The 56,542-nt window shown below is 59.4% G+C and carries 53 protein-coding genes, 1 tRNA gene and 1 pseudogene (2 of these 55 cut by a window edge); 29 read left to right on the plus strand and 26 right to left on the minus strand.

The features are described from left to right. The 6 genes from P2081_RS10540 to P2081_RS10565 form a co-directional block, all read right to left on the minus strand. A protein-coding gene (locus P2081_RS10540) for an acetate/propionate family kinase (protein ID WP_278922825.1) crosses the window boundary here: on the minus strand, positions 1–101 show its 5' portion. It extends 1,054 nt beyond the left edge of the window; only the first 101 of its 1,155 coding nucleotides appear in the window; its start codon is at positions 99–101; its stop codon lies off the left edge, out of view. Beyond that, entirely contained in the window at positions 98–844 is a 747-nt protein-coding gene (locus P2081_RS10545) for a TSUP family transporter (RefSeq protein ID WP_278922826.1), read from the minus strand. Before P2081_RS10545 ends, P2081_RS10540 begins: the two co-directional genes overlap by 4 nt. Before the next feature lie 5 nt (positions 845–849). Beyond that, positions 850–2,622: a sulfoacetaldehyde acetyltransferase gene (xsc, locus tag P2081_RS10550; protein WP_278922827.1), complete on the minus strand. Its 1,773-nt coding sequence runs from the start codon at positions 2,620–2,622 to the stop codon at positions 850–852. A 215-nt stretch (positions 2,623–2,837) separates the two neighbouring features. After that, on the minus strand, positions 2,838–4,298 hold the full coding sequence (gene pdxR / locus P2081_RS10555; protein ID WP_278922828.1) for a MocR-like pyridoxine biosynthesis transcription factor PdxR: 1,461 nt from the start codon (positions 4,296–4,298) through the stop codon (positions 2,838–2,840). Between the two features lie 508 nt (positions 4,299–4,806). Continuing rightward, positions 4,807–5,388, minus strand: a complete 582-nt coding sequence (locus P2081_RS10560; protein ID WP_278922829.1) for a GNAT family N-acetyltransferase — start codon at positions 5,386–5,388, stop codon at positions 4,807–4,809. Positions 5,389–5,538: 150 nt separating this feature from the next. Then, positions 5,539–6,936: an aminotransferase family protein gene (locus P2081_RS10565; protein WP_278922830.1), complete on the minus strand. Its 1,398-nt coding sequence runs from the start codon at positions 6,934–6,936 to the stop codon at positions 5,539–5,541. A 411-nt stretch (positions 6,937–7,347) separates the two neighbouring features. Here P2081_RS10565 and P2081_RS10570 point away from each other — a divergent pair, with 411 nt between their 5' ends. Continuing rightward, the gene (locus tag P2081_RS10570) at positions 7,348–8,130 is read left to right on the plus strand and encodes a beta-keto acid cleavage family enzyme (protein WP_278922831.1); all 783 of its coding nucleotides are present in this window, start codon (positions 7,348–7,350) and stop codon (positions 8,128–8,130) included. Beyond that, positions 8,127–9,455, plus strand: coding sequence for an aspartate aminotransferase family protein (locus P2081_RS10575; protein WP_278922832.1), 1,329 nt, complete (start codon positions 8,127–8,129; stop codon positions 9,453–9,455). The genes P2081_RS10570 and P2081_RS10575 overlap by 4 nt, the downstream gene beginning before the upstream one ends. A 31-nt stretch (positions 9,456–9,486) precedes the next feature. Here P2081_RS10575 and katG read toward each other — a convergent pair whose 3' ends face one another. From katG to P2081_RS10590, 3 genes are all read right to left on the minus strand, one after another. Beyond that, a complete protein-coding gene (katG, locus tag P2081_RS10580; RefSeq protein ID WP_278922833.1) occupies positions 9,487–11,703 on the minus strand; it encodes a catalase/peroxidase HPI in 2,217 nt (738 codons plus the stop codon). 311 nt (positions 11,704–12,014) lie between these two features. After that, positions 12,015–13,538, minus strand: a complete 1,524-nt coding sequence (adh, locus tag P2081_RS10585) for an aldehyde dehydrogenase (protein ID WP_278922834.1) — start codon at positions 13,536–13,538, stop codon at positions 12,015–12,017. A gap of 128 nt (positions 13,539–13,666) precedes the next feature. Further along, positions 13,667–14,665 (minus strand): helix-turn-helix domain-containing protein, encoded by a 999-nt coding sequence (locus P2081_RS10590; protein WP_278922835.1) that lies wholly within the window; start codon positions 14,663–14,665, stop codon positions 13,667–13,669. A 316-nt stretch (positions 14,666–14,981) separates the two neighbouring features. On the opposite strand from P2081_RS10590, the gene P2081_RS10595 reads away from it, so the two are divergent. Then, on the plus strand, positions 14,982–15,701 hold the full coding sequence (locus tag P2081_RS10595; RefSeq protein WP_278922836.1) for a ZIP family metal transporter: 720 nt from the start codon (positions 14,982–14,984) through the stop codon (positions 15,699–15,701). 51 nt (positions 15,702–15,752) lie between these two features. Here the strand turns inward: P2081_RS10595 and cls are convergent, their stop codons facing one another. From cls to P2081_RS10615, 4 genes are all read right to left on the minus strand, one after another. Further along, positions 15,753–17,186: a cardiolipin synthase gene (gene cls, locus P2081_RS10600; protein WP_278922837.1), complete on the minus strand. Its 1,434-nt coding sequence runs from the start codon at positions 17,184–17,186 to the stop codon at positions 15,753–15,755. Next, positions 17,180–17,866 (minus strand): endonuclease/exonuclease/phosphatase family protein, encoded by a 687-nt coding sequence (locus P2081_RS10605; protein ID WP_278922838.1) that lies wholly within the window; start codon positions 17,864–17,866, stop codon positions 17,180–17,182. Before P2081_RS10605 ends, cls begins: the two co-directional genes overlap by 7 nt. A 141-nt stretch (positions 17,867–18,007) precedes the next feature. Continuing rightward, the gene (locus tag P2081_RS10610) at positions 18,008–18,451 is read right to left on the minus strand and encodes a BLUF domain-containing protein (RefSeq protein WP_278922839.1); all 444 of its coding nucleotides are present in this window, start codon (positions 18,449–18,451) and stop codon (positions 18,008–18,010) included. A 77-nt stretch (positions 18,452–18,528) separates the two neighbouring features. Further along, positions 18,529–19,440: a LysR family transcriptional regulator gene (locus tag P2081_RS10615; RefSeq protein WP_278922840.1), complete on the minus strand. Its 912-nt coding sequence runs from the start codon at positions 19,438–19,440 to the stop codon at positions 18,529–18,531. 120 nt (positions 19,441–19,560) lie between these two features. Here P2081_RS10615 and P2081_RS10620 point away from each other — a divergent pair, with 120 nt between their 5' ends. The 4 genes from P2081_RS10620 to argE all read left to right on the plus strand — a co-directional run bounded on the left by P2081_RS10620 (position 19,561) and on the right by argE (position 23,838). Beyond that, complete coding sequence (locus tag P2081_RS10620; RefSeq protein WP_278922841.1) at positions 19,561–20,532, plus strand: Bug family tripartite tricarboxylate transporter substrate binding protein; 972 nt, start codon at positions 19,561–19,563, stop codon at positions 20,530–20,532. Between the two features lie 100 nt (positions 20,533–20,632). Beyond that, positions 20,633–21,127, plus strand: coding sequence for a tripartite tricarboxylate transporter TctB family protein (locus P2081_RS10625; RefSeq protein ID WP_278922842.1), 495 nt, complete (start codon positions 20,633–20,635; stop codon positions 21,125–21,127). Positions 21,128–21,139: 12 nt separating this feature from the next. Further along, entirely contained in the window at positions 21,140–22,630 is a 1,491-nt protein-coding gene (locus P2081_RS10630) for a tripartite tricarboxylate transporter permease (RefSeq protein ID WP_278922843.1), read from the plus strand. Beyond that, positions 22,627–23,838 carry an acetylornithine deacetylase gene (gene argE, locus P2081_RS10635; protein WP_278922844.1) on the plus strand — a complete coding sequence of 404 codons (1,212 nt, stop codon included), beginning with the start codon at positions 22,627–22,629 and terminating at the stop codon, positions 23,836–23,838. Before P2081_RS10630 ends, argE begins: the two co-directional genes overlap by 4 nt. A 490-nt stretch (positions 23,839–24,328) precedes the next feature. On the opposite strand, the gene P2081_RS10640 is transcribed toward argE, so the two are convergent. After that, on the minus strand, positions 24,329–25,219 hold the full coding sequence (locus P2081_RS10640; protein WP_278922845.1) for a helix-turn-helix domain-containing protein: 891 nt from the start codon (positions 25,217–25,219) through the stop codon (positions 24,329–24,331). A 422-nt stretch (positions 25,220–25,641) separates the two neighbouring features. Here P2081_RS10640 and P2081_RS10645 point away from each other — a divergent pair, with 422 nt between their 5' ends. Continuing rightward, positions 25,642–29,625 carry an Ig-like domain-containing protein gene (locus P2081_RS10645; protein ID WP_278922846.1) on the plus strand — a complete coding sequence of 1,328 codons (3,984 nt, stop codon included), beginning with the start codon at positions 25,642–25,644 and terminating at the stop codon, positions 29,623–29,625. Between the two features lie 136 nt (positions 29,626–29,761). On the opposite strand, the gene P2081_RS10650 is transcribed toward P2081_RS10645, so the two are convergent. The 3 genes from P2081_RS10650 to P2081_RS10660 all read right to left on the minus strand — a co-directional run bounded on the left by P2081_RS10650 (position 29,762) and on the right by P2081_RS10660 (position 30,645). Then, positions 29,762–29,878 carry an AAA family ATPase gene (locus P2081_RS10650; protein ID WP_278922847.1) on the minus strand — a complete coding sequence of 39 codons (117 nt, stop codon included), beginning with the start codon at positions 29,876–29,878 and terminating at the stop codon, positions 29,762–29,764. A 169-nt stretch (positions 29,879–30,047) separates the two neighbouring features. Continuing rightward, positions 30,048–30,123, minus strand: a tRNA-Ala gene (locus P2081_RS10655). A gap of 189 nt (positions 30,124–30,312) precedes the next feature. Beyond that, entirely contained in the window at positions 30,313–30,645 is a 333-nt protein-coding gene (locus P2081_RS10660; protein WP_278922848.1) for a TIGR02300 family protein, read from the minus strand. 100 nt (positions 30,646–30,745) lie between these two features. On the opposite strand from P2081_RS10660, the gene P2081_RS10665 reads away from it, so the two are divergent. The 3 genes from P2081_RS10665 (at position 30,746) to P2081_RS10675 (ending at position 32,694) form a co-directional block, all read left to right on the plus strand. Further along, the gene (locus tag P2081_RS10665) at positions 30,746–31,435 is read left to right on the plus strand and encodes a M48 family metallopeptidase (RefSeq protein ID WP_278922849.1); all 690 of its coding nucleotides are present in this window, start codon (positions 30,746–30,748) and stop codon (positions 31,433–31,435) included. Between the two features lie 100 nt (positions 31,436–31,535). Further along, positions 31,536–32,201, plus strand: a complete 666-nt coding sequence (locus P2081_RS10670) for a GntR family transcriptional regulator (RefSeq protein WP_278922850.1) — start codon at positions 31,536–31,538, stop codon at positions 32,199–32,201. A gap of 37 nt (positions 32,202–32,238) precedes the next feature. Next, entirely contained in the window at positions 32,239–32,694 is a 456-nt protein-coding gene (locus P2081_RS10675) for a GNAT family N-acetyltransferase (RefSeq protein ID WP_369011407.1), read from the plus strand. Between the two features lie 59 nt (positions 32,695–32,753). Here P2081_RS10675 and P2081_RS10680 read toward each other — a convergent pair whose 3' ends face one another. Next, the gene (locus P2081_RS10680; protein WP_278922851.1) at positions 32,754–33,716 is read right to left on the minus strand and encodes an acetyl-CoA carboxylase carboxyltransferase subunit alpha; all 963 of its coding nucleotides are present in this window, start codon (positions 33,714–33,716) and stop codon (positions 32,754–32,756) included. 161 nt (positions 33,717–33,877) lie between these two features. On the opposite strand from P2081_RS10680, the pseudogene P2081_RS10685 reads away from it, so the two are divergent. Next, positions 33,878–34,410 (plus strand): annotated as a pseudogene (locus tag P2081_RS10685) (AraC family transcriptional regulator). 17 nt (positions 34,411–34,427) lie between these two features. On the opposite strand, the gene P2081_RS10690 reads toward P2081_RS10685, so the two are convergent. Next, positions 34,428–35,024: a LysE family translocator gene (locus tag P2081_RS10690; RefSeq protein WP_278922852.1), complete on the minus strand. Its 597-nt coding sequence runs from the start codon at positions 35,022–35,024 to the stop codon at positions 34,428–34,430. 72 nt (positions 35,025–35,096) lie between these two features. On the opposite strand from P2081_RS10690, the gene P2081_RS10695 reads away from it, so the two are divergent. Further along, the gene (locus P2081_RS10695) at positions 35,097–35,549 is read left to right on the plus strand and encodes an Lrp/AsnC family transcriptional regulator (protein WP_232402919.1); all 453 of its coding nucleotides are present in this window, start codon (positions 35,097–35,099) and stop codon (positions 35,547–35,549) included. Here the strand turns inward: P2081_RS10695 and P2081_RS10700 are convergent. Beyond that, the gene (locus tag P2081_RS10700) at positions 35,546–36,160 is read right to left on the minus strand and encodes a hypothetical protein (protein ID WP_278922853.1); all 615 of its coding nucleotides are present in this window, start codon (positions 36,158–36,160) and stop codon (positions 35,546–35,548) included. The genes P2081_RS10695 and P2081_RS10700 overlap by 4 nt on opposite strands. A 93-nt stretch (positions 36,161–36,253) precedes the next feature. Then, positions 36,254–37,213, minus strand: a complete 960-nt coding sequence (locus tag P2081_RS10705) for an L-malyl-CoA/beta-methylmalyl-CoA lyase (RefSeq protein WP_278922854.1) — start codon at positions 37,211–37,213, stop codon at positions 36,254–36,256. A gap of 303 nt (positions 37,214–37,516) precedes the next feature. Between P2081_RS10705 and dgcN the strand changes: the two genes are divergently transcribed. The 3 genes from dgcN to P2081_RS10720 all read left to right on the plus strand — a co-directional run bounded on the left by dgcN (position 37,517) and on the right by P2081_RS10720 (position 40,503). Further along, the gene (gene dgcN, locus P2081_RS10710; protein ID WP_278922855.1) at positions 37,517–38,518 is read left to right on the plus strand and encodes an N-acetyltransferase DgcN; all 1,002 of its coding nucleotides are present in this window, start codon (positions 37,517–37,519) and stop codon (positions 38,516–38,518) included. Positions 38,519–38,599: 81 nt separating this feature from the next. Next, a complete protein-coding gene (gene dgcA, locus P2081_RS10715) occupies positions 38,600–39,565 on the plus strand; it encodes an N-acetyl-D-Glu racemase DgcA (protein ID WP_278922856.1) in 966 nt (321 codons plus the stop codon). A 74-nt stretch (positions 39,566–39,639) separates the two neighbouring features. Continuing rightward, positions 39,640–40,503, plus strand: a complete 864-nt coding sequence (locus tag P2081_RS10720) for a D-amino-acid transaminase (RefSeq protein ID WP_278922857.1) — start codon at positions 39,640–39,642, stop codon at positions 40,501–40,503. A gap of 395 nt (positions 40,504–40,898) precedes the next feature. Here the strand turns inward: P2081_RS10720 and P2081_RS10725 are convergent, their stop codons facing one another. Together P2081_RS10725 and P2081_RS10730 are read right to left on the minus strand one after the other, a co-directional pair. Then, positions 40,899–41,213 carry a DUF1244 domain-containing protein gene (locus tag P2081_RS10725; protein ID WP_278922858.1) on the minus strand — a complete coding sequence of 105 codons (315 nt, stop codon included), beginning with the start codon at positions 41,211–41,213 and terminating at the stop codon, positions 40,899–40,901. Between the two features lie 96 nt (positions 41,214–41,309). After that, a complete protein-coding gene (locus tag P2081_RS10730; RefSeq protein ID WP_278922859.1) occupies positions 41,310–41,561 on the minus strand; it encodes a DUF6868 family protein in 252 nt (83 codons plus the stop codon). A 241-nt stretch (positions 41,562–41,802) separates the two neighbouring features. Between P2081_RS10730 and pyk the strand changes: the two genes are divergently transcribed. The 7 genes from pyk to pheT all read left to right on the plus strand — a co-directional run bounded on the left by pyk (position 41,803) and on the right by pheT (position 48,936). Continuing rightward, positions 41,803–43,248 carry a pyruvate kinase gene (pyk, locus tag P2081_RS10735; protein ID WP_278922860.1) on the plus strand — a complete coding sequence of 482 codons (1,446 nt, stop codon included), beginning with the start codon at positions 41,803–41,805 and terminating at the stop codon, positions 43,246–43,248. A 39-nt stretch (positions 43,249–43,287) separates the two neighbouring features. Further along, entirely contained in the window at positions 43,288–43,512 is a 225-nt protein-coding gene (locus P2081_RS10740) for a hypothetical protein (protein WP_278922861.1), read from the plus strand. 112 nt (positions 43,513–43,624) lie between these two features. Further along, positions 43,625–43,825 (plus strand): 50S ribosomal protein L35, encoded by a 201-nt coding sequence (gene rpmI, locus P2081_RS10745; RefSeq protein ID WP_083098539.1) that lies wholly within the window; start codon positions 43,625–43,627, stop codon positions 43,823–43,825. Positions 43,826–43,839: 14 nt separating this feature from the next. Next, a complete protein-coding gene (rplT, locus tag P2081_RS10750) occupies positions 43,840–44,205 on the plus strand; it encodes a 50S ribosomal protein L20 (RefSeq protein WP_232402929.1) in 366 nt (121 codons plus the stop codon). Between the two features lie 219 nt (positions 44,206–44,424). Continuing rightward, the gene (gene pheS, locus P2081_RS10755; RefSeq protein WP_278922862.1) at positions 44,425–45,498 is read left to right on the plus strand and encodes a phenylalanine--tRNA ligase subunit alpha; all 1,074 of its coding nucleotides are present in this window, start codon (positions 44,425–44,427) and stop codon (positions 45,496–45,498) included. 130 nt (positions 45,499–45,628) lie between these two features. Continuing rightward, on the plus strand, positions 45,629–46,258 hold the full coding sequence (locus P2081_RS10760) for a hypothetical protein (protein WP_278922863.1): 630 nt from the start codon (positions 45,629–45,631) through the stop codon (positions 46,256–46,258). A gap of 281 nt (positions 46,259–46,539) precedes the next feature. Continuing rightward, complete coding sequence (pheT, locus tag P2081_RS10765; RefSeq protein WP_278922864.1) at positions 46,540–48,936, plus strand: phenylalanine--tRNA ligase subunit beta; 2,397 nt, start codon at positions 46,540–46,542, stop codon at positions 48,934–48,936. 159 nt (positions 48,937–49,095) lie between these two features. Here the strand turns inward: pheT and P2081_RS10770 are convergent, their stop codons facing one another. Beyond that, positions 49,096–49,974: a LysR family transcriptional regulator gene (locus P2081_RS10770; protein WP_278922865.1), complete on the minus strand. Its 879-nt coding sequence runs from the start codon at positions 49,972–49,974 to the stop codon at positions 49,096–49,098. An 87-nt stretch (positions 49,975–50,061) separates the two neighbouring features. Between P2081_RS10770 and P2081_RS10775 the strand changes: the two genes are divergently transcribed. The 4 genes from P2081_RS10775 (at position 50,062) to P2081_RS10790 (ending at position 52,397) form a co-directional block, all read left to right on the plus strand. Continuing rightward, positions 50,062–50,700, plus strand: a complete 639-nt coding sequence (locus tag P2081_RS10775) for a class I SAM-dependent methyltransferase (RefSeq protein WP_278922866.1) — start codon at positions 50,062–50,064, stop codon at positions 50,698–50,700. Positions 50,701–50,769: 69 nt separating this feature from the next. Then, positions 50,770–51,219: a YtoQ family protein gene (locus P2081_RS10780; protein ID WP_278922867.1), complete on the plus strand. Its 450-nt coding sequence runs from the start codon at positions 50,770–50,772 to the stop codon at positions 51,217–51,219. Positions 51,220–51,244: 25 nt separating this feature from the next. Further along, positions 51,245–51,784, plus strand: a complete 540-nt coding sequence (locus P2081_RS10785; protein WP_278922868.1) for a GNAT family N-acetyltransferase — start codon at positions 51,245–51,247, stop codon at positions 51,782–51,784. A 160-nt stretch (positions 51,785–51,944) separates the two neighbouring features. Continuing rightward, positions 51,945–52,397 carry a hypothetical protein gene (locus P2081_RS10790; protein ID WP_278922869.1) on the plus strand — a complete coding sequence of 151 codons (453 nt, stop codon included), beginning with the start codon at positions 51,945–51,947 and terminating at the stop codon, positions 52,395–52,397. Positions 52,398–52,517: 120 nt separating this feature from the next. On the opposite strand, the gene P2081_RS10795 is transcribed toward P2081_RS10790, so the two are convergent. After that, positions 52,518–53,324 (minus strand): mechanosensitive ion channel family protein, encoded by an 807-nt coding sequence (locus P2081_RS10795; protein ID WP_278922870.1) that lies wholly within the window; start codon positions 53,322–53,324, stop codon positions 52,518–52,520. Positions 53,325–53,485: 161 nt separating this feature from the next. After that, positions 53,486–54,604 (minus strand): alanine dehydrogenase, encoded by a 1,119-nt coding sequence (ald, locus tag P2081_RS10800; RefSeq protein ID WP_278922871.1) that lies wholly within the window; start codon positions 54,602–54,604, stop codon positions 53,486–53,488. Between the two features lie 135 nt (positions 54,605–54,739). Between ald and P2081_RS10805 the strand changes: the two genes are divergently transcribed. Both P2081_RS10805 and P2081_RS10810 read left to right on the plus strand, forming a co-directional pair. After that, positions 54,740–55,198: an Lrp/AsnC family transcriptional regulator gene (locus tag P2081_RS10805; protein WP_278922872.1), complete on the plus strand. Its 459-nt coding sequence runs from the start codon at positions 54,740–54,742 to the stop codon at positions 55,196–55,198. A gap of 107 nt (positions 55,199–55,305) precedes the next feature. Next, positions 55,306–56,542, plus strand: partial view of a GMC family oxidoreductase gene (locus P2081_RS10810; protein WP_278922873.1) — the 5' portion only. 362 nt of this gene lie beyond the right edge of the window; 1,237 of the gene's 1,599 nt are visible here — the first part of the coding sequence; its start codon is at positions 55,306–55,308; its stop codon lies beyond the right edge, outside the window.

Here is a 56,542-nt window from a genome sequence, read left to right on the forward strand (position 1 = left end):
GCTACCCCGCTGAGCCGTTCTTGCAGGGTCGCGTCGAACAGGGCGAACTTCACCGAAGAAGAGCCTGTGTTCAGGACCAGGATGTCGGCTGGGGTGCTCATAGCGCCACCTTCACGATGTTGAGGCCCGCAAGCGCGGCAAGCAGCAGAACGACCTTGCGGCGAAACCCGGCGGGATCAGCGCGGGCAAAGCCCTGACTGCCAAGCCAGACGCCAGCGCCAAGGATGGGAAAGGCCAGCAGGGCTGCAATAACCGTTTCGCCCGTGACCAGCCCATGCGCGGACATCGCGGGCAGCGCCATCAGGTCGATCCCGGTCAGAAATACAATCATTGTGGCGCGAAAGGTGGCGGGCGCGATCACCTGCGCCGATAGAAAGGCTGCGGTGGGCAGGCCCCCGACGCCAGCCGCATTGGCAGTGCCAGAGATCATGCCAATGCCGGTGTGGCCCAGTATGCCGATGGGGCGGGTGAACTGCCAGCCGCTCAGCAGGATCAGGCTTAGCACCAGGATCAACCCCGAGACCGCAAGCCGCGCCTGCAGGGGATCAAGCCGCGCCATCAGCGCCACCGCCGGGATCACCGTAAGCACTGCGCCTAGCAGCAGCCCGCTGGCCCGGCGCCAATCGACATGGGCCCGGATGCCGCGCGCCTGAAACAGCGTCATGGTGATTTCGCAGGTAAAGATCACCGGGATCAGCGGCAGCGGATTAGTGGTAAGGGCTGCCAGAATGATAAAGATCGCGGAAAATCCAAAGCCGGAATAACCACGAATCCCGGCCGCCGCAAACAAGGCGGCGGCCAGATATGCCCCTTGGCCAGATGTCAGATCAAAGGGCAGGTTCATGTGGGTCAGACCTGCTGTTCGCGCATGTCTGCCGGGTCAATCCCTGCCACGGATACGGGCTTTTTCATCGCGTCGCGGCGGAAAGGCTCGCCCAGTTCCTGGTTGATCATCGCCTCGATCAGGGTGGTGATACCATTCTTCTGGTCTGTAACCGCCTGGGCCAGGGCTGCGGTCAGCTCGTCCATGGTGCGGGCGACAACGCCTTTCAGGCCGCAGGCGCTGGCGATACCGGCGTAGGACACCTGCTGGTCCAGTTCGGTGCCAACGAAGTTGTCGTCAAACCACAGGGTCGAATTGCGCTTTTCCGCGCCCCACTGGTAATTGCGGAACACCACCTGGGTGACGGCGGGCCATTCTCCGCGGCCAATGGCTGTCAGCTCGTTCACCGCGATACCAAAGGCGCCATCGCCAGAAAAGCCGACAACCGGCACATCGGGGCAGCCGATCTTGGCGCCGACCACCGCAGGCAGGCCATAGCCACAGGGGCCAAACAGGCCCGGTGCCAGATATTTGCGGCTGTCATCGAACGAGGGGTAGGCATTGCCGATGGCGCAGTTGTTGCCGATGTCGGACGAGATGATCGCTTCTTTTGGCAGGGCCGCCTGAATTGCCCGCCAGGCCATGCGGGGGCTCATCCATTCGGGTTTGTCAGCGCGGGCGCGTTCGTTCCAGGTGGTGCCGGGATCGTCGTCTTCATGATCCATCGAGGACAGCTGCTGCGCCCAGGTGGATTTCGCTGTCGAGATCAGCGCAATCCGTTCATCACGGCCCGCATCGCCTGCGCTGTCCGACAGCCGCGCCAGGATCGAGGTGGCAACTTTTTTGGCGTCGCCGACAATGCCCACAGTGACCTTTTTGGTCAGGCCAATGCGGTCGGGGTTGATATCAACCTGGATGATCTTGGCCTCGGTTGGCCAGTAGTCGATACCATAGCCGGGCAGGGTGGAAAACGGGTTCAACCGGGTGCCAAGGGCCAGAACAACGTCGGCCTTGGCAATCAGTTCCATCCCTGCCTTTGACCCGTTGTAGCCCAAGGGCCCGGCAAACAGCGGGTGGGAACCGGGGAAGGCATCGTTGTGCTGGTAGCCAACGCAGACCGGCGCGCCAAGCCGTTCAGCCAGTTCTTTCGAGGCCTCGATACCGCCGGCCAGCACCACGCCTGCGCCGTTCAGAATGACGGGAAACTTGGCGCTGGACAGCAGATCGGCAGCTTCTTGCAGCGAGGTCTCGCCGCCACCGGGGCGTTCGAATTCGACGATCTGTGGCAGGGCAATGTCGATCACCTGGGTCCACATATCGCGGGGAATGTTCAGCTGAGCGGGGGCTGATGCGCGTTTGGCCTGCATGATCACCCGGTTCAGCACCTCGGCCACGCGGGATGGGTCGCGCACTTCTTCCTGGTAGCAGACGCAGTCGGCAAACATGCGCATCTGCTCCATTTCCTGGAAACCGCCCTGGCCGATGGTCTTGTTGGCGGCCTGCGGGGTCACCAGCAAGAGTGGTGTGTGGTTCCAGTAGGCGGTTTTCACAGCTGTCACAAAGTTGGTGATGCCGGGGCCGTTCTGGGCGATCATCATCGACATCTTGCCGGTGGCGCGGGTGTAGCCATCCGCCATCATGCCGCCCGATCCTTCATGGGCGCAGTCCCAGAAGGTGATGCCGGCCTTGGGGAAGATATCGGAAATCGGCATCATGGCCGACCCGATAATGCCAAAGGCATGCTGAATACCGTGCATTTGCAGGGTTTTGACAAAGGCTTCCTCGGTGGTCATTTTCATGGCGGGTGCTCCTGGGTGAAACATGAAGATCCCCGGTCTGATACCGGGGGTTCCCACTGGTTTAGGCCAGAGAGGACGCGTGCAGATAGGGCCAGTTTCAGAGGCGGATATAGCCAAGGATTTGCGCCATGATGCCCCCCGATGCAAAAGCCCTGTTTTGGCGGCTCGTCGCGGTGCTGCCGACGCCTTTCACCCCGGGCGCAGAAGATCGGACTTCAGCCCTGCTTCAGTGCCTTTGCCAAGAGCGCCAGCCCTGGTGCGATGCGATTGGCAGCAATCGAGGAATAGCCCAGCCGAAAGTAATTGTGCTGGCGGTTCTGGGCGGAAAAGAACGGCGCGCCGGGTTCGATAATCACGCTCTCGGGTTTCAGCCTGGCTGCGACCTCAGCCATATCAACACCGTCGGGCGCGTGCATCCATAGGGACGAGCCGCCATAAACGCCAACCCCAGAGACCGTCAGCCCATGGGTATTCACGGCTTCTTCGATGACATGGCGGCGGTCATGCAGCACCTTGGCGGTGCGACGGATCTGGGAATCGTAGTGGCCCAGCGACAGGAAGTAGGCGACGGTGCGCTGGATATGGCCGGGCGGGTGGCGCAGAACATTGGCGCGCAGGGCGCGGGCCTGGCGGATAAAGGCTTCGGAACCGACCATGTAGCCCAGGCGCAGGCCCGGAAACAGCGATTTGGAAAAGCTGCCAACATAGATGACACGGCCATCGGCATCGAGGGATTTCAGCGCGGGCGAGGGGGCACCAAGAAAGGACATTTCGAATTCGTAGTCGTCTTCGACAATCACCGCGTCGATATCATGGGCCCGTTGCAACAGGGCCTTGCGGCGGGCCATCGGCATGGTTGCGGTGGTCGGGCTCTGGTGGCTGGGGGTGCAAAAGATCACGTCGGTGTCTTCTGCGATGTCTTGCGGCGGCAGGCCATCGCCATCCACCGGAATGCAATCCACCTGGCAGCGAAGATGCGAAAGCTGGTCGCGCAGGGTGTAATAGGTCGGGTCTTCGATGGTGGCCTTGCGGCCGCGGTTCAGCAACAACTGACTGGCCAACCACAGGGCATTCTGGGCACCAAGGGTGATCAGGATCTGTTCCGGGCGTGCAATCACCCCGCGCCGGGGCAGGGTGTGACGGGCGATATATTCGATCAACAGCGGGTCGTCCTGATCAAAGTAATCATCCGTCAGCGCGGCAAAGTCCTTTTGCCCCAGAGCGCGCAGTGAACACAGCCGCCAGTTGGCATGGTCAAACAGCGATGGATCCGCCTGCCCATAGATAAAGGGATAGCGATAGCTGCGCCAGTCGCGGGCCTTGCGCGGGGTGTCACCGCCAGTGAAGGTGCGCACCAGCGCCTGGCTCCAGTCCACCGCCTCTTCGGATTTCACCGGGGGCGTATAGCTGGGGGGCACAGGCGCATTTTCCGAGACAAAATATCCCGACCGCCCGCGCGAGGTCAGATAGTCATTTGCCAATAGTTCGGTATAGGCCAGCGTCACGGTGATACGGCTGATGCCAAGGTGCACCGCCAGCTTGCGCGAGGAGGGCAGCTTTTCTCCGACGCGGAAGCGCCCCGAAAGAATGCCTTCGGCGATCATTTCCTGGATCTGCGCCTGCAGGGTGCCCTGGGCGTCCGAGTTCAAAAAGAAGGTGTCAACAGAAATTGCCATGGGGCACCTTAGGGTGGACATAACTGTGGCGCAATCTGGACTTACGCCGCTGGATGAAAATTCCTTGGCCTGCGTCTGTCGCGGCGGGACCACGCAACGCCTTTGCTGGATTTTTGGGCGGGACGGACGGGTCAGGGAAGATATGGCGCATGGGCTGTCAGTTTGATCCCGGCGACGGCATTGGTTTGGCGGCTATTGCCGCAGGACTGAGGATGCGGGTTTTCAGGCGGTTTTCAGGCGGGGCTCCCGCCCGGTGTTGGCCTTCAAAGAAGGCCTGCCACCCGTTGGGCCCGGCGCCGCGCTTGCGCGCGGCGCAGTGGCGTTTGTGGCAGCCACTTTGCACTATGGGCGGAGGTTTAGGCTGGAAATGATAGGTTTATTGCTGAGATGGCCCTGCAGGGCAGGCCTGCCCTGCAGGGCCGGTTTTGAGTGTATTTTGCAAGGCGCCTCAAGGACAAGCTGCCATTCGGCGGGGCCTTTGGCCTCCTTGACCCGCCGGTGGATTGAATCAGCGCTGTATCAGGTGGTGCAGATGAGCCTGGATCATGGGCCATTCAGCGGCTGTGATCGAATAGACAGCGGTGTCGCGCATAGTGCCATTGGCCATTTTCATATGGGCGCGCAGGATGCCGTCCAGCCTGGCACCGAGCCGTTCGATGGCGCGTCGGCTTTGATGGTTGATCACATGGGTGCGAAATTCCACGGCGATGGCATCAAGATCCTCAAAGGCATGGCGCAGCATCAGTAGTTTGCATTCAGTGTTCACCCCCGAGCGCTGTACCGATTTGCGATACCATGTAGAGCCAATTTCGAGCCGCTGATTGGCAGCGTCGATGTTCATATAGGTGGTCATGCCAACGGCCTGCCCTGTGGCGTCGAGGATCGCAAAGGGCAGCATGCTGCCTGTGTCTTGCAGCGCCAGACGGCGTTCGATCTCGGCTGGAACCGCGTCCGGTGCCGGGATCATCGTGTACCAAAGCGCGGAGAGGTTTCCATCGGCGCTGGCCTTGGCCAGATCGGCGGCATGGTCCTGCGAGAGCTGGACAAGGGTGACCTTTTGGCCTGTGAGCGTGACGGGCTGTGCCCACATGGGACGATCCTTTGAGCTGTTGCGGTTGGTTGTCCCAACAGAAATGCCAAAAAGGCGGCCCCATAGACAGGGCCGCCTTTCTATAATTTCACCAGTCCAATTGGCCAGGGTGTTGCTTCTGGTTCATGGCTTGGCCTGCGGGGATCTGCCCTAGCCAAAGACCTTGGTGAGGGCCTTGTCGACCGCATTGGTGATGGCGTCGATGTCATCTGCCGTGGCGATCAGCGCCGGGCTGAAGCAGAGGGTGTTGTTCTTGCCGGGGATCGACCGGTTGGTGACGCCAATCAGTACGCCCTGAGCCCCACAGTCGGCCACGACCTGCTGGGCCAGCTTTTCATCCACCGGCTCTTTGGTTTCGCGATCGGTGACCAGTTCGGCGCCAAGGAACAGGCCCTTGCCACGGACATCGCCAATTACGGCGTGCTTTTCCTTTAGCGCCCGCAGGTTGTTCATCATCCGCTCGCCCATGGCGGTGCAGTTTTCCAACAGGCCTTCGTCTTCGATGATGCGCATGTTTTCCAGCGCCGCCGCAGGGCCGGCGGTGCAGCCGCCAAAGGTGGAGATGTCGCGGAAATAGTTCAGCGGATCCGAAGCGTCATCCTTGAACATGTCAAAGACTTCTTCGGTGGTGACCAGCACAGCAATGGCCGCGTAACCGGAGGCCACGCCTTTTGCCATGGTGACAAAATCGGGCTTGATGCCGTAGTGCTGATAGCCAAACCAGGTGCCAGTGCGGCCGACGCCGCAGACAACTTCGTCGATGTGCAGCAGAATGTCATATTGGGTGCAGATTTCCTGCACGCGTTCCCAATAGCCTTCGGGGGCTTCAATCACGCCGCCACCGGCGGTCACCGGTTCAAGGCAAAGCGCGCCGACGGTTTCGGGACCTTCGCGCAGGATCACCTCTTCGATGGCGTTTGCTGCGGCAATGCCGAACTCACGCCCCGACAGATGCTCCAGACCCAGCTCGTGCTTGCGGTATTCCATGCAGTGGGGCACGCGGATGAAATCGGGTGCAAAGGGACCATACTGCGCGTTGCGTTCATCCTGGCCGCCAGCGGACATCGCCGCCAGGGTGGAGCCGTGATAATCGCGGTCGCGGTACAGAATCTTGGTTTTCTTGCCGCCGTATTTCTTATGGGCGATCTGGCGCACCATCTTAAAGGCTTTCTCATTCGCCTCAGAGCCGGAGTTGTTGTAGTAAACGCGGCTCATGCCGGGCATTTTTTCGATCAGCTTTTCGGCAAACAAGGCACCGGGGATCGAGCCTGCAGACTGGGCAAAATAGCACAGCTTCATCATCTGGTTGTAGACGGCCTTGCAGATGTCTTCGCGGCCATAGCCGACATTGACAGTCCAGACGCCGCCCGACACCCCATCAAGGAATTCCTTGCCGTTCTGGTCCCAGACGCGCATGCCTTTGCCTTCGACGATGATGCGGGGATCGTTTTCTTCAAAGGGTTTATGCTGAATCAGGTGGTGCCAGACATGGGCCTTGTCAGCCGCAACTACCCGGCTGAGATCGTTTTCGTTGAACGTGCCGTCCATGACATGTCCTTCCATAAATATAAAAGTGGGGGTGTCTGCCAGCTGCCTGTCAGCCGGAGTCGTTGTATTTTGACGAAACGCCAAAATCGCCAGATACTCTAGGTCCAGGTGGTGGGGTGTTTTATGTCCAGTTTTGCGCTGCAGGCTGTGCCTAGGGGGCGCGGGTGGCTGCTTTTCATACCGTAATTTTTTAACCGATTGGTAAAATTGACTTTTTTCCCAATCGCGTTGAAGCGGTCACATAGCGCGCAGTGGTCGGCGCTGACAATTGTGGAATAAAAGATGCAAAGACCGGCCGGTCTTTGCCGCAAGGGATCGCGAAAGAGCAAATGATCTTATTTTAAGGTGTTGAGATCAAATGGTTGCTGGGCCCATCCTGTGCCTGAACAACATCAAGGCAGAAGGTCAGCTATGGCACCCTATCAGGTCATGGTGGCCCCCAATGGGGCGCGCCGTCAGAAAAACGATCACCCGGCTTTGCCCCTGACAGAGGCAGAGCTGGCACGGGTTGCGCAGCGCTGTCAGGTCGCCGGGGCAACGGCGTTGCACCTGCATGTGCGGGATGACCAGGGGCGGCATTCGCTGGATGCCGGTCGCTACCGGGGCGCACTGGCAGCAGTGGCCGAAACCGCGCCCGGCATGGCGGTGCAGATCACAACCGAAAGCGCCGGGATCTATACCCCCGATGACCAGTTTGCCTGCCTGCAGGCGCTGTGCCCCTCTGCGGCCTCGATCTCTATTCGTGAAATGGCCCAGGCCCCCGAGGTTGCGGCGCGGGTCTATGCCCATTGTGCCGAAGCTGGCACAGAGGTGCAGCATATCCTTTATGGTCCGGGCTGCCTTGCGCAGCTAGAGATTTGGTACGACACTGGGGTGGTTGCCGCGACGATGCGGGACGCGATCTTTGTTCTTGGGCAATATGTGCCGCCGGTACTGGCCCGACCGGATGCGGTGACCGGGGTGGCGGTTGATGCCGCAGCGCTGAATCTGAGCTGGAGCCTCTGTGCTTTTGGCCGGGCCGAGCAGGCCTGTCTGCTGGCGGCAATTGCCGCCGGGGGGAACGTCCGGGTTGGGTTTGAAAACAACATTGAAACCCCGGATGGCCGCGTGCTGGCAGATAATGCGGCATCGGTTGCCGCCCTGATCAAAGCTGCCAGCGCAGCCGGTCACACCCTACAAAGGAGCCCAGCATGAGCCATGTATTTCCCCGCCATACCAAGGCCGACCTGCCCACCGCCGTTGCCGGTGATGGATGCTATCTCATTGATGCCAATGGGAAACGATACTTCGATGGTTCGGGCGGTGCGGCGGTGTCCTGCCTTGGACATTCTAATGCGGCGGTGATCCGCGCGGTGCAGGATCAGGTCGGCAAACTGGCCTTTGCCCATACCGGGTTCATGACCTCGGAACCGGCCGAGGCGCTGGCGGATTTGCTGATTTCCCAGGCACCGGGTGATCTGGACCGGGTCTATTTTGTTTCGGGCGGTTCTGAAGCGACCGAGGCGGCGATCAAGCTGGCGCGGCAGTATCATCTGGAACGCGGCGAGCCTGCGCGCCGCCATCTGATTGCGCGCCGCCAGAGCTATCACGGCAATACCCTTGGGGCCTTGGCGGCGGGTGGCAATGCCTGGCGGCGGCAGCAATTTGACCCGCTGTTGATCGGCGTCTCGCATATCGCCCCTTGTTATGAATACGCCGAGCGCAAACCGGATGAGAGCGCCTTTGACTATGGGCAGCGGGTTGCCAATGAGCTGGAGGCGGAGATCCTGCGGCTTGGCCCGGAAACGGTCATGGCCTTCATGGCTGAACCGGTGGTTGGGGCCACATCGGGTGCCGTGGCCCCGGTAGCAGGATATTTCAAACGTATCCGCGAGATCTGCGATCAATATGGTGTCCTGCTGATCCTGGATGAAGTCATGTGCGGCATGGGGCGCACCGGGCATCTGTTTGCCTGCGATGCAGATGGCATCGCGCCGGATATTCTCTGCATCGCCAAGGGACTGGGGGCGGGGTATCAGCCCATCGGTGCCATGCTGTGCAGTGGCCAGATCTATGACGCTGTGGCAAAAGGGAGCGGCTTTTTTCAGCACGGACATACCTATATTGGCCACCCGGTTGCCACGGCGGCGGGGCTTGCAGTGGTGGAACAGATGCTAAGCCGGGATCTGGTCAGCCGCTGTGCCAGCATGGGAGAGCAGCTGCAAGCGGCGCTGGTCGACCGCTTTGGCGATCACCCTCACGTCGGGGATATCCGCGGCCGGGGCTTGTTTCGCGGTATAGAGCTGGTGGCGGACCGTGGCACCAAGTCCCCCTTTGATCCGGTCCTCGGGTTGGCGGCCAGGATAAAGCGCGCATCGTTCGACGGTGGGCTGATCTGCTATCCGATGTCTGGCACCCGCGACGGGCGGCAGGGCGATCACATCCTGCTGGCACCGCCGTTCATTATTTCGCAACCCCAGATCACTGAGGTGGTGGATAAGCTTGACCTGGCAATCACCCAGGCCCTGGCAACGGTGTAGCCGCCCCCGCCCAGCAGGCGGGGGCAATACATTATTTCAGATCAAAGCGATCTGCATTCATTACCTTGACCCAAGCCGCGACAAAGTCCTGTACGAATGCTGCATTGGCATCTTGCTGAGCATAGCGTTCGGCCAGGGCGCGCAGCTGGGCATTAGAGCCAAAGATCAAGTCTACGCGGGTGGCGCGCCATTTTTCGGTGCCAGTGGCGCGATCACTGCCGATATAGGTGCCATCGTCTTGTGGTGCCCATTTCACCCCCATATCCAGCAGATTCACAAAGAAATCAGCGTTCAGAACACCCGGAGTCTGGGTGAAACGCCCCAGATCTGTGCCATTGTGGTTCGCCCCGAGCACACGCAGGCCACCGATCAGCACCGTCATTTCAGGTGCCGTCAGGGTTAGCAACTGCGCTTTGTCCAGCAGCATTTCTTCCGGTGCGATCCGGTAGTGCTTCTTCTGATAGTTGCGGAACCCGTCTGCTTCTGGTTCCAGCACGGCAAAGCTCTCTACATCGGTCTGTTCCTGACTGGCATCGGTGCGACCCGGCGCAAAGGGCACCTCGATCGGGTGACCAGCCTTGTCGGCGGCCTGTTCCACGGCGGCAGACCCGGCCAGCACAATCAGATCTGCCATGGAGATCCGCGTATCTCCTGCGGCAGCGTTGAAGCTGGTCTGGATCGCTTCCAGCGCGGTCAGCACCTTTGACAATTGCGCTGGCTGGTTGACGGGCCAGTCCTTTTGCGGGCTGAGCCGGATATGTGCCCCATTGGCACCGCCGCGCTTGTCCGATCCACGGAAGGTCGAGGCCGAAGCCCAGGCGGTCGAGATCAGCTCGGCGCTCGTCAGCTCAGATGCAAGGATCTGCGCCTTCAGGGCGGCAATGTCATCCGGGCCCACCAGCGGGTGGTCGACGGCTGGCACATTGTCTTGCCAGATCAGTTCTTCCTCGGGGACTTCTTCGCCGAGATAGAGCGAGCGCGGCCCCATGTCGCGGTGGGTCAGTTTGAACCAGGCGCGGGCAAAGGCTTCGGTCAGTTCTTCCGGGTTTTCGTGAAAGCGTTTCGAGATCGGGCCATAGATCGGATCCATGCGCATCGCCATATCGGCGGTGGTCATCATGGTCTTGACCTTCTGGCTGGCATCACGCGCCGCCGGGGCGAGATCTTCGTCGCGCACATTCACAGGTTCCCAGATCCAGGCACCAGCGGGTGATTTTGTCAGGTTCCAGTCATAGCCGAACAGCAGGTCAAAATAGCCATTGTCCCATTGGGTGGGATTGGCGGTCCAGGCACCTTCAATGCCGCTGGTGGTGGTATCACCGCCTTTGCCGCTGCCATAGGCGTTGATCCAGCCTAAACCCATTTCCTCGATCGGGGCTGCCTCTGGCTCTGGGCCAACCAGCGCGGGGTCACCGGCGCCATGCGCCTTGCCAAAGGTATGACCGCCGGCCACCAGGGCCACGGTTTCTTCGTCGTTCATCGCCATGCGGGCAAAGGTTTCGCGGATGTCGCGGCCGGATGCCAGGGCATCTGGCTGGCCGTCCGGGCCTTCGGGGTTCACATAGATCAGGCCCATCTGTACCGCAGCCAGCGGGTTTTCCAGGTCGCGCTCGCCAGAGTAGCGGCTGTTTGGCGCGCTGCTGTCGGCCAGCCATTCGTCTTCGCGGCCCCAGTAGACATCCTCTTCCGGTTCCCAGACATCGGCGCGTCCGCCAGCAAAGCCAAAGGTTCGCCCGCCCATGCTCTCGATGGCGCAGTTGCCGGCCAGGATCATCAGATCCGCCCAGGAAATCTTGTTGCCGTATTTCTGTTTGATCGGCCACAGCAGGCGACGGGCCTTGTCGAGGTTGCCATTGTCGGGCCAGCTGTTCAGCGGTGCAAAGCGCTGTTGCCCGGTGCTGCCGCCGCCCCGGCCATCCGAGGTCCGATAGGTGCCGGCGCTGTGCCAGGCCATGCGGATGAACAGCCCACCATAGTGGCCATAATCCGCAGGCCACCAGTCCTGGCTGTCGGTCATCAGGGCAAACAAGTCCTGTTTCAGCGCCTTATAATCCAGTGACTTAAAGGCTTCGGCATAGTCGAAATCTGCTGCCATCGGATTCGACTTTTCAGAATTCTGATGCAGTAGCTTCAGGTTGAGCTGATTGGGCCACCAGTCCTTGTTGGAACGCGCAGCATGGGTGGCATTTTGTGCTCCACCGTGCATCACCGGGCAACCGCCTGTCTCTGGGGTGTCGTTTCCGTCCATCTGTGCTCTCCTATCTGGTTGTTTTGCTGGTGTGTTTTCACCGGCCCGGCGCGGGGTCAGCAACAAATACACCACTACACGTGCTGAGATGCCCAGAGGGTAGCAGGGGAAATTGATAAAATGAAATCGTACTTTTGTATATATTTGATAGGAAAAGATTATGGGTTGGGCGCGGATCTGATGGCGCGGCAGTTGGCCCAAGGCGCGCATCGACCTATCGACAGTTGCGTCTGCCGGTACTGGCAGGCCAGCCTGGGTGGCCCGAATTGGACTGGCCCTCGCAATCCTGTGCGAGGGCCAGCATATGTATCTTAGAAGAAACCCAGCTTGTTGGGATTGTAGCTGACCAGCAGGTTCTTGGTTTGTTGGTAGTGATCCAACATCATTTTGTGGTTTTCACGCCCGATGCCGGATTGCTTATAGCCGCCAAAGGCTGCGTGGGCGGGGTAGGCGTGATAGTTGTTGATCCAGACCCGGCCGGCTTCGATCGCGCGGCCCATGCGGTAGCAGGTGTTCATATCCCGTGACCAGACGCCGGCACCAAGCCCATACATCGTGTCATTGGCAATCGCCAAAGCCTCGGCTTCGTCCTTGAAGGTCGTGACAGAGACAACCGGGCCAAAGATTTCCTCTTGGAACACGCGCATCTTGTTGTGACCCTTGAGGATGGTGGGCTGGATGTAGTTGCCGCCTGCCAGCTCACCGCTGAAATTCGCCGCATTGCCGCCGATCAGAACCTCGGCCCCTTCTTCAGCCCCAATGGTGAAATAGGACAGGATTTTTTCCTGCTGTGCCTTGCTTGCCTGTGCGCCGACCATGGTTTCCGGATCACGAGGGTCCCCGTGCTTGATGGCTTTCACCCGTTCGATCACCCGTTCCATGAAGGCCTCATAGATGTCTTCCTGCACCAGCGCACGCGAAGGGCATGTGCAGACCTCACCCTGATTGAAGGCAAACAGGACAAAGCCTTCGATAGCCTTGTCAAAGAAGGCGTCATCTTCGCGCATGATGTCCGAGAAAAAGACATTCGGGCTTTTGCCGCCCAGTTCCAGGGTTACCGGGATCAGGTTTTCCGTCGCCGCCTTCATGATGGTGCGGCCGGTTTCCGTGGAACCGGTAAAGGCGATCTTGGCGATGCGTTTTGATGTGGCCAGCGCGGCTCCGACTTCGGCGCCAAAGCCGTTGACGATGTTCAGCACCCCGGCTGGCAGCAGCTCATTGATGATCTCGGCAAAGACCATAATCGCGGCCGGGGTCTGCTCGGCGGGTTTCAGGACGATGCAATTGCCTGCAGCCAGGGCGGGGGCCAATTTCCATGCAGCCATCAGGATAGAGAAATTCCACGGGATGATTTGGCCGACAACGCCCAGCGGCTCGTGGTAGTGGTAGGCAACCGTATCCGCGTCGATCTCGCTCATCGAGCCTTCCTGGCCGCGCAAGACACTAGAGAAATAGCGGAAATGATCGGCGGCAAGCGGGATATCCGCCGCCATGGTTTCGCGGATCGGTTTGCCATTGTCCCAGGTTTCTGCCTGCGCCAGAAGCTCCAGGTTGTCGTCAATCAGATCGGCAATTTTCAACAACAGGTTTGCGCGTTCCGTGGCAGAGGTGCTGCCCCATGCGGCCTTGGCCCCATGCGCCGCGTCCAGCGCCAATTCGACATCAGCCGCATCCGAACGGGCGATATCGTTTATTTTCTCATTGGTGATTGGTGTCACATTTTCAAAATACCGACCGTTCACCGGGGGAACAAACTGGCCGCCGATAAAGTTGTCATACCGGGTTTTGAAGGGCGACGTATAGGTGCCGGGCGCGGTGTGTGCTAGATCTTTCATGGTATCTCCTCCTATATGCCCAAGTCCTCCACCCGGGCTGACACCATGACTGCCGCAGCAAGACACAGCCGTCATCAGCGTGGATCAGATTGTTCAGGAAAAGTGTCTCAGCCCTGAGACAGGTTGGATCAGGTTTCGTTCAACCCGAGCCGCTTCATGCGCCGATAGAGCGTTGCGCGCGCCACCCCAAGCTGCCGCGCAGCCTGCGAGACATTGCCATCCGCCCGCGCAAGGGCCCTGATCACAGCGGCCCGTTCGGCCCGTTCGAATCCCGTAGGACCGTCCTCGCGCCCCAGAAGATCCGATGCCGGACGGGCACTGAGCGGCCCGGTCCCTGCCAGGCCAAACGCGCGGCGGGCTTCGCGTGTGGCCCCCACGACCAGATCATTGCCATCAATAGCCAAAAGGGTTGCCGATTCTCCATCATCACAGTCTGCGACGATGATCCGCGAGGTTGCAAAGGCCGCCCGAAAGTTGGCTTCTTCGATCGCCCGCGCCGTGTGCGCCACCTGTGCTGCGATCAGCCTGTTGAAGGCTTCGGTCTGATCGGCCCGCGCAGATGACACATCAAGGGCGGCGACGATCTGGCCGTCAACACCAAAGATTGGCGCGTCGATGCAGCTCATCCCGGTGTTGCGCGCGTGAAAATGTTCATCTTGGTGAATGATGACATTCCGGCGCTCTGTCAGGCAGGTGCCAATCCCGTTGGTTCCTTCGCGTTCTTCGCTCCAATCCGCACCGGCACGCAGGCCCCAGCCTTCGAAGGTCGGCTTATCCGCATCCGATACCCGTTGGTCCAGGATGACCCCCTCTGCATCCGTCAGTAAAACGGCACACCCGGACTGGCCAACCAGAGAATAGAGCGCGTCCAGCCGGGGGGCGGCGACCATCATGAATTGCTCATGGATGTTCAGCCGATCACGCAGCGCCGAGTGTTCGATCAATTCCGGCGCGCTTGTGTTATCGGGATTCAACCCATGTTTCAGGGCAGAACGATGCCAGCTTGCCGCCACTTGCGAACGCGCCGCCGCAGAAGCGGAACTGGCCGCTTCGAGCACCTTTTCGGCATGTGAGGTTTTGGGTGACATCAGCGCCCCGGCTTGGATTTGTTCGCCATACTCTACCATATCCGACTCAATTGGAAGTTTGTCTGGCTGAGGCGCAATATTCAGTTTGCGATGTTTGATGGTCTGGTCACAGCCCAGCCAAGGTACTAGCCGGACTTCATGACAGGATAGGGCTAGGGGTCGCTTTGCTTTGGGGGATATTTTCTTTGCAACCACAGGTGTTGTGCTGCAGGGTGGCAGCCATGTTAACCGTTAGGCTTGGGCCGTCGGCGGCTGCTTGAAACCTATTGCTTTGGCGCTCATGTTGTTGCGGGCAGGGCAGGGCGGTGGCACCGTGCACAGGAGGCACAGCACAACATGAGGCTGGAACAGTGGCATGAATATGGATAGCCTGTTGCTCTCACTTTTGCTGTCGCTGCTGGCCGGCGCAACAATTCCCCTCGGAGCCTATGTCGCAAGCATTGAGCATATCCGACCGCTCTGGTTGGAAAGCGAATTTCGCCACGGGGTGATCGCCTTTGGCGGCGGTGCATTGCTGGCGGCTGTGTCGCTGGTGCTGGTGCCTGAAGGGGTCGCAGAGCTGTCGCTGTTCTGGATTGTTACCTGCTTTTCCGCCGGTGGCATTGTCTTCTTTCTTATCGATCGGTTGATTGCAAGACGCGGCGGTGCAGGCGGGCAGGTCATGGCAATGTTGCTTGACTTCATCCCCGAAGCCATAGCGTTGGGCGCGGCGCTTGCGACCGGAAAACCAGTCGGGTTTTTATTGGCCTTGCTGATTGCCATGCAGAATTTCCCCGAAGGGTTTAACGCCTACCGGGAGATTAGCGCCGGTAGTAATCAGAAGCCAAAGGCGCTTTTGGCGTGTTTCTTTGCCCTGGCGTTGTTCGGGCCTGCTGCCGCGTTTCTGGGCCATCAATTTCTTGCCGACAGTCCCGCCCTTATTGGTGGGGTGATGCTGTTCGCCGCAAGTGGCATCATCTATCTGACCTTTGAAGACATTGCACCGCAGGCCGTCCTGCAAGCCCATTGGGCGCCTCCGCTGGGCGCGGTTGCCGGTTTTCTGCTCGGCTTGGTTGGCTCTATCGTCATTTCGTGAATGGGCGGCGGCGTACCTCAGGACCGGAGGGGGCAGCCGCAGCCGTGCAGATCACAAAATCGGACCCACGGTTGCGATAACATTGTTCCAGATTCGATGCTGTGGTGACCAGGCCAATACATCGGCGAGACCAACCGATTGCGATTTGGCGATATAGGATTGTTGTCTTGCGTGAATACGGTCTGTCATGGCTTGATCCTGAAACAGGATATTGTTTTCGTAGTTCAGGTCGAAACTGCGCAGATCTAGATTTGTTGACCCAATAACAGAGACCTTCCCATCCATTGTGAAGGTCTTGGCGTGCAGCAATCCGCCCTGAAATTCGTGAATGATGCAGCCTGCTTCCAGCAATCTGCGGTAAAAGCTGCGGCTAGCGGCTGCTACAATCCAGCTGTCGTTCCGCGCCGGGAATATCAGGGTCACGCGAATGCCGCGGTATGCCGCCGCGCAAAGCGATTCCAGCAATGTCGCATCCGGCACAAAGTAGGGCGTTGAAATTGTAATCTCGCTGCGAGCACAGGCGATCAGGCTGGAAAAGAGCTGCGGCGTCGCGCTGCGGCGCACTGTCGGGCCGTCGCCGACAACCAGAGCGGGGAACCCGTCTGACTGGGCGGTTTCACCGGATGGGATCTTGTCGAATTTCTCACCTGTTGCTGCCGTCCAGTCGCTTATAAACAACAATTGGTTCTGGGCAACAACCGGCCCTTTGAACCGCAGCATGATATCAACCCAGGGCGCATACTTCGGCTTTACCAGAAATTCCGGGTCGGCTGAATTGCGGCTGCCGCAATAGGTTATGCTGCCATCAATCACGGTAATCTTGCGGTGGTTGCGCATGTCGATGCGGCTGGTCAGTACCGTACGAACCGGATTGCCAAGCGAGAGCGACACGGCAAGCCGCACGCCGGCCTTCTCCATTCGTTGCCACAACTGCGATGCGATGAGCCTGCGTGAGCCAAGCCCGTCGGCCATGGCACGGCAGGTCACGCCACGGGCGCTGGCGCGCATCAGCGCTTCGGCAAGGCGGGTTCCGGTCCGGTCACCCAGCCAGATGTAATAGAGCACATGAACATGATCGGTTGCGCCGTCGATGTCCTGCACCATCCGGTTGATCGTTTCTTCGGGCGTCTCCAGCAGTTCCGCCTGATTGTTTGGCAGGGGGTAAAGACCGTTTATCGAGGCGGCATATTGAAAGGCCGGAATATAGGCCGGGTCAATCAGGTTGGTGCCGGTCTCCGGATCCCCGGCCACCGCGCTGGTCAGTGCGTCGAGTTCTGCGCGTATCTCACGGCGTTTTTTACTGGCGCGATGGCCAATATCGACTTCCCCAAAGAGAAAATATGCAGAGCTACCAAAGTAGGGGATGACATTGATCACGATAAACCAGGCAAGCCGTGCAGGCGGCGACAGGTCATCTCGCAGCAGGATCCGGATGGTAAATGCCAGGACCAGAAGTGCGTGGCCAGTGGTCAGGACGATCAGCACGTCGGGTGCCCCCTTGAGATTTCAAAGTCGAGCAACACCGGTAGATGGTCCGATGCGCGGCGCGCTTTCAGTGAGGTGTGAACGCTGGATGAAATCGCGGATATCTCTCCGCATAGGATAAACCTGTCCAATGCAGCAACCCTGCGGCTGGCGTGAAAGCTGAAGCCGGGGGTGATCACTTCATGCCCATGCACTGGCAGCTTTCGGCCCCAGTGGTTAAAGTCGCCGGCGATAATCGTGGGAATGCCGGAATTGCCGACATGGGCACAGAGCGCCTTGAACTGCTGCTTTCTTATGCCGCTGGTGAGGGCGAGATGCGCGCCGACAACGGCGAATCCCGTCATCTTGAAATACGCGGCAATCGCGCCGCGCGGTTCACGCGCAGGCAGGGCGATACGTTCGGTTCCTGGAGTCGGGAAATGCCCGACCCGATACAAAATAGCATTCCCGTGCCAGCCGTGGCTCTGGCTGTTTAACGAATGCCGCGCCAGAACAAGGCCATGCTCTTTTTGCAGGCGGTCAAGCGGCAGAACGCCGGGGCGCTGGCCAAGGCGTTTGTCTGCCTCTTGCAGCACCACGATATCTGCATCAAGTTCGCCGATAACATCCACAATCCGGTGCGGATCTCGCCGCCAGTCAAGCCCAAAGGCCTTGCGGATATTGTAGCTTGCCAGTCTCATTGGCTACCTGCTGCCTCAAGTCATCATATAGGTTGCATACTGGCAGGAGGTTCAGAGACATGAAAGCGGGAACCTGAAGACCGCAGCGATGCTGCATGGAAGGCGCTTTATTCATCTATCGCGGATGCGTTGCAGCTGCGTTCAGTCGGTCAGGCGCGCCAAGTAGTCTGAATGGGTGGCAAAGAAAGAGCGGATAAGGGTTGCAACCTGGTGATCCAGGCTGCGTAGCCGAGGCAATTCTTCCAGCACCTGATCCAGCCCGGTCAGCGCATTTTTGTCCTGGTCGCCCAGATCCTCGGGGCGTGCGAAACCCATCGACCAGGCGGGAAACAGGCGGTCGGATACCTCGCCTTGAACCAGCCGTAGAAATTGTTTGTGGTTGGGGTTTGCGGCGATACGGGTGACACAGGCCTCGACCGCTTCACGCTCTCCCTCCAGCACCTGCAAGAATGACCCGTCATGGTACATTAATAAGCCACTGATATGATCGCGTTGGTTATTTCGGCGGGCCACGGCCAGCAGGGCCTCAAGCTGCGCGTCTGAAAACAGGTTCATCGCGGCACTAATATAGACTGTCCTGTACATGATCGGCCCCTGATCGTTTTTAGGCGACTCTACCCCAGGCGCGCCGATCAGGCTATAAATTTGGTTGACGCAGGGGGTCATACCACTAGCCCTTCGCGCTTGAGGTTCTCGATCTCGTCGGCGATGGCCGTTGCAAAGGCCTGCCCCACTGGGCTGAGCGGGCGGCCGCGCGGTACGAATTGGGCAATGTCCCAGGTGATTTCAGGGATCAGCTGATGCGCTGTGACCTTGTTGGTGTCGATCAGACGTAGCGCCACCGGGTCGACGATGGCCAGGCCAACGCCGCGCTCGACCAGCCGCACAACCCCCTGCAGGGTGCGCAGCTCGGCGGCGATGGTGCGCCGCACGTCAATCGTGTCCATCATATTGTCAACGCGCTGGCGCAGCGGGCTGTCCGGAGAGAGGTCGATAAACCATTCCTTGCGCAGTCTGGGCAGGGGGATTTCCTCGACCGTGCCAAGCGGGTGTCCCCGAGGCATGATGCAGCGCGCGGCACAATGGCCCAGTGGCTTGGCATCACCGCCAAAGGCCTCGGCGTTGAGGGTGATGCCAAAAGCAAGGTCGCAGCGCTGTTCAGAGATCATCCGCAGCAGCTCTGCCATGCCGACATCAACGATCTGCACCGTCGCCTGCGGGTGGGTTTCACGAAATCTTTGCAGCGCATCGAGCAGAAATGTGTCGCAGAACACCGGCTGCGCGGCAATCACGAGGTGGCCGACTTGGCCATTGGCTATGGCCACGGCCTCTTGCTCTAGATCATGCAGCCCGGCGAGGTGACGCACCACTGTCTGGTGAAAGCGAAAGGCCTCTGGCGTGGGGGCCAAGCGATTGCGTTTACGCAAGAAAAGCGTAAATCCGACTTTGTCCTCAAGCCCGGATAAAAGCCGACTGATCATCGGCTGGCTGGTCTCCAAATACTCGGCCGCGAGCTTGCCGCCGCCCAGCCGCATGTAGGCGTCGAAGGCCTCCAGTTCTTTGAGTTTGTACATGATCGCCTCTCAGTATGCATTTTATGCAACTCACGGCATGCCATTGTCAACAATCGCATACTGTGGATGGTGTCGCCAATCCAACAGCTCCGGATTTTCCGGACCAGACGTGAGGTGAACATGAAAAAACTACTCGGATCGATTGCTCTTGCTATGATCGCCATGACCGGCCCGCTTGCGGCTCAAACCTATCCGGAACAGGCGGTGACGCTGGTTGTTCCCTATGGCCCCGGCGGTGCCTCTGATCTTGCCGGGCGCGCCCTGGCAGAGACCGCGCAGCCCGCATTGGGCCAGCCTCTGACTGTGATGAACCGGCCCGGTGCTGGTGGCATGAACGGCGCCCGCTCGGTTGCGGCTGCTGATGCTGATGGCTACACGCTGCTGTTGGCCCGCGTTGGCATGGCGCTGTCACCCGCCGTGATGCCGGGCTCTGCCGTTCCGTGGGATTCCTATACCTTCCTTGGAATGCTGGAAGCCACGCCAATGATTCTCGCCGTGCGCAGCGATGCCCCATATGATTCTGTCGAGGCGCTGATTGCGGCTATCGAAGGCGACAAGGGAAGCATGACTTATGCCGCGTCGGGCGCCACTGCGATTGACGGTTTCACCACCCAGGCTCTGCTGGCCGACAACGATCTTGACCCCCTGACAGCCGCGACCCTGGTGCCCTACAAAGGTGGCGGTGCGTTGGCCACGGCGCTGCTGGGCGGTCACGTGGATTTTGTTGCCATGTCCGCAGGATCGCTGATGCCGCATATCGAAAGCGGAGATCTCAAGGCGCTGATGGTCTTTGCGCCCAAGCGTATGGAGAGCCTGCCCGAAGTCGCCACCGCGCAAGAACTGGGGTATGAAACCGCTGGCCAGATCGCTGGCTGGAGCGCGCTTTACGGTCCCAAGGACCTGCCCGAAGCGGTTGTCGCCAAGTGGAACACCGTCCTGTCTGACGTGGCCACCAATGAACAGTGGCTGGAACTCGCGCGCCGTCGTGGGTCTATCTCGACAATCGGTGACGTCGACATGACCGAGTTTGCCAAGCAGCAGTATGAACTGTTCCACGGTCTGGCGAAGGACTTCGGTTACCTGCCCAACTAAGGGCGCGCCGCACCGGCCGCTTGACGACCTACTGGCGTGGCCCGGATCGGGCCGCGCCGCTCTCCTCATACGAGGACCTTTTTCCCCCAGGAGTCCCGCCATGTCCAAGCCCGTCCTGCGGGGGCTGGTAATTGCTGCTTTCTTCGCGCTTACCGCCTTCGCCCTGGTCCCTACATTTGTGCCCCGTCCCGCGTTCATTCCCGGTTTTGCGCCGCCGCCGGACATGTGGCCACGCGCTGTTTCACTGATCGGGATTGCACTTGGCCTGCTGGCGTTGTGCCTGGCGCTGACCCGGCCCGCAGCACAGGAAGAGCCCGTCGAAACCGATGGCAGCAGCCCATGGCGCATGGGGTTGCGGTTCGCTGGGTTGGTGGGCGTTTTCGGCCTGTTCCTGCTGCTGATACCGTACCTTGGCTTTTTGCTCTCGACCATGGCCTTGACGCTGGTTGTGGTGCTGATGACCGGAGAGCGCGACCACAAGCTGTGGATCTTTTTGCTGTCTTTTGTCGGGCCAGGGCTGCTGCTTCTTTTCTTCACCTACTCGCTCGGCACCCAGTTTCCCAAGGGCGCGCTGACCAAGCCCTTTGGCTTCTGATAGGAGATATCCATGCTCAACGAAATTCTATCGGCGCTGCAATCGGTTGCCACGCTTCAGAACCTGCTGATCATGATCGCAGGTATCTGGGGTGGGGTCATTGTTGGCGCCATTCCCGGCATGACCGGAACTATGGCGGTGACCTTGGCACTGCCCTTCACCTTCTACATGGATCCGGTGCCATCGATTCTCCTGTTGGTCGCCCTGTACAAGGGCTCGACCTATGGGGGGTCGGTCTCGGCCATCCTGATCAAGACACCGGGCACCGCCTCGGCTGCCTGTACCGCGCTTGACGGCTATCCGCTGGCTCAACAGGGCAAGGCGGGCAAGGCGCTGAACATGGCGCTGTATTCTTCGGTGATTGGTGATTTTATCTCCAATCTTTCGCTGATCTTCTTTGCCGCGCCGCTTGCCATCCTGGCGCTGCGGATCGGTCCGCCTGAGTTCTTTATGCTGATGTTGTTTGCGCTGACCACCGTGGCTGGCGTGTCCGGCAATTCACTACTGCTTGGCCTGGTGTCTGCGGCCCTTGGGCTGCTGTTGGCGACGGTGGGCGAAGACATGTACGGCTCGTTCCGTTTCGCCTTTACCCCTGACATGCAGGCGGGGCTGTCGATTGCGCCAGTGCTGATTGGCCTGTTTGCGCTGCCTGAGCTAATAAAACTCGTGGTGATGCGGGTGGCCAAGAAGGAAAAGGCCGCGACACTTGGCGCACAGCATGTGACGCGAGAAGAGTTCATGGGCTCGTTGCGCAGCATTCTCAAAGGCTCTGTGATCGGCTCTGTTCTGGGGGCAATCCCCGGTATTGGCCCATCATCGGCGGCGTTCTTTTCCTATGGCGAGGCGCAGCGCAGTTCCAAGCGCGGCAGCAATTTTGGCAAGGGAGAGCTGGAGGGCATCGCCGCGTCGGAATCGGCCAACAACGGTGCCTGTGGCGCAACAATGATCCCATTGCTGGCGCTTGGGGTGCCGGGTGACGTGATCACTGGCGTCATGCTGGGAGCCTTTATGATTCAGGGCCTGACGCCCGGCCCGCTGCTGTTCCAGACCAACATGCACGAGGTCTATATGCTGCTGATCGGCATGTTGATATCCTCTGTTCTGCTGTTCTTTGCAGGCAAGGCAACCATGCGTATGTTTGCCAAGGTTTCGTATATCCCGCAGACGCTGCTGACACCGCTGGTGCTGCTGTTGTGCATCTTTGGGATCTATTCGATTGCCTCAAGCACCTTTGATGTGGCGGTACTGCTGGTGATGGGCGTGGTCGGCTTTGGCATGTTCCTGCTGAACATTCCGGCTGCGCCATTCCTGATCGCCTTTATCCTTGGCCCGATGCTGGAAGAAAACCTGCGCCGTGCGATGGCGATCTCACGCGGGGATCCATCGGTCCTGCTCTCCACCCCGATTACCTGGATCTTTGCTGCACTCATCGTGTTTGCGCTTGGCTTTACGCTGCGCCGTGAAATCCGGAAAACCAAGACAGAAAGACAAGTTGCACAATGACACACCAGAGCGAGACCCTCTGCGCCGAGGACCGGCTGAAACGCGCAGGTCAACATCTTTGCGATCTGATCGCCTTTGATACGGTGTCGTGCAATGGCAACCGGGCCCTGATCGACCATATGGCGGCCTATTTCGGGGATCTAGGCGCACGCATCACCATCCTGCCCGACGAAACCGGTGCCAAGGCCAACCTCGTCGCGGCCTTCGGTCCCGAAGATGTGGCTGGCCTGGTCTGGTCCGGTCATACCGATGTGGTGCCCGCAGTTGAGCCAGAGTGGCAAAGCGATCCCTTCGTCGCAGAGCTGCGGGACGGTAAGCTCTATGGGCGGGGGGCCTGCGACATGAAGGGCTTTGCGGCCTGCGCCATGGCAGTTGCCCCCGATTTGGCTGCTGCAAAGCTGACGCGGCCCGTTTACCTGTGCTTTTCCTATGACGAAGAGGTGGGCTGCCTGGGGGCGCCTGCGATTGCGCGGTATCTGGCGGCACTGCCCACCCCGCCAGAGTTCGCGATCATTGGTGAGCCTTCGATGATGCAGCTGGTGACCGGCCAGAAGGGCAAGATTGCCATGCGGGCACAGGTCAACGGCACCTCGGGGCATTCCTCATTTGCACCAGAGCACGTGAACGCCATCGAATACGCTGCCCAGGCCATCGCGCGTATCTCTGAACGCGGCCGCCGCTACGAGCAGGAAGGGCCATTTGATGCGGATTTTACGGTGCCACATGCGACCATGCTGGCAACCATGATCAAAGGGGGCGTCGCCACCAATGTTACCCCTGAAAGCTGCGGTTTCACCTTCGAGCTGCGCGCGATCCCCGAGATGGACCCCGAGGCTGACATGGCCGCGCTACTGGCCCAGATCGAGACAGAGGTGAGTGCGGCCATGGCCGCGAAGGTTGAAGGCACCGGCATCACCTTTGAACGCATTTTTGCCTATCCCGCGATGGGTGAGGCGCGCAACACCGCTGGGTTTACCCGCTACGCATCTCTGTTGCCGGCCTGGGGCGGCAAGGTTTCCTACGGATCCGAAGGCGGCGTGTTCGAGCAACTGGGCGGCATTCCCTCAGTCATCATCGGGCCAGGTTCGATCGCGCAGGCGCACAGGCCGAACGAGTTTGTCTCGCTCGAGCAGTTGGGCCTTTGCGTCGACTTTCTGGGCAGCCTCATATCGCACCTGTCGCAACAGGCTGGCGCAGGGCACACCTGATCTGAAGTGCCAAGGGCAGGGCGTCACCACACGACCTGCCCCTGACAAAGCCGACTCGCTGCCTGGTGTCCGGGTCGAGGAAGGCGACGGCGTCTACATCGGTGCGCAATGCGCGACCGAGACCTCTGGAACCTACGACGTGCCGACAGGCTGGTGATGGGCAACGGTGCCCCCGCGTAAGTGATGTCTATGGCGAAGAAACCGAATGCAAAATTCAAGGGTGCGGTCGGGCCGCTATCTGTGGCGATATCTCCGTCCCCTAGGATTCCGTTGACCCTGACGGTGACAGGATCAACATTGCGTTCAATCTTTACAGAGCGCACATCCCTTCACCAAAGCTGATCTCGTGATTTACCTGCACGGCGTTGGTCAAGCGGCATGCGCTCATGCGGGGTCGTGGTGAACGGGGGGGCAGTAAGGAAAATTGGATATTGGCCACTTCGAAAAGGGCATGCACGGTTCGCGTTCCATGTGAAACACTCACCTGGGGCTATTCGATCCGTTTCACTGCACGCGCCTGCGCGTTGCGCCACTTGCGCGGCGGCATGCCCATCTTCTTGCGAAATGCGTAGGTGAAACTGCTGACGCTTGCATAGCCGAGCTGGCTGGCGACCAATTTGATGGGGGTTCCATCGAGTATCGCATCACATGCGGAGCGCAATCTGGCCTGTTCGGTATCCTGCGCCACGGTGCAGCCGAACACTTCGCGGTAGGCCAGCGCCAATCGGTTGGCCGCCAGCCCAAGTCGGGCCGCCAGTTCGCCCAATCCGGGCGGTGCCATCGCTTCGGCCTGTAGCATGACGTGGGCTTCATGCGCAGCCTGCACCTCACGTGGTGCAACGCCGGGGGGCCTGTCGGTGGACAGGGTCTCTAGTTGATAACAGAGGATCTGCAGGGCGGCTGCCTCGATCAACTGAGTGCGAAGTGGCAAACGGCTGTGCAGTGCCTGCTCAAGCGATATCCTGAGGTAGCTGGGCAGCGGCGCTTTGGTAAGAAAAGACGGTCCACCCATCCCGTCCAGAAGCCTCTGAACTGCCTTGGGGACCTTACCCGCAAACCATCTCTCGACCATTTCCAGCGGCGCGTTTACCCCAAAGATATCGGCTTCACGCCGGTTCAGCCGAAACAAAGCGCCGGATTCACGGGGACGGATCAGACCGACCGTTTCGCTTTGATAAAGGGCACCACAGGTCAACTCGGCGGCAAAGCTGCCGCCCAAAGGCACTTGGGTGAACACGTAATCCGCAGGCCGGTTGCTGACGACTTCGACCGTATCCGGCCCGTTGGAGCGAAACCGTGTTTTGGTCCAGGCAATCCCGGTATCCGGCGCCGCCTTGGCACGCTGCACCTCGATATCAACGGTTTCGGTTTTTACCTTCACGGTCTCCAGACCGGATAAGCATAGTTCGACGGGCTGGGCGGCGTCAGGGGTTGGAGGATTGCGAGACATAAGAAGATAAACATCAATAGAAACAAGGACCGATCCGAAGCTAGGGGAACCTCGCCGCACAGGCAAGGGTAGCAATGCCACTCATTCGCCACCACCATGAAGAGCGTCCTGCAAGTGCTATCCCCGATGCAGGAATTCGACAAAAAAAGCCGCTATCTCGACAAAGACGCTCCCTACGCGACCCCGCGCGAATTGGATATGATTTGCCTGATGCCGCGCATGTCTAACACGGGCGGCCCTTAAGACAGATAATAACTGGTTTCCTTCTGATCGCGCTCTCACCGGCAGCGGCATGTTTTGGCGTGCTTTTGCGCTGGAGACGCAAGGCGGGGGAACCGGATGGGAGGCGGAGCATGGTGACATTGGAGGGAATCGCAGCGGCGGGGCTGAGGGGAGCTGAAATGCTCTGTGGCAGATCGGTGATGGGGGCCGCGATGCTCTTAGCGCTTTTCGCCGTAGGCGGCGAACCTGCGCTGGCATTGGACAGATGGAATGGAGGCAGCATCAGAAACGAAGGTTTCGGCACTTGCCGCATCGAAATGCAGAGCAGCGGCACGGGGGCTCAAGTTCGTGCTGCGGGGCGCGACGCTGGTGGCTACATGTACAGTTATTATGATGGCAGTATGATCAGTCGCCCTGCCATCACAGAAACGATCTTGGAAGACTATTGCAGTTTTACATCCGTCAGAAATCTCGTGCAGAGTACGCCCGCCGCGTCTTATGCAGCCGAGGATTGGTTTGGGTTCGAGTTCGAGTTCGTCAGGCCTGGGGATGGCCTCTACCGCGGTAGGCACGGGCTGACGGGAGCCACAGGCACCCAGCTGGTCTCAGAAGAAACCTTGCTTGATCCGGTTCCGACCGTCACCCTTTCGGGGCTAAGCGGCACTTTTATCAATCCACAGATCGTCACCGCCACCTTTAGCGAGACAGTCGACGGCTTTGACGCGTCGGACATCCAGGTGACAAATGCCACCATTTCCAGCTTCGCCGGATCGGGTGCCACCTATACGTTCACGGTTGCACCCGATGGACCGGGTACCGTGACGGTCCAGGTGCCTGCACATAGCGTCACCGACAGTGTATCCCTGCCCAATCCTGTTTCCAACACGCTGAGCGGCACAGCGGAAACGGTCAGTGTTACAGCGGATTTCACTGCTAACCCTGGATTCGGAATTTCGGTGCCGCATACCGTTTTCTTCACAGACCAATCCTCATCTACTCCACCGGCGTTGAAGACTTGGAACTGGGACTTTGGCGACGGAGATACCAGCACGTCACAGAACCCGATTCACACTTACATGACCTTCGGTACTTTTTCCGCAACGCTGGAAACCTGCGTCTACACGACCTGCGACACCAAGAGCATGACCATCGAAGTGGTGGATGTTCCTGCCACCATGACCCCGTCTCTGTCCGGATTTAGCGGCAATGTGGTCGGCGCGCAGACCGTGACGGTGGAATTCAATGCGGGCGTGGATACTTCGGATGCGCTGCAATTGTCGGATTTTGACGCAACCAATCTGACGCTCTCGAACCTGTCTGCAGGGTCGCCGACGCCCGCATATGGCCAGACGCAGACCTACACTTTGACCGCGACGCCGGATGGGGACGGCGCCATATCGCTGACCCTGCCAGCAGGTGCGGTGTCCAACTTTCGCAGCGTAGCAAACACGGCCTCCAACACGCTCTCTGGTGTTGTGGACACCACTGCGCCCACCATCACGCTGGTGGATGCGGGCGCCAGTACCACCCCCTATGTTGGCTATCGTTCTGTTGTCGAATACCCATCTGGCACGATATTTGTACTCGGATACTCAGCCACGTTTCCCGATACAGTCGTGCGCATGGGCAGGAGCATTCTTCCTGACAACAAAATGCGCTATACGATTGTCCCGCAACGTGACGGCCCGGTCCATGTGACCTTCCCTGCCGGGATGTTCAGGGATGTCGCCGGAAACCTCAGCGCCGAGACCCGGATAGATCTTGGTTATGCGGATGTGGACGAGCCACGACCGGAGATTACTGGTATGCCCACATCGGTTGGTGGTGCGTTCGATGCAACCATCACGTTTTCCAAAACCGTCGAAGGGTTCACCGGGTCGGACATTCAGATCAGCGGTGGTACGCTCTCGTCCCTTGCGGGGAGCGGTGCGAATTATACCGCCCGGATTACCCCGGACGGCAGTGCCTCCATCACAATTTCTATCCCTGCGGATGCCGCACAACATGTGGCAGTCGCAGGGGTGCCCGGTGTTTTCTCTGTCGCCGCAGCCCCCGTGAGCACAGTCTATAACACCACGCCGGTGGCCAACGCAGGGCCAGATCAGGTGGTGCAAAGCGGCGCAGACGTCACATTGGACGGCAGCGCGAGTGCCGACCCCAATGGCGATGCGCTCACCTATCACTGGAGCGCGCCCGCAGGGGTTACGCTGAGCGACGCGACGATGGCACAGCCCAGCTTTGCCGCGCCGACCCTGTCGCCCGGTGATCCGGATAAGGTGCTGTCGATCACGCTGACGGTCGATGATGGCACAGAGACGCATCAAGACACCGTTGGCGTGACGGTAATGGCGCAGGTTGCCGCCACGCTTTCGGGGCTGCCGTCCGACATTCGTGGGACCGAGACGATAACTGTAAGTTTCAGCCGCGATGTGACCGGCTTTGATGAGGCGGATCTACAGCTTCAGAACCTCACCCTCAGTGCATTTTCGGCGAGCTCACCCAGTTCTTATCAGTTTGATGTTACCCCGGTGGCGCGTGGTCCGGTTTCGATCACCCTGCCCGCAGGCGTCGCGCAGGACAGCAGAGGAAACACCAATGCGGTTGCCACACTCTCGGCCACAGGTTTCACCAATGAGGCCCCCGTAGCGGACGCCGGGTCGGACCAGGTTGCTGGTGGTGGTGTGCTCGTCACTTTGGATGGATCAGGGTCGACCGATCCCGATGGCGACAGCCTGAGCTACCGCTGGACGCCCCCTGCGGGCATCAGCCTGAGCGACCCGGCTGCGGCACAACCCAGCTTTACCACCCCCGGCATTTCCCCCGGAGATCCAGATCAGGAGCTGGATTTCACCCTTACCGTAGATGATGGCACCGAAACCCATAGTGATCAGGTCAGGATCATCCTGCGTACGGATGTAAGCGTAACCCTCGCAGGGCTTCCCAATAGCTTCAGCGGTCCGGGGCAGCATCAGATCAACATTCAGTTCTCGCGTGCGGTCACCGGGCTGACGGCCAGTGATCTGGTGATCTCTGGCGGAGAGGTACAGTCGCTCAGCGGCAACGGTGCGACCTATCAGGCACAACTGCGGGCCAGTGGTCAGGGGGATCTTGCGGTTTCCCTCCCGGCGGGTGTGGCACAGGACAGCAACGGCATTCCCAATGCGGCGTCAAACGAGATGACGGCGGTGAACCGGATTGTGGAACAAACCAGCCAGTTGATTGCAGGCTTCATGCAGGCCCGGACCAACAATCTGATCAGCAACCAGCCGCGCGTGGCTGATTTCTTGCTTGGGCGCAGCACAGGCAACCAGATGAATGCTGCCGTCACCCGTGGTCGGTTCAACATGGATATGGCAATCGCCCCGCAAGGCGGAGCATGGGGCACCTTCCGCGCTGCCGTCAGCGAGAGCGATGGTCAAGACAGTGGCTACGCGCTTGCGACCATTGGGCGGCATATCGAGGTAAAGCCAAATCTGCTGCTGGGGGCGATGCTGCAACTGGACTATGCCGAAACCACCGAAGGCCCCGCCGAGGTCGACGGCTATGGCTGGCTGGTCGGACCATATGCGGTGTATCGCTTGCCCGATCAGCCGGTGATTTTCAGCGCGCGTATTCTTTATGGGCAATCCAACAACGATATCGCACCGCTTGGCACGTATCGCGATCAGTTCAAAACCGAACGCTGGCTCGCCCAACTCGGTATCACCGGAGAGGTCATCAGCGGCGGATGGAGCGTCTTTCCCTTCCTGACGGCCAGTCATGCCCGCGATGATCAGCATGCCTATACCGACAGCCTTGGCAACACGATCCCGGCTCAGGGGTTTCAGTTGACCAATCTGGAGCTGGGCGCGGATTTCGAACTGCAGCTGGCGCGCGAGACCGGCCAGCGGGTTCTGACGGGCGGTCTTTCGGGGATTTGGTCGGCAACCTCAGGATCCGGTGCTGCCGCCCTGCGCGAGCCCGCCTATGAAGGTGGACGCCTGCGGTTGGAACTGGGCTACGGTGGTGTGTTGCCCGGTGGTGGCCGGTTCCAATTCAACGCGTTCGGCGACGGCATCGGCGCCCGTGGCTACGCCAGCTACGGTGTGGAGGGAACCTATTCCTTTGCATTCTAACGGTTTGCCTTGGCCGCCTCGGCGATGTGGGGCGGCCATGGGAGTGGAGCAAAGCATCAGTTAGCCCAGAATGTCGGGAATGCCGCGGTCGACGATAAGGGGGGGGCGGAGATGGCCTGTGCCGCACCGTCGGCGATCAGGTCCTGCGGCCCGTTTCGGGGATTGTGTGCAGGCCATGGTGGGCGAGTTCTTCAATGAGTCTGGTCCTGCCCGCACCCGGACCACCCGTCACGACGAAGACGTGGTCGCTCATGGGCGATCCTCGAGTTTTATCGCGGGAGAGGGCTGCACGGCGGTTTTCACGCCATTGGCGTGAAACGCAGTTGCATTGATTTTCCAGTGGAAAACAATACGCGCCCACGCGTCAGCTGCAAAGCCTATGACCAAACTCTATACTGTCGTGGGATTTTCAAAGGGTGATTTGGTGGAGCCTAGGAGGATCGAACTCCTGACCTCCTGCATGCCATGCAGGCGCTCTCCCAGCTGAGCTAAGGCCCCAAATCACTCCGCTAGATGTCTGGGCCGTAGGCCTGTCCGTCTTGCGGTGTGAGGGTGATTTAAGGGACGATGGAGCGGGCCGCAAGAGGAAAATGCACCATCGTCACGAGTTTTTTTGCCAAGGCTTCTTGCCTGATCCCCAGGCAGCCGGTGGGCTGCTTGGGAGAGGTTGCGCAGCCTGGGCTGGCCTTAGGTATCGTCGTCTTCAGACGCGACATCGGCGATCTCTTCGAGCGGCACGGTATCATCGTCGTCGTCGTCGTCGTCCAGAACGTCATCGCCCAGATCCAGATCGACGTCTGTGTCGTCATCGTCCAGAACATCGCTGTCATCGGCGTCGTTTTCTTTGGCTTTGTTGCTGGCGGCATCCGCTGCGTCGGCTTCGATCATCCGGCTTTTGCCAGTGCTGAGTTCAACAACTTCGCCCGTGTAGGGGCTGACGATCGGATTTTTGTTCAGGTCATAAAACCGCTTGCCGGTGGTTGGGCAGACGCGCTTTACGCCCCATTCTTCGTTGGGCATGTGGGTCCCCTTGATTTACTGGTGAGTCGTATCGACGATTCAGTTGCCTTGCCATATGAGGTAGGCACTGTCAAAGCCTTTGCCATAAAGGGACACCGCCATGAGCGCATATCACCTGCCCGGAGATCCACCGGTCCCGCTGATTCTGCGGCGCTCGGCGCGGGCGAAACGGATCAGCCTGCGCATATCGGCGCTGGACGGGCGGGTGACGCTGACGCTGCCCAAGCGGCTGGCGGCGCGCGAAGCACTGGACTTCGCCGCTGAAAAAGAGGCCTGGATCCGCGATCATCTGGCGCGCCATCCAGTGCCGGTTGCGGTTGGTTTTGGCAGTATACTTCCCGTTGAAGGAGTGCCGCGTCGCATCGTGCCCGGGTCGGCGCGCGGGGTGAAACTGGCCGAGGACACAGTTGCCATTGGCGGTAGCAACCCGGCAAAGTCACTGCAACGCTACCTGAAAGAACTGGCCCGGGATCGGCTGGCAGAGCGTTCCGATCACTATGCGGCGCAGGTCGGGCGCGCCTATGCCAAGCTGAGCCTGCGCGACACCCGCTCGCGCTGGGGGTCTTGTTCCTCTGCCGGGACGCTGATGTATTCCTGGCGTCTGATTCTGGCCCCGCGTGAGGTGCTGTCTTATGTCGCCGCCCATGAGGTGGCGCATCTGGTCGAGATGAACCATTCGGCTGATTTCTGGGCCGTGGTGGCGCGGCTCTATGGCGACAGCACGGCACCGCGCCGCTGGCTGCGCCAAGAGGGGGGCGGGCTGCATCGCTACCGGTTTGAGCCTGTTTAGGCGGGCCTCGGCCGAAATCTGGGCTGGCTGGTTGCAGCAAATGGCGCGGCATGCATTCGGCGCTTGACCTGCGCTATGTTTGTGATCACAGACATGCACCATGTCGATACCAGTCAAACCCATTGCAGCGCCCGCCACCGATACCAGTGCTTCGGCCCATGATAGGGTTTACCGGGCGCTGCGGGCGCGGATCATGTATGGTGACATTGCCCCGGGCGAGGCGCTGACCCTGCGCGGTATTGGCCGCGAATATGGGGTTTCGATGACCCCGGCGCGCGAATCCCTGCGCCGTCTGGTGGCCGAGGGGGCGCTGTCGCTGTCCTCCTCGGGGCGAGTTGCCACGCCTGAGCTGAGCAATGAGCGGATCGAAGAACTGGCGGCCCTGCGGGCGTTGATCGAGGTCGAGCTGTCCAGCCGTGCCCTGCCACGGGCGCATATGGCGCTGATTGATCGGCTGCAAGCCATCAATATGACCATCGCCGAGAAGGTCTCTAAACGGGACGCGGTTGGCTATATTCGCACCAATCTTGAATTTCACCGCACGCTTTATCTGCGGGCGCAGGCGCCGGCTATGCTGGCCATGGCAGAAACGGTCTGGCTGCAGCTTGGGCCTACCATGCGGGCGCTCTATGGGCGGCTGCGGCGCACCGATCCGCCGCAGAACCACCGGCTGATCATTGCCGCCCTCAAGGCTGGTGACGAACCGGGCCTGCGTCTGGCGGTGCGATCCGACGTGACACAGGGCCTGCGGCTGCTGGTGGTCTAGGCCCAAACAAGTGAACGTGGAAAGAGATTTGGAACAGATGCCTAGAGAAATACGAAAGGCAAATGCTGCAGATGCAGAGGCTCTGACCGCCTGCATTGATGCAGCCTATGCTAAATATGCCAGCCGTATTTCCGACCTGCCACCCGTCTCCTCTGGGATTTCAGAGGAAATTGAGCAGAGCCAAGTCTGGGTCGCGACCGAAAGCGGTCAAGTGATTGCGGGCTTGTTTCTCTCTGCCCATGAGGGGGTCTTGAAGCTAGCCAACATCGCGGTTCACCCCGATCACGCGGGCAAGGGCTTGGGTCGTGCGCTGATGGAATACGCGGAAAACGAGGCCAAGCGGCAGGGGGTTAGCGAAATGCGTCTCAGCACACATGTTGATATGCCTGAGAACGTGCGGTTGTACCAATACCTTGGCTGGCAAGAATACGAACGCAAAGGCAATCGCGTTTCGATGCGCAAAAATCTGGGAACCGCCAAGAGAACCGTGTGAGCAAGCCAGCCCTGAAAAAGCCGACGCATTCGCCGACTTTTTTGTTGGTTGGGATAGCCTTAGGCTGCCAGCCCTTTGGAGCCGATGTCGAGGAACTTTTGACGACGGTCCTTGATCAGCTCTGCGCCATCCAGGTCCTTCAACTCGTCGAGCATGTCCTGAATGGCAAGCCCAACCGAAGCCATCGTGGTCTTGGCGTCGCGATGTGCACCGCCCAGGGGTTCGGGGATGATCCGGTTGATCACCGCGAGTTCATGCAGGTTTTGCGCGGTGAGACGCAGGGCTTCGGCGGCTTCGCGCATCTTTTCGGCGTCTTTCCACAGAATAGAGGCGCAGCCTTCTGGCGAAATCACCGAATAGACCGCATGTTCCAGCATCGCGACACGGTTGGCGGTGGCAAAGGCCACAGCGCCGCCGGACCCGCCTTCGCCGATGATAACTGAAACCACCGGCACGCCGATTTTCAGGCTCATCTCGGTTGAACGGGCAATGGCCTCGGATTGGCCGCGTTCTTCGGCACCCTTGCCGGGATAGGCCCCGGTGGTATCCACCAGTGTGACCACGGGCAGGCCAAAGCGGCCGGCCATTTCCATCAGCCGCACGGCCTTGCGATAGCCTTCGGGGCGGGCCATGCCAAAGTTGTGCAGGATGCGCGCCTTGGTGTTGGATCCCTTTTCATGGCCGATCACCATCACGGGCTGATCATTGAACCGGGCCAATCCGCCCATGACCGCGAGGTCATCGGCAAAGTTCCGGTCGCCGGCCAGCGGTGTGTATTCTGTAAAGAGCGCGTCGATATAGTCGCGGCAATGGGGCCGTTCCGGATGACGCGCTACCTGGCATTTGCGCCAGGGGGTCAGCTCTTTATAAAGATCCTTCAGCAGCTGCTCGGCTTTGACGTCCAGCGCTGCGGCCTCATCGGCCATATCCATCTCTTCATTGGCCCGTGCCAGGGCGCGAAGTTCTTCTGCTTTGCCTTCGATTTCGGCCAGCGGTTTTTCAAATTCCAGATACTGTGTCATATCGCCTCGCTCTCGCGTTTTGCCGTATATGGCCCTCTGCGCGCCCAGATGCAACTGTTGCCCGACTGCGCCGTCAATTTGTGCCCTGCCGGGGTATAGACTGTGGGCGGCAAAAGAATGCGATGCGGGCATCGGTTCCGCAAGATTGGTAGATTGCAACCATGCCAAATCTGTTCGGACACCACAAAGGGAACCCCAAGGTCAGGGTCTCTGCCTACGAAAAGCGCATTCTGCGCGTCCTCGACTATATCCATGATAACCCGGCTGGAGACCTGTCCTAGATCAGTTGTCTGATATGGCGGCGATGTCGCGATTCCATTGGCACCGAGTGTTTCATGCTGTCACCGGCGAGACCAGGCTGGCGCAGATCGGTGCCTCGGTGGCGATTAATTACGACAACCCCGATGCAACGCCAGAGGCGCAGTTGCGCAGCTTTGCGGGTGGCGAATTTCAAGGCGGCCCAACGCCAGACGGTCTGGGGGATGCGACCATAGCTGCGGGCAGGGTTGCGGTGCTGACCTACAAGGGACCCTATGCCGGGATTTCGGCAGCCTATCATAGCCTGTTTGGCAATTGGTTGCCGGAAGCAGGTGAAGAACCGGCAGAGGCCCCCTGTTGCGAGATCTATCTTAACAATCCGCGTGAGGTCGCCCCGGAAGAGCTGCTGACCGAGATCTGCCTGCCGTTGAAGTAGGAGAGGGCTGGCCGCAGTTATTGCGGCCAGATCACCGGATAGAGCGAGGCCACGAGCAGCCCGGCCATCAACCAGTTGAACTGTGTCAGGCGGCGCGGATTGGTCAGGAAACGTGCCATCTGCTGGCCCAGGATGGTCCAGGATCCCACCGAAGGCAGGTTGATCGCGCCAAAGACCGCACCGACCAGAAAGATCGCCCATAGGGTTTGGTCGGGGGTGTAGGCCGTGATCGCGGTCAGCGCCATGGCCCAGGCCTTTGGGTTGACCCATTGAAAGGCCGCTGCCTGTAGAAATGTCATCGGCGTTCCGGTCGCACCGCTGGCCTGCGCGGGGCCGGCATTGGCAATTTTCCACGCCAGGTACAGCAGGTAGACCACTGAACAGATCTTGAGCAGGGTATAGGTCAGCGGTATCGCATCAAATATCTGCACCAGCCCTGCGCCCACCAGAACCACCATGAAGACAAAGCCAAGCGCCACCCCAAGCATATGCGGGATGGTGCGGCGAAAGCCAAAGTTGGCCCCCGAGGCCATCAGCATCAGATTGTTCGGTCCCGGCGTGATCGAGGACACAAAGGCAAAAAGCGCAAGCGCCAGAAAGAGTTCATATGTCATTGAGTGAATTTGCTGCGTATTGCCCCAAATGAAATTGCGTTTTCGTGTGTATTCTGCGTATTTTTGCAATCAATGGCAAAGAATGATCAGATAAACCAACATATATTGCGTGAGCTCACCCGCGATGGCCGCATCAGCAATCTTGAATTGGCTGATCGCGTTGGGCTGTCGCCCTCGGCCTGTCTGCGCCGGGTGCAGGATCTGGAACAGGCTGGGGTGATTACCGGTTACCGTGCCGTGTTGGACCGCGATGCCATGGGCGCGGGGTTTGTTACCTATATTGGGGTTGGCCTGGGCGAACACACCAAAGAGGCGCAGACGGCCTTTGAACGCGCCATGCAAGAGGCCCCGGAGGTGGTGGAATGCCATAATATCACCGGCACCATCGAGTACCTGTTGCGGATCGAATGCGCTGATCTGCCCAGCTACAAACGGTTTCACACTGATATTCTGGGCACCTCTCCCTTTGTGACTGCTATCACTACCTATGTGGTGATGGGCTCTCCCAAGGATCTACGGGCCTAGCTGCGGAGGGGCAGCAGTGTTGCAATCGCAATCGCCGGGGACGCAAGAACGGGCAGGGCGGTGCAGTGCTGCAGCAGGTCCTTTGCCCCCGCCATGGAAGCCTGTGCAAGCACCACGCAAGAGGTGTCAGGCGCCAGGGCTAGGCTTGTTTCGACCTGGGTTGCGATTTTTGCGTGGAACAGCGGGGTGTCGCCCTCGATAAAATGGGGCCAGAGGTCGGGAAGCGGCAGGGGGCGGATCTCGGCGGCTCTGCCCCGCTCTGCAAAGGCGCGCTCTAACAGGGCAGTCGAAGGGGCGCGGGTGCTGTCCAGACAATAGACCATCATCACCGGCCCGCCGATCTCTGCGGCGCGCTGCATCATCGGCCAGTCAATGCGGGTGGCACCGGCCATTTCGGCCACTGCGCCGATGGTGGTGCAACTGCATAGCACAGGCCCCGGTGTTGCCTCAATGGCGGCAGAGATTTCCTGCCGCAGCTCTGCTGTCATGCCGGTCTGCGCCCGTGTGAGCCAGTCTGGACGCACCACATGCGCCAGCAGTGCCTGCGGGGCTAGTACATCAAAGCTCGCCACATGGACTTCGGCGGTATGAAACAGGGTCAAATCGGGCATGACATCACCTTCAGGCGCGCGTGATTGCAAAAAAAAGGGCACCCAAGAGGCGCCCTTTGATCTTTGCGGGTAGAGTGCTTTGCGTCAAAGGCTTTAGCTATTGGCGATCAGCTCTGACTGGGCCACGATGACTTCGGCCTGTTTGATCGAGGCGATATCGACCAGGCGGCCCTTGTAGACGGTTGCACCTTCGCCATTGGCCTTTGCCTGTTCCATCGCGGCCAGAATTTCGCGGGCCTCTGCGACGGCGGTTTCAGAGGGGGTGAAGACCTCATTGGCAAGGCTGATCTGCTTGGGGTGGATAGCCCATTTTCCCACCATACCCAGCGTGGCCGAACGTTTTGCTTGTGCGATATAGCCCTCATCATCTGAGAAATCGCCAAAGGGACCATCCACCGGCAGCACCCCGTGGGTGCGACAGGCGGCGACAATGGCGGCCTGGGCCCAGTGCCAGGGGTCGGACCAGTGCTTTTCGCCGCCGTGCAGCATGTAATAGTTTTCCTGGGTGCCACCGATCCCGGTGGTCTGCATTCCCATCGAGGCGGCAAAATCGGCCGCGCCCAGCGACATGGCCTGCATCCGGGGCGAGGCGGCGGCGATCTCTTCCACATGGGCGATGCCCGCAGCCGATTCGATGATGACTTCAAAAGAAACCGGTTTGCTACGGCCCTTGGCGCGTTCAACCGCAGTGACCAGCGCATCCACCGCATAGACATCTTCGGCACAGCCCACCTTGGGGATCATGATCTGGTCCAGCCGATCACCGGCCTGTTCCAGCAGGTCAACCACATCGCGATACCAGTAGGGCGTATCCAGTCCATTGATCCGCACCGACATGCATTTATTGCCCCAGTCAATGGTGTTCAGGGCCTCGATGATATTGGCGCGGGCAATATCCTTGTCGGAAGGGGCAACCGAATCTTCCAGGTCCAGGTTGATGACATCCGCCGCCGAGGCCGCCATTTTGGGGAACAGTTTGGTGTTGGAGCCGGGGCCAAACAACTGGCAGCGGTTTGGGCGGGCGACTGGGCTGGGCTGAATGCGAAAGCTCATAGAGGCAATCCTTTGGGTAAGGAAATTACGATTTGATCCCGCAAAGTGGTAAGAAATTGCGCGCGGCCTTGCAACCCTTACTTTGCAGGCGCAGCATTTTCTGTGCGGCATGTGCGCAATAATCGGCAGTGGGGCGCAGGGATCGGCGGTATTTTGAATAATGATCGAATATTCTTCGATTATTTACATCGATTGTGCTGTATTCTCCCAAAACTACTACGCTGCAAAAGCAAAAACGGGACCGCATCGCTTTGCCCTTCAACTAGAATCGCCCAGAACTAGAAATCCTTTGGAGGGCCCGAGATGATCGAGACACCATATCTGTTGTTCCTGGGCGATGCGCCCGACATGCTGGCTGCCAAGGTTGCGATTGGCATCCGTGACTGGCGCCCTGACCATGCGGTGGGCCAGATCCGTCTGCCCGGCTGTGGCGCGGATCTTGGCCTGACCGAGATGACCCTTGCCGAGGCCAAGGCGGCCGGCGCCAAGACTCTGGTGATTGGCGTTGCCAACCGGGGTGGGCTGATTTCTGCGGCCTGGAAAGAAGTGCTGATCCAGGCGCTGGAAATGGGCTATGATCTGGCATCTGGCCTGCACAACTTGCTGCGCGATGAAGGCGATCTTGTCGCTGCAGCGCAGACCTATGGCGGTACCCTTCACGATGTGCGTGTGCCCACCGTTGGCTATCCGATTGCCAATGGCGTCAAGCGCCGGGGCAAACGCTGTCTTGCGGTTGGCACCGATTGTTCTGTTGGCAAGATGTACACCGCCCTGGCGATGGACGCCGAAATGCAGGAACGCGGCATGAAGTCGACCTTCCGCGCCACTGGCCAGACCGGCATCCTGATCACCGGTCACGGCGTGCCGCTGGATGCGGTGGTTGCCGATTTCATGGCGGGATCAGTAGAATATCTGACACCCGACAATGACGACGATCACTGGGATCTGATCGAAGGGCAGGGCTCTTTGTTCCACATCTCCTATTCGGGGGTCACCATGGCGCTGGTGCATGGCGGTCAGGCTGATGCGCTGATCCTGTGCCATGAGCCAACCCGCGCGCACATGCGCGGCCTGCCGGATTACTCGGTGCCGAGCCTGGAAGAGCTGCGCGATGTGGCCCTGCCTCTGGCGCTGCGGGCCAATGCCGATTGCAAGGTTGTTGGTATTTCTGTCAACACCCAGCATCTGACCGAAGAAGACGCGGTGGCATATCTTTCCGAAGTCGAAGCACGTATGGGCATCCCGGCGGTTGACCCCTATCGCCACGGCGCTGGGCGTTTGGTAGACGCGCTCGCCGCGATCTGATCTTTACACGGGGGCGTCTGGGAACAGGCGCCCTTTTTCTGCCTGCTGTTTGGCTCTGCCTACCCTTTGAAAGGATGCGACATGCATATCTCTGTGACGCCCGATGTTTTTAAATTGGCGCAGGTCTTTACCATCTCTCGTGGGTCGCGCACCGAGGCCAAGGTGCTGACGGTTAGGGTTGAACAGGATGGCGTCACTGGCTGGGGCGAATGCGTGCCCTATGCCCGCTATGATGAAACGCTGGAAAGCGTCACCGCCGAGATCGAGGGCCTGCCCGCCGATTTCACCCGCGCCGAACTGCAAGACCTGCTGCCCGCCGGGGCAGCCCGTAACGCGGTGGATTGCGCCCTTTGGGATCTGGAGGCCAAGCAGGCAGGAAAACCCGTCTGGGAACTGGCCGGTCTGCCCGCGCCCGGCCCGGAAATTACCGCCTATACCCTGTCGCTGGCCAGCCCGGACGAGATGCGCAAACAGGCGGCTGAAAACGCACATCGCCCGCTGTTGAAGATCAAGCTGGGCACCCCGGACGACATGCCCCGGCTAGAGGCCGTGCGCGCCGGTGCGCCAGAGGCCAAGATTATTATCGATGCCAATGAAGGCTGGTCGGCCGAAGTCTATGCCGCGTTGGCCCCGCATCTGGTGCGCCTTGGCGTGGAACTGGTGGAACAGCCGCTGCCAGCTGGTGAAGATGACGCGCTGATCGGTCTGGACCGCCCGGTGCCTGTCTGCGCCGATGAGAGCTGCCATGACCGTGCCAGCCTGCCCAAGCTGAAAGGCAAATATGATGTGGTCAACATCAAGCTGGACAAGACCGGTGGGCTGACCGAAGCTTTGAAGCTGCGCCAAGAGGCCCTGGCACTGGGCTATGATGTCATGGTGGGCTGCATGGTGGGATCGTCATTGGCGATGGCCCCTGCGACCTTGCTGGCGCAGGGGGTTTTGGTGACAGATCTTGACGGGCCGCTGCTACTGGCCGAAGACCGCGAGGTCCCATTGAAATTTGACGCCGAGGGTGTACACCCACCGCAGACCGCGCTTTGGGGATAGAACGACCATATAGGCGATCCGGTGGATCCTCTTTGGTGAGGACGGGCAAGGCCCGCAGAGACAAGGAAAATGACATGACCCGCACTGTTTATGTAAACGGCGAATACCTGCCCGAAACCGAAGCCAAGATTTCGATCTTCGACCGTGGCTTTCTGATGGCCGATGGCGTCTACGAAGTGACCAGCGTGCTGAATGGCAAGCTGATTGATTTTGACGGCCACGCGGTGCGTCTGGCGCGGTCGCTGGATGAGCTCGACATGCAGGCACCCTGCACCAAGGAAGAACTGCTGGAGATCCACCGCGAGCTAGTCGCCCGCAACGAGATCGTCGAAGGTCTGGTCTATCTGCAGGTTACCCGTGGGTCGGACGGGGATCGTGACTTTGTCTTTCCCGATCCCGAAACCACCAAGCCGACAATCGTTTTGTTCACCCAGAACAAACCCGGCCTGGCCGACAACCCTGCCGCCAAGAAGGGCGCCAAGATCATCTCTATCGAAGATATCCGCTGGGGGCGTCGCGACATCAAGACCGTGCAGCTGCTCTACCCTTCGATGGGCAAGATGATGGCCAAGAAGGCGGGCGCCGATGATGCCTGGCTGATCGAAGATGGTTATGTCACCGAAGGCACCTCGAACAACGCCTATTTCGTCAAGGATGGCAAGATCGTCACCCGCCCGCTGAGCAACGACATCCTGCATGGCATCACCCGCAAGGCGGTGTTGCGCATGGCAGCTGAGGCCCAGATGGTGGTGGAAGAGCGTCTCTTTACCATTGATGAGGCCAAAGAGGCCGACGAGGCCTTCACCACATCGGCCAGCGCCTTTGTGATGCCGGTGATCGAAATCGACGGCGTCGCGCTGGGCGATGGCACCCCAGGCCCAATCGCCAAGCGCTTGCGGGAAATCTATCTGGAAGAGAGCCTGAACGCGGCGATCTGAATTTCCCTTTGGGAAAACCAATACGACCAATAAAAGGCCAGGCTCCGACGGAGTCTGGCCTTTAGTCATGTCGCCATCTGGTGCAGGTCAAAGGCGGGACGCTTTAGTGACAGTGCACGCGGCCTGTGCTGGTTTGTTTGTGACAACACTGCCCCGGTGGTGATGATTTGCGGCAGCCTCCGCCGTGTTCCAGAATGGTCCCCTCGCCGAGCGTCACTATCGCTGGGTATGAAGAGGGGCTTTGACTAAGGCCGGAGCTGGCCGAAAAACAGAAGGCGGCACAGGCGGCCAGAAAAATGCGCATCTCGTTATCCTTGATAAATATGTAGCGGATGTTCGCGCGATTTAAGGGCTTGTTCAAGCATGGCCACCCGAAACGCGAGCCTTCTGTCAGGCTACCCCTTATCGGTCACGTTTTCCTTGAAGGCGACCTCGAACTTTGCCTGTTTTTCAGGGCTGGCATCAGTCTGGTAGTTGGCTTTCCACTCGTCCATGGTCATGCCGTAGTAGGCCTCGCGGGCTTCTGTCTTGCTCATCTCTATGCCGCGTTCATTGGCGGCTTCCTGATACCAGCGGCTTAGGCAATTGCGACAAAACCCGGTCAGGTTCATCATGTCGATGTTCTGCACATCGGTGCGGTCTTTCATCAGGTGCCTTTGCAGGCGACGAAAAGCGGCGGCCTGAAGTTCGATCTCTGTCTGCGGGTCCATGGTGGGGTCCTCAACTCTGTGCATGCGTCTGCCCCCATTCTAGCAACCCCGATCTGTCGGCACAACGAAGCGTGCCTGGGAAGCGTGCCTGGCGGGCTACATAAGTTTAAGCGCCAGATAGGGCATCAGCGATGTGACAAAGATAAGGATCTTGTAATTGGCCAGATAGGAAAAGTAGCCTCGCTTGACCTCAGCTTCATTCAGCCCCAGCAGGCTGGCGTGCAGGGCTGCCAGCGGATCACGGAAAACCATCAGGATCAAGGTGGTGACCGTCAGAAAACCAAGGTGCAAAACCGTTGTCCAACCAAAGAAGGTGGTCAGAATTTCTGTGAGCGCTGTTCCAGTCATGACGTGCTCCTTTGCAAAAATTGGTGCTCTTGCTCCGTTCAGTCTGGGGGAAACTGCCTGTAGATACAAGGCGGGGCGGGTGTCGTGGATCTGTTACCTGTTGTTGCGAATACCATCACGGCAGTTGCAGCAGAATGGGAATTGGGCGATAAGCCCCACAAAAGCTGTTTGCGGTAACATTTTGTCTGTGTTGCCAGACTATTTTGACAGTGATCATCAAAACCCCTTGAGGAGAAGCCTGATGAAACGCTCGCGCAACGTAAAGATTGTCGCCACTCTGGGTCCCGCATCGGAAACCTATGATACCATTCGGGCCCTGTTCGAGGCGGGCGCCGATGTGTTCCGGCTGAACATGTCCCATGGCACCCAGCCCGAGATTGCAGAAAAACACGCGATCATTCGACAGGTTGAACAGGATCTGGGCCGCTCTATCGGGATCCTGGCTGATTTGCAGGGGCCGAAACTGCGGGTGGGTGTCTTTGCCAATGGCTCGGAGGAGTTGGTGCCAGGGGCTGTTTTCCGCATGGACCTGGATGAAGCCGAGGGCGACCTGACACGGGTCTGCCTGCCGCATCCTGAAATTTTTGCCGCGCTGGAACCTGGTGCGCATCTCTTGGTCAATGATGGTAAGATCCGGCTGAAAGTGCTGTCTTGTGGCACTGATTTTGCCGATTGCGAAGTAATCATCGGCGGTACCATTTCCAACCGCAAGGGCGTGAATGTCCCGGATGTAGAGCTGCCGCTGGCGGCGCTGTCGGAAAAAGACCGGGACGATCTGGAATTTGCCTGCAACCTGGGCGTTGACTGGCTGGCGCTGTCATTTGTGCAGCGCGCCAAGGATGTGTTCGAGGCCAAGGGCCTGGCAGATGGCCGCGCTGCGGTGCTGTCTAAAATCGAAAAACCCTCAGCGATAGAACGCTTTAGCGAAATCCTTGATGCTTCGGACGGGATCATGGTGGCGCGCGGCGATCTTGGGGTTGAACTGCCTGTGGCTGCGGTGCCGCCAATCCAGAAACGCCTGGTGCGCAAATGCCGTGCGGCAGCCAAGCCGGTGATCGTGGCGACGCAGATGCTGGAGAGCATGATTGAAAGCCCGATGCCCACCCGCGCTGAAGTGTCTGATGTGGCCACCGCAATCTATGAGGGCGCGGATGCCATCATGCTGAGCGCGGAGAGCGCGGCGGGCAGCTATCCGATCGAGGCGGTGCAGACCATGGACCGGGTGGCCGTCGAGGTCGAGGCCGACCCAACCTATAGCCAGATCATTTCCGCGTCTCGCTCGGCCAAGGGCGATACCGTTGCCGATGCCATCGTTGCGGCGGCGCGCGAGATCGCCGAGAAAACCGAAATCAAGGCGATCTGCTGCTATACCCAAAGCGGCACCACTGCCCTGCTGACGGCGCGTGAACGTCCAGGTGTCCCGATCATTGCATTGACGCCTTTGGCGCGCACCGCACGACGCCTGGCGCTGAGCTGGGGCTGCTACTGTGTGCTGACCCCGGATCAGTCGCGTTTCAAAGGCGCGGTTGTCGGCGCGGCGCGGGCTGCACGGGCAGGCGGTTTCGCCAATGAGACCGATCAGATCGTGGTGACTGCGGGTGTGCCCTTCAACGTGCCCGGCACCACCAATATCCTGCGGGTTGCGCCCTGTGATGAACGTTTGATTTACAGCACAGACCCAGAGTAGGCTTCACCTTTCGGAGTTTGGTGTTTCGTAGGGGGTGGAATGGATAGTGATCTGGCTTTGATCTTGGGGATCATTCTTGGCGGCCTGTCCATTCCCGCTATTCTTTCAAATCTGAGCGAGAATCGCCCGCCCCGCAGTTCAGCATTCTTGTTGCTGTCAGGGGCGGGCCTTATTGTCTATGCCGTGCTGTCCCATCCCGGTGGCTATCGTATTGAACAGATCCCGGATGTGTTTTTCTCGGTTCTGGGGCGTTTTTTGGGATAATTCGCTTGCCCTTTGCCGGCAGCTTTCGTACATGGCCATCCTGTTCGCGTGGCCGGCCGGAAGTGGCATGCCGAGTCGCGCATAGACCGAACCCGCATTGAAGGAGACGGAAATGCCCAAAATGAAGACGAAGTCGAGCGCCAAAAAGCGCTTCAAGGTGACCGCGACCGGTAAGGTCATGGCTGCTCAGGCCGGCAAACAGCACGGCATGATCAAACGCACCAAGAAATTCATCCGCAACGCCCGCGGTACGGCGGAGCTGTCTGCTCCCGATGCAAAAATCGTCAAGGGCTATATGCCCTACGATCGCTAAGAGGAGTTTGAGACATGTCCCGCGTTAAAGGTGGTACCGTAACCCACGCCCGTCACAAGAAGGTCATCAAGGCAGCCAAAGGTTATTACGGTCGCCGTAAGAACACCTTCAAGGTCGCCCGTCAGGCCGTCGACAAGGCAAATCAATACGCAACCCGTGACCGGAAGCAGCGTAAGCGCAATTTCCGCGCCCTGTGGATCCAGCGTATCAACGCCGCCGTCCGCAGCCATGACGAAGCGCTGACATACAGCCGCTTCATCAATGGTCTGACCCTGGCCGGTATTGAAGTTGACCGTAAGGTTCTGGCCGACCTGGCCGTGCACGAGCCCGAAGCCTTTGGTGCCATCGTGCGCCAGGCCCAGTCTGCACTGGCAGCCTAAGGCTTTTTTGAGCTTCGCAGATCTGAAAGGTCGCTCCTTTGGGGCGGCCTTTTGCTATGGTCGCTGCTCATATGTCCTGTATCTCTGCCTGATGCATCTGCGTGTTGGGTAGGGCCAATCAGCCATAGTCTTCTGGCATCTGGATTGGTCCCAACGCCAGCACTTGCTTTCGCGCGCTCTTGTGGTAGCAGAGCCTAAGCCAAAATTCAGGGGACCGTCATGGACGATCTTAAAGCAAAATACCTCGGGCAGATTGCCGATGCTGCCGATGAAAACGCGCTAGAGACCATTCGGGTCGCCGCCGTCGGCAAAAAAGGCGAAGTTGCACTGAAGATGCGCGAGCTGGGCAAGATGACGCCCGAAGAGCGCCAGGTGGCCGGCCCGGCGCTGAACGCGCTGAAGGATGAGATCAATTCCGCCCTCGCCGCTAAAAAGGTCGGCCTTGCCGATGCGGCGCTGGACGAACGTCTGCGCACCGAATGGCTGGATGTGACCCTGCCGGTCCGTCCCTCGCGTCAGGGCAGCCTGCACCCGATCAGCCAGGCCCAGGAAGAGCTGACCGCGATCTTTGCCGAGCTGGGCTTTTCCGTCGCCGAAGGGCCGCGCATTGATACCGACTGGTATAACTTTGACGCGCTGAACATCCCCGGCCATCACCCCGCACGGGCCGAGATGGACACGTTCTACATGCACCGTGCGACAGGCGACGACCGCCCGCCGCATGTGCTGCGTACCCATACCAGCCCGGTGCAGATCCGTTCGATGGAAAAGATGGGCGCGCCCCTGCGCATCATCTGCCCCGGCGGTGTCTATCGCGCCGACTATGACCAGACCCACACGCCGATGTTCCACCAGGTCGAAGGCCTGGCGCTGGACAAGGATATCTCTATGGCGAACCTCAAGTGGGTGCTGGAGGAATTTGTCAAAAGCTTCTTTGAAGTGGACGACGTCGAGCTGCGTTTCCGCGCGTCACATTTCCCCTTCACCGAGCCATCGGCCGAGGTCGACATTCGCTGTTCCTGGGACAATGGCCAGCTGAAGATCGGTGAAGGCGACGACTGGATGGAGATCCTCGGCTCTGGCATGGTGCACCCCAAGGTGATCGCCGCTGGTGGCATCGACCCCGATGTCTATCAGGGCTTTGCCTTTGGCATCGGCATCGACCGATTGGCGATGCTGAAATACGGCATCCCCGACCTGCGCGCCTTCTTCGATTCCGACCTGCGCTGGCTGCGCCACTACGGTTTCCAATGCCTGGACGTGCCAACGCTGCATGGTGGTTTGAGCCGCTAATATTACTTGTTTCGCGGGGCGCCAGCCCCGCGTCGCGCCCGACCCGCCCCATGGGCGGGCGCGATTGCGCCCACCCCGGTTCGGGCGCTATGCTCTCCTCAAAATTGCATTGATTTGAGGATTTGAGCGAATGGCTTCTGTTGAAGTGATGACGGCTTGCGAGAATGTTTGTCGAGATTTTTCTTGGCTAGGTAAATTCTCCGATTGGGGGCCTGCACTATTGGCAAGCTCTGTCGCCCTGATCATCGCATTTTATGCGTACCCATGGCAAAAAGAACGAGACCGCAAACTGCAAATTCAATTGGAACAACGCGGTGTATATCGTGATTTGATATTCCCACTACACGACGTTCGATTTGCTTTGGAAAAACTTGGAAGTTTCTCAGACTTTGCTGATCTGCAAAAACGTATTTCGTCTGTATTTGAGAGGTTGAATGCCGGAGAAAGACAATTTTTGGCCTCAACGGTACTAATTGATCCCAAGATTGCTAATGAATTCCAACGCTACTTCAGCGAGGCACGTTCGGTCATGTCTGACATTGGAAATGAGCTACAACAACTGCGGGAAACCCAAGACAGCTTGGTTCCCGAGCCTCCAGTGAAAGATGTGAAAGGGGTCTTCAAGGAAGTTTTGGACTGTAGAATTAAGAAATTGGACGCAGCCACTGAGGGTGTCATTAATCGTATAAGGGAAAGCGCTTACGGACTTCAGGGAGAAATTCGGCTTCAAAGCAGAAAGAATAGGAAGCCAGAACAATAAATTGAATAAGCCGGGCCGCTTGCGGCTCGGCACGCGCCTGCCCGCCCCACGGCGGGCGCGTTGCGCCCACCCGGGCAGGAGCGAGCGTGCCTAGGGTTGGGAATGTGCACTACAGTACCACCATGCGCCCTTGTTTGGTGGTCATGACCGGCTTCCCCTCGCATTTACGTCGCAGTCTCAGCCCAGCGTGCCGGGTAGGGCCAGCAAGACTTGCGCCGGGCGTCAATCTTTGTCATTGCCTATGCCTGTATACGCATGGCTTGCCATAGGACTCTTGACCGATGAAATTCACTCTTTCCTGGCTGAAAGATCACCTCGACACTGACGCATCAGTGGATGAGATCGCTGAAACCCTGACTGACCTTGGCCTTGAGGTCGAAGAGGTCAGCAACCCCGGCGATCGGCTCAAGGATTTTACCCTGGGCTATGTGAAACACGCCGAAAAGCACCCGGATGCGGACAAGCTGCGGGTCTGCAAGGTGGACACGGATGAGGGCGAGATGCAGATCATCTGCGGCGCGCCCAACGCCCGCGAAGGCATCACCGTGGTGGTCTGCAAGCCGGGCATGTATATCCCCGGTCTCGACATCACCATTGGCGTCGGCAAGATCCGCGGCGTGGAAAGCTTTGGCATGATGGCGTCCGAGCGCGAGCTGGAGCTGTCGGATGAACATGACGGCATTATCGAACTGCCCTCGGGCGAAGTGGGCGACCGCTTTGTCGACTGGCTGGCGGAAAACCAGCCCGCCAAGGTGGACCCGGTGATCGAGATTGCCATTACCCCCAACCGCCCCGATGCGCTGGGAATCTATGGCATCGCCCGCGATCTGGCCGCGCGCGGTCTTGGCACCTTGAAGACCAAGGATTACGCCCCGGTTGCAGGCAGCTTTGAAAGCCCGATCAAGATCAGCATTGACGAAGACACCCGCGATGGCTGCCCGCTGTTCTCTGGGCGTCTGATCCGGGGCGTCAAGAATGGCCCAAGCCCGCAGTGGCTGCAGGATCGCCTAAAGGCGATTGGTCTGCGGCCGATTTCGGCGCTGGTCGATATCACCAACTTCTTTACCTATGATCAGAACCGCCCGCTGCATGTCTTTGATGCCGCCAAGGTCAGTGGCAATCTGCGGGTGCACCGCGCGGCTGGCGGCGAGATGCTCAAGGCGTTGGACGAGAAGGAATATACCTTCTCGGCCGGACAGATGGTGATCTCGGATGACAAGGCGATAGAAAGCATCGGTGGTATCATGGGCGGCGAAGAGACCGGCTGCACCGACGAGACCGTGGATGTCTTTGTCGAGAGCGCCTTTTGGGATCACGTACAGATTGCGCTCACCGGTCGTGCGCTCAAGATCAATTCGGACGCGCGCTATCGGTTTGAACGCGGTGTCGACCCTGAATTCACCATTCAGGGGCTGCATATGGCAACCCAGATGATCCTGGATCTTTGCGGTGGCGAAGCCTCTGATGTGGTGATCGCGGGCGACGCGCCCGACCACAGCCGCGCCTATAAGCTGGATGCGGAGCGGGTGCAGTCGCTGGTTGGTATGGAAATCCCCGAAAGCGACCAGCGTCAGACCCTGACCCGCCTTGGCTTCCGTCTGGAAGGCAACATGGCCCATGTGCCCAGCTGGCGCCCTGATGTGCAGGGAGAAGCCGACCTGGTGGAAGAGGTGGCGCGCATTGCCTCGCTGACCAAATTGCAGGGCAAACCCTTGCCCCGTATCACTGATGGCATTCCAAAGGCGGTGATGACACCGCAGCAGCGCCGCCAGCAGATGGCGCGGCGCACGGCTGCCAGCCTCGGCTATAACGAAGTGGTCAGCTATACCTTCATCGACCAGCCCTCGGCGACCCTGTTTGGCGGCGGTGATGACGCGACCATGCTGGCCAATCCGATCTCGTCCGAGATGTCGCATATACGCCCTGCCTTGCTGCCAGGCCTGTTGCAGGCGGCGGCGCGCAATCAGGCGCGTGGCTTTATGGATCTGGCCCTGTTCGAGGTTGGTCCGGCCTTTCATGGTGGTGAACCGGGCGAGCAGCATAACCTGATTTCGGGCATCCTGGTGGGGCGTACCGGTCCCAAGGATGTGCATGGCAGCGCCCGCGCGGTGGATACCTTTGATGCCAAGGCCGATATCGAAGCCATTCTTGCGGCCATCGGTGCCCCGGCCAAAGTGCAGATCCTGCGCGGCGCGCAGAGCTGGTGGCACCCTGGGCGTCATGGCAAGATTTGCCTTGGCCCGAAAAAAGTGCTGGGTATCTTTGGTGAATTGCACCCCAAGGTGATCGCCGAGATGGGCGTCAAAGGACCAGTCGTTGCCTTTAGCATCTGGCCCGATGAGGTTCCGTTGCCACGCAAAAGCGGCACCACCCGCGCCGCGCTGGCGCAAAGCGACCTGCAGGCGGTTGAACGCGATTTCGCCTTTGTGGTGGATGCCGAGGTCGAGGCGCTGACACTGGTCAATGCGGCCTCTGGTGCCGATAAGGCGCTGATCTCCGAGGTGCGCATCTTTGATGAATTCATCGGCGGCGCCCTGGGTGAGGGTAAAAAGAGCCTCGCCGTGACCGTGCGCCTGCAGCCCAGCGACAAGACGCTGAAGGAAAAGGACATCGAGGCGGTGAGCGAGAAGATCATTGCCAAGGTGACCAAGGCCACTGGCGGCACTCTGCGGGGCTAGAGCATGTCGCTCGAAAGTGGTTTCCGGTTTCGAGCTATTTGACATGCTAAATCAATAGACGAGAGCCTGTCGCCTGAATGTGAATGATTGCGACAGGCTCTCCTGCCGGTTTGGCGATACCAGATCCAATGCAGTAAAGCGCGCCCTTCGGGGCGCGTTTTATTTTGCCGCAAAGAATTCGGCCAGCAGATCATAGACCAGGCGTATGCGCCGACTGCTGTGCAGCTCACGGTGGGTTGTCAGCCAGACCGGAAAGCGGATGGGGGGCTGATCCGTCAACAGCCGTTCGACGCCGCTGGAGTGTTCGACAACATCATCTGCCATGGCCCCGATGCCAAAGCCCTGCCGGACCAGCTCCCAGGCTGCGAGCCCGCTGTTGGATCCGATGCGAAAATTATCGTGTGTCAGGTGAATGCCAAGCGGCGCAAGAAATTCGATAGAACGCTGGATATCTCCGAAATTTACAAATTCATGAGATGACAGAGCAGCGAGTGAGCCGGGATGCCCCCGGCGAGCCAGGTAACTGGGCGCGGCGTAAAAATGCGCCGTGGCCTCTTGGACCAGACGTGTGATCAGCTCTGGTTGGTCGGGGCGCACATGGCGAATGGCAATATCAGCCTCGCGCCGCATCAAGTCACGGATGTCATTGGCGGCCACGATATCAATGGTCAGGCGTGGGGCCTGTTGCCGTAGCGTCTGCAACACAGGTGGCAACACGAAGGCCGACATCATGTCGCTGGCGGTGATGCGGATTGTGCCTTCGATGGACTGGGCCTGCGCACTGGCGGCAAGGCTGAGCCCATCGGCACCGTCTGACATCTTGCGCCCATGTGGTAAAAGCTCACGCCCGGCATCTGTCAAGGCAAGGCTGCGCCCAAGGCGTTCAAACAGCATGACCCCCAGATCGGCCTCCAGCGCAGAGACCTGTCGGGACAGCGTTGGCTGGGTCAGGCCAAGTTGGCGCGCCGCCGCAGACAGCGAGCCGGTTTCAGCAGTGGCGAGAAAGGCGCGGATATGGGTCCAGTCAGGTTTGTTCATGCAAATATGTATAAGTTATCCCCGAATTTTGGCAATTTATATGTGGTTTCCGTATGGATAAGCTGTGGCCAAATCAGGAGAGACAGAATGAAAACCGACGCGCCGTTCTGGGATAAAATTGCCGCCAAATATGCTGAAGACCCCATTCGTGATGAGGCGGCCTATCGGCAGGCGCTGGCGCGGACCTGCAGCTATCTGAAACCTGATGATCGGGTTTTGGAATTGGGCTGCGGCACGGGCTCGACCGCAATTGAACTGGCGAGCCAAGTGGCCGAGATTACCGTTTCGGATCTGTCACAGGGCATGCTTGCCATTGCGCGGGACCGGGCGGCCGCCGCCGGGGTCGGCAATATCCATTTTCATCAGGGCAGCGTGGCGCAGGCCCCAGAGGGCTCATTTGATGTGGTCTTGGCGCATAACCTTTTACACCTGCTGCCTGATCTGGAGGCAGCGCTGGCGCTGGTCGCTGCGCGCCTGCCAAAGGGCGCTTTGTTCATATCCAAGACACCCTGCCTGGGGGAGACGCGAGGCAGTGCCAAATATTGGTTGTTCAAGGCCATGATCCCGGTGATGCGCTTTCTTGGCAAAGCGCCAACCAGTCCGGTGCATTTTTTCGATATCACCTCGCTTGAAGCTGCGATCAAGGCCGCCGGGTTTGAACTGGTCGAGACCGGCAATTACCCGGTTTCAACGCCGGGGCGCTATATCGTGGCGCGTCGTCTTTGATTTGTGCTCTGGTGTGGTCGGGCGATCCGACATAGGTCTGGGACAAACCAACTGGAGCAGGAGCGCAACATGACACTGAATGTATATCTATCCGGTGAGATCCACACTGATTGGCGTGAACAGATCATCGACGGCGCCAAGGGGCTGGATGTGACCTTTCAAAGCCCTGTGACTGATCACGGGGCCAGCGACGATTGCGGCGTGGCGATCCTGGGCGCCGAGGACAGCAAATTCTGGCATGACCATAAGGGCGCCAAGCTGAATGCGATCCGCACCCGTAAAGGCCTGGAAGAGGCCGATGTGGTGGTGGTGCGCTTTGGTGAAAAATACAAACAGTGGAACGCCGCCTTTGATGCCGGCTATGCGGCGGCGCTGGGGAAATCCATCATCGTGCTTAGCCAGCCAGACCATCAGCATGCCTTGAAAGAAGTCCATGCTGCGGCCCTTGCCGTAGCGGAAGAGCCGCGCCAGGTGGTTGAGATCCTGACCTATGTCCTGGACGGCAGCCTGCCAAACTAATGGGGCTGCAATGATGGAGGTTGCGATGAAGGTGCCAATTCTGGAAACCGAACGCTTGGTCCTGCGGCCACATGCCAGCGCGGATTTTGCCGATCTGGCGGCGCTATGGGCCGATCCCGAGGTGGTGAAATACATCGGGGGCAGCCCCTGCACGCAAGAGATGTCCTGGGCGCGATTGCTGCGCTACATTGGCCATTGGCAGGCCCTGGGCTTTGGCTATTGGGCGATCTGTGATCGCAGTGATGGCCGTTTTCTGGGCGAAGCCGGATTTGCCATCTATCACCGCGAGGTGACGCCAGCCCTGCCTGTGGTGCCCGAGGCAGGATGGCTGCTGTCCCCTGTCGCGCAGGGGCGTGGGCTGGCACGTGAAGCCCTGGCCTGCCTTCACCAATGGGCGGATGAAAACAAGGATTGGGACCAAGCCATTGCGATCATTGATCCGGATCACAAGGCCTCGCTGCGGCTGGCTTCGGGCTTGGGCTATCAGCCAACGGGGATGGCCCGGTATCAGGGCGCGGAAATGCAGGTTTTGACACGCCCTGGACCGACTGCCACATCTGTCTGAAGGCATAGCCCCCAGATATGTCACAAAGATCTGCACCTAGGGTGGCGGTTTTGGTTTTGTGAAAACTTATCTTTAACGGCCAACCTCTAGGTTGCTTGGCAGATATCTCTCTTTCAGTCATTTAGGGGCTTCGCCTGTGGGGCTCTTGTGGAAAATACCTATGCAGAACCGTCGCAGCGCGCTCAAAGACATTACGCCCAAAGTCGAGGACAGGGGGCTGTTCAAAAAAGACCTGGGCCAGTTCCGGGTGGCCCTGGTGCCTCATATCAAGCGCAGCAGCCGGGGGGATCTGGTGATCCGTGGCTATCTCAATGGGACCGCTGAAGTCTTTGTCATCTTTGCCGGGCGTCGCACAAAAGAGGCCTTGGGGATCGAAAGCCGGCTGAAGACCATGTATGCACGCCTGAACCATGCGGCGGCAAAATCTGGCACCGAGCCACCGCAGATCAACAGTGTTCGCCTGGGCATTCGTGTGGAAGGATCTTGGCGGCCCCGGTTCCAAAGGGATACCTCTGGCTGGGAACACCGCAGCTATCAACTGCTGGCCGCGCGCTGGGCCTATGCCGATTTAGATGGGATGACAAACTTGGGCGGGCGGTCGCCCTTTACCTGACCGGGGGTGTGTGACCGCGCGGACAGATGCAAGATCCGCTGCTCTGTCTACCAGGTCGTAATACAGAACACCCCGCCATTGGCGGGGTGCTGGGGCGCATAGGTAGAAGGGTGATTACCCTTATGCGTCGCGTTTGATTTCCACTGTATGTGGGTAGGGGATGGAAATACCTTTCTTGTCAAAGGCTTCCTTGACAGCCTGGGTCATGGCGAATTTCACCTCCCAATAGTCTGCCGCGTCGCACCACAGGCGGGTGGTCAAATCCACAGAGCTATCGCCGAGATTGGTGACCCGCACCCAGGGTTCCGGGTCTGTCTTGATGCGGCTGTCGGCTGCGGCCAGCTCAAGGATGACAGCCTTGGCAGCATCGGCACTATCGCCATAGTCAATGCCAAAGACCAGATCCACCCGGCGCGTGGCGTGATGCGAGAAGTTGGTGATGATTGATCCCCAGGCCTGACCATTGGGTACAATGATCTGCACGTTGTCAGGGGTGGTCAGTTCGGTCACAAACAGGTTGAGATCCTTGACGGTCCCGCTGGTGCCGCCAATATCCACATATTGGCCAATCTTATAGGGGCGAAACAGGATCAGCATAAAGCCTGCTGCCAGGTCGCTCAGGGTGCCCTGCAGGGCCAGGCCAATGGCCAGGGTGGCGGCACCCATCATGGCAACCAGGCTGGTGGCCTCGATGCCAAAGATCCCCAGCACGGCAATCAGCACCACCGCCAGCAGGGCCCAACGCAGCATACTTGCGATGAAATTGCCCAAAGTGGCGTCAATCTCCGGGGTGGAATTGATCCGCTTGCGCACGGTTTCGCTGATCATGCCGACGGCAATCCAGCCGATGATTAGCACCACCAGCGCCTTGATGCCGCTTAATACCAGGGGCCAGTAGGCCAGTCCTTGTTCCATAACACCGTTCATCTCTGTCTCACTCTTTTTGGTTTGTTTAAGGCCTATCTTTTGTGAAACACGTCTTGGCCCAGTCCCGCAAGGGGAGTTACACGGCAAAAAGCCCCCAAACGGATTTGGGGGCTTGCGAATGGTATGCGGGCCAGCGGGCCTGGCTGGCGCGTTCTGCGACCCTACGACTTCAGCGCGATGGCCGGAGAGATCACATCTAGCCCCAGGGCTTTGCCAACCGCGTAATAGGTCAGCTTGCCGGCATGGACATTCAGACCGTTCAGCAGATGCGGATCATCTTCGCAGGCCTGCCGCCAGCCCTTGTTCGCCAGGTTCAGCATAAAGGGCAGGGTGGCATTCCCCAGCGCCTGGGTCGAGGTGCGGGCAACTGCACCGGGCATGTTGGCCACGCAGTAATGCATGATGCCGTCGACCTCATAGATCGGGTCGGCATGGGTGGTGGCCCGAGAGGTTTCAAAGCAGCCACCCTGGTCGATGGCCACATCCACCAGCGCAGCGCCAGGTTTCATTTCGCTTAGCATGGCGCGCGAAACGAGCTTTGGGGCTTCGGCGCCGGGGATTAGCACTGCGCCGATCACCATGTCTGCATCGCGCACCAGATCGGCAGTGGCGCCAGCGGTAGAATATTGGTTTTTGAAATCGCGGCCGAAGACATCATCCAGATATTTCAGCCGGGTCAGGGAACGATCCAGAATGGTGACATCCGCGCCCATGCCTGCGGCGATCTTGGCCGCATGGGTGCCGACAACGCCGCCACCAATCACCGCGACCTTGGCCGGGGCCACGCCGGGCACGCCGCCCATCAGAATGCCGCGCCCGCCATTGGCTTTTTGCAGGGTCCAGGCGCCGACCTGTGGGGCCAGCCGACCGGCCACTTCGGACATTGGTGCCAGCAGCGGCAGGCCGCCATGGGCATCTGTCACGGTTTCATAGGCAATGGCTGTACAGCCGGATTCCAACAGATCGGTGGTCTGGGCCGGATCTGGGGCCAGGTGCAGATAGGTGAACAGCAATTGGCCTTCGCGCAGCATCTTGCGCTCAACGGCCTGGGGTTCCTTCACTTTGACGATCATGTCTGCGGTGGCAAAGATTTCTTCTGCGGTGTCGATCACCACAGCGCCAGAGGTAAGATAGTCAGCATCGGTAAAGCCTGCGCCCAGGCCTGCGCCTTTTTGTATAAGCACCTGATGGCCATGCTGAACGGCCTCTCGGGCGGCGTCAGGGCTAATGCCGACGCGAAATTCCTGTGGCTTGATCTCTGTAGGGCAGCCGATTTTCATGATCTCTCCTCCATATTATTGCGTCAGTCTGACGCAGCTGGCGGGGAAAGTGCTGCTTTTCTGTGCGTAATAAAAACATGACATTCGAAGATTCTTCGAATACACCAGCGGAAAGTAGCAAGGATCTTTGAAAAAATGTCTCTGGATGGCACGGATCGTCGGATTTTGCAGGTGTTGCAACGGCGGGGCCGGATCTCTAACGCAGAGCTAAGCGAGCGGGTCAACCTGTCGGCATCAGCCTGTCACCGAAGGGTACAGCGGTTGGAAGGCGATGGCTATATCAAAGATTACGTCGCGCTGCTGGATGCCCGCAAGATGGCAGTTTCAACGACGGTGTTTGTTGAGATCACCCTGCAAAGCCAGGCGGATGAGCTGTTGGATGCCTTTGAACGCGCCGTGGCGCGGATCCCGGATGTGCTGGAATGCCACCTGATGGCGGGAACGGCGGATTATTTGCTCAAGGTGGTGGCGGAAAACACGGATGATTTTGCGCGCATCCACCGCCAGCACCTGACCCGGCTGCCGGGGGTGGCGCAGATGCAATCCAGTTTTGCCCTGCGCACGGTCTTCAAGACCACAGCGCTGCCGGTTTAGGGTGAATTGTACAAGCTGTTGATGGCAAATGGGTTTTGCAGATTTGCCTCTGTCTTGCGGCGCCGAACTGTGCTCTGCTGCGGGGGATTGAGAGCGGGAGGCAGGCCATGGAGTGGGACTATATCGTGGTGGGCGCAGGCAGCGCCGGATGTGTTATTGCCAAACGACTGAGCGAGGCAGGCCATCGGGTCCTGCTGCTGGAGGCCGGCGGCAAGGACAATTACCACTGGGTCCATATCCCAATGGGCTATCTCTATTGCATCGACAACCCGCGTACCGACTGGATGTATCGCACCGCCGCTGAACCCGGGCTGAACGGGCGCAGCCTGCTTTATCCGCGTGGCAAGGTGCTGGGGGGCTGCTCGTCGATCAATGGGATGCTCTATCTGCGTGGTCAGGCGGCGGATTACGATGGCTGGCGTCAGCGTGGGCTGGTGGGCTGGGGCTGGGACGATGTGCTGCCCTATTTCAAGAAATCCGAAGACTATGTCGAAGGTGCCTCGGACATGCACGGCGAAGGCGGCGAATGGCGGGTGGAAAACCAGCGGCTGCGCTGGGATGTGCTGGACGACTGGATGGAGGCCGCTGCCAGTTGGGGGCTGCCCAAGGTCACCGATTTCAACACCGGCAACAACGAAGGCGTTGGGTATTTTCGGGTCAACCAGCGTGGTGGCTGGCGGATGAATACCGCCAAGGCGTTCTTGCGCACGGTGACCGGCATCAATCTGAAGGTAGAGACCCAGGCCCATACCCGCCGCATCCTGATCGAAGACGGCCGCGCGGTTGGGGTGGAATATGACAAGGGCGGTGTCACTCATCAGGTGCGGGCGCGCGGCGAGGTGGTGCTTTCGGCTGGGGCGGTGAACTCGCCGCAGATCCTGCAACTGTCCGGCCTGGGGCCAGGGGAGCTGTTGCAGCAGCACGGCATCGAGGTGCGGCGGGACATGCCGGCCGTTGGGGCCAATCTGCAGGATCACCTGCAACTACGCTGTGCCTGGCGGTTGGAACAGGGGCGCACGCTGAACACATTGGCAAACTCTGTGTTGGGCAAGGCCCGTATTGGCCTGGAGTATGTGCTGAAACGTTCGGGGCCGATGTCGATGGCACCCAGTCAACTGGGGGCCTTTGCGCGTTCGCGTCCAGATCTGGCGACGCCGGATCTGGAATATCATGTGCAGCCCCTGACGCTTGAGGCCTTTGGCCAGCCGCTGCATGACTTTCCCGGCCTGACTGCCAGTGTCTGCAACCTGCGCCCCGAAAGCCGGGGTACGGTGCAGATCGCCTCGGGGGATCCGCATCAGGCACCGGTGATTGCGCCCAATTACCTGTCCACCGAAGGCGACC

This window comes from Pseudophaeobacter profundi (genome assembly GCF_029697505.1).
GTDB classification, from domain to species: Bacteria; Pseudomonadota; Alphaproteobacteria; order Rhodobacterales; family Rhodobacteraceae; genus Pseudophaeobacter; species Pseudophaeobacter profundi.

Coding starts and splice junctions, on each gene's coding strand:
- P2081_RS10545 (WP_278922826.1), bottom strand. CDS start 844: ATGAACCTGCCCTTTGATCTGACATCTGGCCAAGGGGCATATCTGGCC.
- xsc (WP_278922827.1), bottom strand. CDS start 2,622: ATGAAAATGACCACCGAGGAAGCCTTTGTCAAAACCCTGCAAATGCAC.
- pdxR (WP_278922828.1), bottom strand. CDS start 4,298: ATGGCAATTTCTGTTGACACCTTCTTTTTGAACTCGGACGCCCAGGGC.
- P2081_RS10560 (WP_278922829.1), bottom strand. CDS start 5,388: ATGTGGGCACAGCCCGTCACGCTCACAGGCCAAAAGGTCACCCTTGTC.
- P2081_RS10565 (WP_278922830.1), bottom strand. CDS start 6,936: ATGGACGGCACGTTCAACGAAAACGATCTCAGCCGGGTAGTTGCGGCT.
- P2081_RS10570 (WP_278922831.1), top strand. CDS start 7,348: ATGGCACCCTATCAGGTCATGGTGGCCCCCAATGGGGCGCGCCGTCAG.
- P2081_RS10575 (WP_278922832.1), top strand. CDS start 8,127: ATGAGCCATGTATTTCCCCGCCATACCAAGGCCGACCTGCCCACCGCC.
- katG (WP_278922833.1), bottom strand. CDS start 11,703: ATGGACGGAAACGACACCCCAGAGACAGGCGGTTGCCCGGTGATGCAC.
- adh (WP_278922834.1), bottom strand. CDS start 13,538: ATGAAAGATCTAGCACACACCGCGCCCGGCACCTATACGTCGCCCTTC.
- P2081_RS10590 (WP_278922835.1), bottom strand. CDS start 14,665: ATGGTAGAGTATGGCGAACAAATCCAAGCCGGGGCGCTGATGTCACCC.
- P2081_RS10595 (WP_278922836.1), top strand. CDS start 14,982: ATGAATATGGATAGCCTGTTGCTCTCACTTTTGCTGTCGCTGCTGGCC.
- P2081_RS10605 (WP_278922838.1), bottom strand. CDS start 17,866: ATGAGACTGGCAAGCTACAATATCCGCAAGGCCTTTGGGCTTGACTGG.
- P2081_RS10610 (WP_278922839.1), bottom strand. CDS start 18,451: ATGTACAGGACAGTCTATATTAGTGCCGCGATGAACCTGTTTTCAGAC.
- P2081_RS10615 (WP_278922840.1), bottom strand. CDS start 19,440: ATGTACAAACTCAAAGAACTGGAGGCCTTCGACGCCTACATGCGGCTG.
- P2081_RS10620 (WP_278922841.1), top strand. CDS start 19,561: ATGAAAAAACTACTCGGATCGATTGCTCTTGCTATGATCGCCATGACC.
- P2081_RS10625 (WP_278922842.1), top strand. CDS start 20,633: ATGTCCAAGCCCGTCCTGCGGGGGCTGGTAATTGCTGCTTTCTTCGCG.
- P2081_RS10630 (WP_278922843.1), top strand. CDS start 21,140: ATGCTCAACGAAATTCTATCGGCGCTGCAATCGGTTGCCACGCTTCAG.
- argE (WP_278922844.1), top strand. CDS start 22,627: ATGACACACCAGAGCGAGACCCTCTGCGCCGAGGACCGGCTGAAACGC.
- P2081_RS10645 (WP_278922846.1), top strand. CDS start 25,642: ATGGTGACATTGGAGGGAATCGCAGCGGCGGGGCTGAGGGGAGCTGAA.
- P2081_RS10650 (WP_278922847.1), bottom strand. CDS start 29,878: ATGAGCGACCACGTCTTCGTCGTGACGGGTGGTCCGGGTGCGGGCAGG.
- P2081_RS10660 (WP_278922848.1), bottom strand. CDS start 30,645: ATGCCCAACGAAGAATGGGGCGTAAAGCGCGTCTGCCCAACCACCGGC.
- P2081_RS10665 (WP_278922849.1), top strand. CDS start 30,746: ATGAGCGCATATCACCTGCCCGGAGATCCACCGGTCCCGCTGATTCTG.
- P2081_RS10670 (WP_278922850.1), top strand. CDS start 31,536: ATGTCGATACCAGTCAAACCCATTGCAGCGCCCGCCACCGATACCAGT.
- P2081_RS10675 (WP_369011407.1), top strand. CDS start 32,239: ATGCCTAGAGAAATACGAAAGGCAAATGCTGCAGATGCAGAGGCTCTG.
- P2081_RS10680 (WP_278922851.1), bottom strand. CDS start 33,716: ATGACACAGTATCTGGAATTTGAAAAACCGCTGGCCGAAATCGAAGGC.
- P2081_RS10690 (WP_278922852.1), bottom strand. CDS start 35,024: ATGACATATGAACTCTTTCTGGCGCTTGCGCTTTTTGCCTTTGTGTCC.
- P2081_RS10695 (WP_232402919.1), top strand. CDS start 35,097: ATGGCAAAGAATGATCAGATAAACCAACATATATTGCGTGAGCTCACC.
- P2081_RS10700 (WP_278922853.1), bottom strand. CDS start 36,160: ATGCCCGATTTGACCCTGTTTCATACCGCCGAAGTCCATGTGGCGAGC.
- P2081_RS10705 (WP_278922854.1), bottom strand. CDS start 37,213: ATGAGCTTTCGCATTCAGCCCAGCCCAGTCGCCCGCCCAAACCGCTGC.
- dgcN (WP_278922855.1), top strand. CDS start 37,517: ATGATCGAGACACCATATCTGTTGTTCCTGGGCGATGCGCCCGACATG.
- dgcA (WP_278922856.1), top strand. CDS start 38,600: ATGCATATCTCTGTGACGCCCGATGTTTTTAAATTGGCGCAGGTCTTT.
- P2081_RS10720 (WP_278922857.1), top strand. CDS start 39,640: ATGACCCGCACTGTTTATGTAAACGGCGAATACCTGCCCGAAACCGAA.
- P2081_RS10725 (WP_278922858.1), bottom strand. CDS start 41,213: ATGGACCCGCAGACAGAGATCGAACTTCAGGCCGCCGCTTTTCGTCGC.
- P2081_RS10730 (WP_278922859.1), bottom strand. CDS start 41,561: ATGACTGGAACAGCGCTCACAGAAATTCTGACCACCTTCTTTGGTTGG.
- pyk (WP_278922860.1), top strand. CDS start 41,803: ATGAAACGCTCGCGCAACGTAAAGATTGTCGCCACTCTGGGTCCCGCA.
- P2081_RS10740 (WP_278922861.1), top strand. CDS start 43,288: ATGGATAGTGATCTGGCTTTGATCTTGGGGATCATTCTTGGCGGCCTG.
- rpmI (WP_083098539.1), top strand. CDS start 43,625: ATGCCCAAAATGAAGACGAAGTCGAGCGCCAAAAAGCGCTTCAAGGTG.
- rplT (WP_232402929.1), top strand. CDS start 43,840: ATGTCCCGCGTTAAAGGTGGTACCGTAACCCACGCCCGTCACAAGAAG.
- pheS (WP_278922862.1), top strand. CDS start 44,425: ATGGACGATCTTAAAGCAAAATACCTCGGGCAGATTGCCGATGCTGCC.
- P2081_RS10760 (WP_278922863.1), top strand. CDS start 45,629: ATGGCTTCTGTTGAAGTGATGACGGCTTGCGAGAATGTTTGTCGAGAT.
- pheT (WP_278922864.1), top strand. CDS start 46,540: ATGAAATTCACTCTTTCCTGGCTGAAAGATCACCTCGACACTGACGCA.
- P2081_RS10770 (WP_278922865.1), bottom strand. CDS start 49,974: ATGAACAAACCTGACTGGACCCATATCCGCGCCTTTCTCGCCACTGCT.
- P2081_RS10775 (WP_278922866.1), top strand. CDS start 50,062: ATGAAAACCGACGCGCCGTTCTGGGATAAAATTGCCGCCAAATATGCT.
- P2081_RS10780 (WP_278922867.1), top strand. CDS start 50,770: ATGACACTGAATGTATATCTATCCGGTGAGATCCACACTGATTGGCGT.
- P2081_RS10785 (WP_278922868.1), top strand. CDS start 51,245: ATGAAGGTGCCAATTCTGGAAACCGAACGCTTGGTCCTGCGGCCACAT.
- P2081_RS10790 (WP_278922869.1), top strand. CDS start 51,945: ATGCAGAACCGTCGCAGCGCGCTCAAAGACATTACGCCCAAAGTCGAG.
- P2081_RS10795 (WP_278922870.1), bottom strand. CDS start 53,324: ATGAACGGTGTTATGGAACAAGGACTGGCCTACTGGCCCCTGGTATTA.
- ald (WP_278922871.1), bottom strand. CDS start 54,604: ATGAAAATCGGCTGCCCTACAGAGATCAAGCCACAGGAATTTCGCGTC.
- P2081_RS10805 (WP_278922872.1), top strand. CDS start 54,740: ATGTCTCTGGATGGCACGGATCGTCGGATTTTGCAGGTGTTGCAACGG.